Origin of the sequence: Fertoeibacter niger (assembly GCF_009380135.2) — a bacterium.
In the GTDB taxonomy this organism is placed as follows: domain Bacteria; phylum Pseudomonadota; class Alphaproteobacteria; order Rhodobacterales; family Rhodobacteraceae; genus Fertoeibacter; species Fertoeibacter niger.
In genome coordinates, this window is record NZ_WHUT02000020.1 from 1 (window position 1) to 49,301 (window position 49,301).

The window sequence follows — 49,301 nt, forward strand, 5'->3', positions numbered from 1 at the left end:
TGCCCTCACGGGCCTGATATGAGAGCCACTGGCGGGTAGCATGAACCCAAGCAGGCAAAAAGACCTGCTGCGAACCCCTCACATCGCTGGTGGCGGTTGGTGCAGGAGTTTCCACACAGCCTAGGCCATTCGGCGTCAGGCGCGCCTCGGTGAGGTAGATTTTCTTGGCGCCCTTGCCGAACGGCCGGAACAACGGGCGGACCGCGCAGCCTGGCACGCTGATCAGGCCCGCGACGCATTCCTCGCCCAACATGATCTGCGAGACTCCGGTCACCAGATCGAGTTCGTCGGCGATGGCGTTGTTCACCACCTGCGTCACGCTGCATCCCCAACGCACCGAAACCTCTAGAATCGAATAGAAAACCTGCGCCGGAAACGCCATGCCTGCCTCCTTGTTTGACCGCCGGTATGGCCGTGACCTCGGGTCGAACGAGACCAAGCCCCAGCCTCTCGGTGGGGTGACCATCTGGCGATTCTGGTTGTGAACTGCTCTCCCCGAAGTTGTCAGAGTTCCATGTTTGTTCATAATGAAATCGGAGCCTCAGACAGCGAAACGCTGTGGATAAAAGTCCGGAATAATTACCCGGTTTGTTTCCGCCGGTTTCCGCCTCTTTGCCGGTGCCCTGCCCGTGCTTGTCTTGACTCACTGATTTCAGCGCGCCGATCCGGGAGCGCTGGCGAGGGAGAAAAGACATGAAAAAGATTGACTTAAGCGCTACTGAAGATGCCGCGCCGGAGGTGGATTCCGGCCTGCTGGTTGGCTGGCTGAACCGCACCGACCTCGCCCGGGAACTGACCCTGTCAGTGGACACCCTGCAGCGCTGGGAGACCCGGCGCATGGGCCCGCCCTGCGTCCGGGTGGGCCGCAAGGTGCTTTACCGCATGGAGGCCGTCCGGGACTGGCTGCGTGAGCAGGAGGCCCGCAAGGCGGGTGTCAGCCGCGCTGTCGCCGGTCGGCGTTGAGGGGGCGATCATGGCACGGATCACCCCCGACGGCGCTTTGCCAATCACCGCGCTGATCGCCGAGGCCCAGCGCGAACTGGACATGCGTCATCAGTATTATTGGTCCCGGGTTCGGGCGGGCAAAATGCGCCAGGATGACGCTGACAAGCGCATCGCCCTGATGCAGGCCATCGTAAAACGCCTGACCGTCACGGCGGCGCTATGAGCCACAAGGCCACCAATTGGGCGATCCAGCAGCGCGGGTTAAGCCCCGTGACCAAGCTGGTGCTGTGGTATCTCTGCGACCGGCATAACCCGGATTTCGGGTGCTTCCCGTCGCAGGACCAGTTGGCGGCCGATGCCGAAATCTCCCGCGCGTCGCTGAACACCCACCTCGAAAAGCTGGAAACCGCCGGGCTGATTAGGAGGCAGCGGCGGGTCGACCAGGTCACCCGGAAGCAAAAATCCACCCGCTATGTCTTGGGCTTCGAGGACGATTTCGGGGGCGAGCCGTGTCCAGAATCTGGACATGGAAAACCGCAAAAGCCGTGTCCAGATTTTAGCAAGAGCCGTGTCCAGATTCTGGACACTAACCTTGTAAGAGAACCAGTAACTACTACCGCGTGTGACGCAGGCGCGAGCGGCGTTGCCGAAGCGGCTTGCCTCGCAGCCTGCGGCGAAGGGCTGACCCCAACTGCCAGGGCGGCGATCACCACCACCCGGCCGGTGATCGATGCCTGGCTTGCCGCAGGCTATGACCTCGCAACCGACATCCTGCCCACGCTTGCCGCGCGGACCAAGCGCCAACGTGCCGACCCGATCCGGACATGGGCGTATTTCTCGACGGCGATTGCCACGCGCCATGCCCAAAGGACAGCGCTGGCGGCGAAGGCGAAAAGTGCTGGGGAAACGAAGACGGTGCCCACGCTCACCGCCCATGAAATTTTGCTGCGAACAGCCGAGTGGATCAACTCCGGCCGCTTCGTCCCGCCCAGCGCGGTGAACAACACCACGCGGGATGCCCTGCTGCGGGCCGGGCTGGTGACCGAGGCCGCGCTGCGTGCCCGCCAGATTTATTGAACCCCCGAAGGAGAACCGAATGCCCCTGAGCCCCCGCGACATCGAGGATCGCTTCGAGGAAGCCGCCTACACCCTGCGACGCCTGCCCGAGAAAGACCGCCCCCGCGGCTATGGCGGGTCGTGGCCGTCGGTCGTGCAGGAGGCCAAACACGCCTACGGCTACACGCCCGAGGCCCCGATGCGGGTGATCCCCAGCGCCGCCGCGATCACCCGTATGGAGGAATGCTTCGACTGGCTGATGTTGATCGCCCCCGAGGATGCGCGGATCGTCTGGCTGCGGGCGGACGGGATGCGCTGGCGGCAGGTCTGCATCCGTGCCGGGGTTGTACGATCAAACGCCTGGCGGCGTTGGGCGGCCGCACTTTTGACGATTGCGAAGAAGCTGAATTCTCAAACGAAAACAAAGCGCAAGCTGAGGGTGCCGGATGAACCCCGCGCAATCCCGCGCGAAAGCGTGGTCAACACGCAGGATAACCCGCAGAACAGGTTGAACTTCAGGCGAGACATTTCTTCCGGTTCTGAGGCATAAAAGCGATAGGCTGGTGGAACATATGGGCGACAGATCGACTGCTTCCCCAAGCCCTTATCAGGCGCTGCCCCTCGCTCCCCCGGCCTTGGTTCCACCCTGGCCGGACCTGTATGCGGGGGGCAGAGGCGCGGTAAGTCTCTAGCGTCAAACATTTTTTCTGGGTTCGCACCTTTGGGTGCGCGGTTCGCAGGTACGCACCCTGCGTCTGAATGCGCGCCCGCAATCTGATCAACATCGCAACCGCCCTGCCCGGCCCGCCCTCTCGTGCCTACCCCGCCACGGAACCGCCCGCCCCCGGCGATTCTACCCTGCCCCACCTTGTCCGGCCCGGTGTTCTTCACCCTGCCTCTTTCCATGCCCGGAGATCATCCATGAGCCACGCTGCGACCACCTGGGCCGTCCAGCGGCGCGGGCTGGTCTGGCGGGTGGTTTGAACTGATCGCATCGGCACCTCTGGCTTCCGAATTACACAAGGCAAGCGCAGCCCCTTCAGTGCAACCAAGCCGGCTCGCTGCTGGCTGGATCGCAGCGCGGAACTTCGGCGTCGTGGTCGCCTGCTTGTGCAGCGAGATTAGTATTCTCCCACCCCCTCCCGAACCTCGCGCAAGATCGATCTTGCCATGAAAATGGAAAACCGCCGACGGTCTGCGTGATCATCCGGGATGGAAAAACTGTTCCAACTTGCTCTCTATCTAGCGGCTTGCTATCAAAGGCCCGCTACCGATCGACATCAGCAAGATTCTTAGGGCTAGCGAATTGATCATTTCAAGACTCGAAGCAAAAGTCGCCGCGACGTCAAACAGGGTCGCTGGCGCCGCAAAACCAAATGCCGAACATCACAGATTTCTTCATTTTTGCAATCAAGTTGTCGACGACAAACTCAGCTCAATCAAGCTACCAACTTCCAAACAAGTCCTCGACTATCAGCAACTTCGAGATACAGGAACTTTTGCTCCATCTCGTGATCCAAGCAGCATGTTCTTCTTGGACACCGCGCGCCGCAGCGACCAAAGAACCCGCGCAAGGATCGCAAAAGTAATAGAGAGTGACGTGGCGGCTCTTCTACTAAATGGTCGCTCAATACCAAGGGCTCAATTGACCCTCCTACACAGATTCACTGACTATTCTCGATTTGTCCCATATATCGAAGCGATAATGCAACGACGCTCGCTCATCAATCAGATACTGAGCGACATTCCCCGATCGGCGGCTCGTAGTGGTGCGCTGATGAAGTTCGCCCGCATGATATTGGGCGCCGCAATTGTATATGAAACGTATCGGGGCCTCGGTCGATCATCATGCTTATCGGCCCAGTACGTAGTCGACGTAGGCTTATGTTTTGGTGTCGGCTACTCAGTTTTTGACACTATCTTCGACAATAAGGACTTGATTCCAGACTCACGCCGACGATTCTTCAATCAGGGAGTAAGAACAATTTTCGACTCAGCGAATTTTGAGTCGAGATATGCAATTCCGTTCCCAGCGCTCCGGCGAACCAAAGACTTGCTCCACGAACTCGAACAGCTCAATGAATTTCGTAGTGCACAAAGTTTGCTTGCAAGATTTGCCGACAGTCAGTTCAATCCAGATACCAATGTCCGGCTTTCGAAAAACCAAGATTTAGATGCTCAAGAACTCCTTCGCTCTACTTGCCGACAGTCGACGTTGGCCAGGGCAAGTATGGCAGCATGCTTTGGAGTCGCTTTTTCAGATCAAGAACTCGAGCAGCTTTCATCGGTTGCGATGCATAATCAACTTGTAAACGACATAGAGGGCGTCGTCGAAGATGCAAACAATTGCGTAACCGTGTACGTAGACAAGCGGATAGCTTCAAGCGGCATGGCATACTTATATGCGGCAACACAGGATGTCGTCGATGCGCAAAATCCTGCCTTGCGCTCGGCCACAAGAGAAATTTTGCACTTGCGCATATTGGAAGGACTTTCTTGGGCTAACAAGACAATGCGAGACGACGAACTTTCAGAGAGACTTAGGCATTGGCTACGGTCAAACTTGGATTCAAACATAGACTCAGATGCCGATATCATTCTTGAGGCATCCAAGAGGGTCACAGATGTGCACAAAGAGTATGCTGTGCTTAGGTCGATTAGTAGAGGCATGCATCGCGCTCGCAGAGAGTCAATTTCAACTAGGATGACTGGCATTCGATCGCTTCTCAGCGCAGTCAATAAGAATGTAGTAGGACTTGAATTCGAACTCAATGCCTTAAGGCAATCAGACGCCGCGAGCTATGCGCTCAAACAGCCGGCAAGTCGGGTAAGGTCGCACCTGTTTTTGGAGGTTGTACGGCGCCTTGGGGGTTCAACACAAGGCGTCATAGGTTTGGCCTGCGCAATTGAACTGCTCCACACTGCTTCGTTAATAATTGATGATCTGCCGTCGCATGACAATGCAATGCAGCGCCGTGAGCGACCGTGTCTCCACCTAAAATTTGGCGAAGACGTGGCCGTTCTCACAGCATTTGAACTCGTTTCTGCCAGCTTCACGTTGCTCGGACGTTTTGACGCAGCCAATGGCCATAAACCAAATAGCATCGGTCTTTGTGACCGCCTGCTGCGGGGCCCCGCTGGAATGCTTCAAGGTCAGTTGCGCGATTTGAGGTCACGGTCTAGTGAGCCCTCCCACAAGTGCGAGGAACTTCGTGCACTCGTAAAAAGCAATTACCAGAAGAGTGGCGCGCCGTTTCGTTTTGTCCTGGAGCTGGCAGCCATGGCTACCGGCAACGATGTTCTGCAGGCACCACTAGGGCGAATTGGGCTGCGTCTTGGCTATTTGTATCAATATGGTGATGACGTAGAAGACGGAGACGTCGCAGTTCACGATACAAAAGCAAAAGAGCTCGCCAATCTAGCGATAGAGAAGATTGCCAGGGAAACAGAGAACTCAAACATGGATTCTGGCCTACGACGCTTGCTTAATGATCTCGGTCATCATTTCGGCAGGCTCCGTTCCGACTCGGAGCGATGAGTTCTCTGTTACTCGCTAAGTTTTTCAATACGACTTGGCTGCTTGCGCGTTTGCTGCCGTGCTTTTGTGCTATCCATCGTGTTGGCCCTACCGGTGCGTTTAACCCGGTTAGTCAACTATGCATACCTTGTTCAGCGCAACTAACGCGGCGAGCGAATTAATACATATTCAAATACTGTTCAGTTCAAAACAGTGCAATCATCAGCATAGAAACTTGGAGACTAAAAACGAGGTGAGACGTTATTTACGAAAGGCACTCCTGGGAGCGCAACCAGCATCTTACTAACCATTGGCTCCGCGCATTTTTTAAGGAATCGTTCATTTACAGGTCTCACCCAGTATACAAGGGTCTGGTGTGCAGCCGCATCCGGCGAGCAACATAACACTTCCACCGGCGACTAAGAACGTTTTACCATTCTTCTGAAGGAAACGATCATCGTCCTTCGCTACCATTTCGGCGCAATTGCAACGCTCCAGCTGTGCAAAGCACGACCGGACCGCCGGAATGATGGGCTGCTCTTCAAGGGCTTGCATCATGATCGTCGAGCAGCTGTCGCCGCGGTAAACCGCTTTGTAGGCGCACTTGAAACCCTTCTTGTCATCGATGTACAGCTTATAGAAGCGCAGCCCTGCCAGAGCGAGCTCATTGAGCATCCGAAACTTCTTTTTCACGTCCAAACCCCCTCTAACTTCCGATCGAACCGCTCAACCTGTCGGCTATGGCAATGTTTGCATGTGACGCTATCACAGACAAGGCATAGGGCCCAAGAGCCTCAAGTTCGGTATTTAGAATTTCTGCACGGGTCATCAACCAGTCTTCTGGGACTCTGTCATTCAGCAGAACGTCGCAGCTTGAGATTGCGAAGGAAGTTGGGGTAACATTGTCTACGGCAACAGAAGACACTCCGGTAAAGATCGGGAACTGTTCTGAGCCAACCAGAGTGAATCCTAGCTCTGGTTTCGCCACGCCGTTCGCAAAATAGTAGTATCCGGTTACTCGCCGCGCTTGGCCAACACCCCCCGTTTCGCGATCTGGAATTGTTACAAGGCGGTCTTCGATGTATACTGCCTCACGGTTGGGACGCTGACCGGATAGATGCCTCGTCTCAACGCAGAACCCAGAACCTCCCTCGTAAAGGCGCCGGTATAGCGGATCCTTGTCAAGTATGTGTTGCAATTGTTCATCGTATAGCTGGATGTGACGCGCTAGCGTTGCGCTCAGAACACCACCTTCGCTCGTGGCGCTCTCGAGAAACTCGGATACATCGATGAGAAGAGTGTCTACCTGACGGCTAAAGGAATCTTCAACTCCTTGGCTGGAATTTAGTGTTTCGCTTACAGCGACCATCAGGCGTTTCGATTGATCCAACGCTGAGATTGACAGCAGAAAACTGGGCGCCAGAGCGGCGGAGCGCTGAGCAATCGGAATAATACTGCTCGCAGCCAAAATAATTCGCTCTCGAATCTGTGGTAATTGCACTCTGTGTGAGTCAGTATCCGACTCCGAGAGTGATTGTTCACCCAAATCGGGGTGCAATCGAGCGAGACTTTCGAGTTGCCGCAAGATCGAAGCGACTTCGATAGAGAACGCCTGTTGTGGCAGCATATCGAAGCGCTCATCAATCATCACGAGTGCGGCCTGGACGTCCTCCAGCTGCGCCTCGATTTCCGACAGTGTAGACTTGATTTCGCGAAGAGCTTGTGCGCTTTCTTGAAGACTCTTTTGAGTGGAGCCTTTAGTATCAACGAAAGCATCATCGAAAACATTCATTGCTGCGGATAAGTCTCCTACAATAGCCGCCCCTTCCCGGCCATAATTTAGAGCCTGTCGTCCGACCTCAGCGAATTGTGCAAGCGACATACGGGCGCTGGCTACTAGCGGGTTGAGAGCGATAGCAAGCGAGAACACGGTGGTTCGAAGGATCATGTCATACCGTCCAGATGTGCCAACCATCTATCATAAAGGGGCTTGTCTAGCTTTTCAGTCGAATGAAACCACAGAATCAGGGGGCGATGCAAGTTGCGATGAGAGCTGCTCAGGGTTTGCCTGAAGCTTGCTTGGTTGTGTCCTAGCTGGCTCCCGCTGCCGGGATCGTCGTCAGACGTCGCTCCGTGTCTTCGGTCATCATTCGCCTTGCGCACCGCGGAATCGACGCCAACAGTCTTCTCGTCCAGCCCGGCAATCCGGTCCAGAACGAGGTGCGCCAGACTGCGGACAGCGGCAGGGATCATGCTGTTATGCGGAAAAGGACGAACCGGGAAAAGAGATCATCGACGGCGTCACATGCGAACTCCGCAAGAAGCTGGTCAACGCTCTGGACGGACATCACCGGATCGAGACTGTTTGGGGTCGGAGGTCTGGGGTCGGGGTATGTGCTTCAAGACCGAAAAACCTACTCCTTACTAGGCTGCTGAGGTGAGCTGCTGCCGGTTTCGTGGATATCGAACTGCAGCTAAAGCCGCAACTTCGGCAGGTGTTCGTCGATGTATCGCTCGACCAGTTCATCGACGGTGGGCGCGTGCCGGGCATTGGTCCGCGTGTCCATTGGGTCTTCGCCGCGATCGATGTCGCGCTTGAGGCGCTTGGCCTCTTCCCGGGCGGCGATCACCGACCAGCTGAGCCACGTGCCGATCGTCATGCGCCGCTGCCGCCCGGCGGCGCGGTAGATCAGAATGAAGGTCTTGCGGCCGGACTCGAACACGCAATGCCCGAAGCCCGCGCAGGCCTCGTCGAAGATCACATACTTGCGTGTGCCGATTTCGGCAGCCTTTACAACGCGTTCGGTCAGATGCGTTCCCATGCGGGCCCTCCAGTTCACGCCGACTGAGGATCGAGAATCGGCAAAGAAAAACCTGCTCCACGCCGGGTTCCGGCAGAGAGACAGGCCGCATGAACAGCTGATCCCGCAGAACAAGGACAGGATCATGACTCTGCCACAGAATATCATCGGCGTCGATGTTGCAGAAAACTGACTTGACGTGTTTTACCTCGCCACCGCGAAGGCGGAGCGGATTACCACGTCAAAACAGGCCCTTGCGCGGTTTTCCAAGGGCGCGAAAGGCTGTCTCGTTGTACTGGAAGCCTCTGGCGGTTACGAGCGGCCGCTGATCTTCATGCGGTCACCTGCGCGCGGGCAGTGATGGCGATCAAGCAGAGGTCGCGGTAGCGCGCCATCGCCTTCGGGCTAGACGAGACCGGGTTGATTTCGAACGCCTGCAGGGCGGCGATATCGCCCGCCTCAGCCAAGGCCACGATCTGGGCCAGCTTGGCGCGGAAGCGGGCGTGGGTCGGCTTGGAGAAGTCTGGGGCCGTCGGCAGGGTGCCTGTCTGCGCAAGATCGACGTCGGCCTGCCGCTTGCAGACAACCGGGGCGGGCGCGGCCTTCGACTCGTCGACCGGCGCGTCGATCGGCTCGCCCGCTGGATCGGGGTTGCCGTAGTCCAATACCAAGGTCAGCCGGGCCTCGGCTTGATCGCAAGTCTCGGCCGTCATGATCGACGTGAAGGCAAGGGCGGCGCGCTCGGCGCCAATCCTTGCCGTCAGCAAGCGGGCGAAGTTGTCGCCCGCCTTCTTGGCGCTGGCGATGGGTTCAATTGGCGTGTCGGAGAGGCGCTGGGCGAGCGTGTCGATCTTCGCGGCGGTAAGGGCTTTGGTTTTCATGGGTTCGTTCCTTCAGGCGTTGGTGATGTGGGCGGAATGCCCGAGGCTGGTGACCGCGTAGATCATCGTGCGGCCGTCATCGATCGCCGCGCCAAAGGCCTGCGCTTCTGAGAGGGTCGCGAATTGCTCGCGCGTGCGGGTGGCGGGCGTCCGGCCCCGGGCGGCGACAAAGTGGGCGGCGTTCTTCAGGCAGAATTCTTCGTGTGTTGTCAGGGGCTTCGTGGCGGTCTTCATGGCGGTCTCCGTTGCGTTGCGATGGCTGCAGACAGCGGTTGAGACCAAAAGAAAGCAACTCATAAGTCACTGACAAAACTGTATTTTATCCCGAAGCCACATGTCAGTCATCGGGCTTTATCAGAGAAAGCCACTCGCCTTTTCTCTTGTGGCGGAGATTGACGCGGGTCCGGGTGGTGATACTTTTCGCAAAAGCGAGTCCGGGAAATGGCCGTGCAGGCAGCCAGGACCACACAGATTGCTGGTCTCAAACGAACGCTCGCCAAGGTCTCCACGAACAAAATAGAAACTGATCGGCCGGTGTTCGCAATAGTCTTAACCCATCGGAAATCTGTTCCGGGATTGGGCGGTCTGCGTTTTTTCGACATCTAAGCTGCGAAAACTGCCTTGGCCTTTCCATTGAATAAGTGGGGACGAAAACGCTCCCTTGAAAACTGGCAAACTCTGGCAGCACAAGCGATGCCTTATGAAGGAGACGTTCCGATGAATTTGATCACCCCCTCACACCGCGCTGTATGCGGTTCCATGACCGCCCTGGTTGTTGCGGCCGCGCTGGGCGGCAGTTCGGCGCATGCCGAAAGCTGGGCTGAAACCCAGAACCGCCTCGCTTACGAATATAAGATGGAGATGACCCATCCCGATTCCGAAACCAATCGTCAACGCCGCAGTGAAAGCAACAGTGTCGCTCCGTCGGGCGGCGGCACTGGCGGAGTGGGGGAGGCGGTCGGCGCGGTTGTTGTGGTCGGCTTGATCTGTTTCTTTGTTTCCGACTGTCGCGAACAGTTCACTGGGGAATAGCCCCGGCGAGACTAAAGTAAGACACCGGACCGAGGATTCGGTCCGGTGGTATCGCGTTGGGGGCAAAAATGATCGGGATTGACTGGATTTCGCGGTGGTTGCGGCAGATTGCGCTAGGATTGGCGGTGATTGTCACGCCGGTTGCAAGCGCGGCGCAGGACCTTTTGCAGGTTCTAATCGGGCATGAGGATCGCGTCCGCTCCGTCGCCTTCAGTCCGGATGGGCTGCAGGTGCTGACGGGGGGCGATGACTATACTGCCCGGCTGTGGGACGCCGCGACGGGGGCGGAGATCTGGCGCTTCACTGGGCATAACGGCTGGGTCAACGCTGTCGCCTTCAGCCCGGACGGGCGGCAGGTGCTGACCGCGAGCCCAGACGGCACTGCCCGGCTGTTGGACGCAGCTACCGGGGCAGAGGTACGGCACTTCATCGGGCATCGGGGCTCAGTAGTCTCCGTCGCCTTTAGCCCGGATGGGCGGCAGGTGCTAACCGGGAGCAATGACGATACCGTCCGTCTTTGGGACGCCGCCACGGGGGCGGAGGTTCGACGCTTTAGAGCGTATTATGAGGGCTGGATCAACTCCGTCGCCTTCAGTCCGGACGGGAGGCAGGTGCTGACCGGGAGCGGAAACGGCACCACGCGACTGTTGGACCCCGCCACAGGGGTAGAAGTCTGGCGCTCCAAATCGCAATATGGCCCGATCTCTTCCGTCGCCTTCAGCCCGGACGGACGGAAGGTGCTTATCGGGAACGGTCTATCATTCGCTGTGCTGTCGGACGCCGCGACGGGGGCAGAGATACGACGCTTCACGGGCATGGAAGCTCGGTCCTCTCCGTCGCTTTCAGCCCGGACGGGCGGCACGTGCTGACCGGGAGCGATTACAATACCGTCTGGCTTTGGGACACCGAGACCGCAGAGCAGCCTCGAACGTTCGGTGGCCATACCAGATCTGTCTATTCGTTAGCCTTCAGCCCGAACGGTCGCCTGATCGCTACGGCGAGCGGCGACGGAACCGTGCGGATCTGGTCGAACCCGGTTGGCCCCGCGCCGACCACGCAGGCCGTGGCCCCACAGGCAGAAAGTGTCGAGCGGCGCACGGGCGTGCCGCGACCGAACGCACTGGTTCTGGTGATCGGCAACAAAAACTATGCCCACGCTCCAGAGGTCCGCTTTGCCGACCGGGACGCCAAGGCGATGGCGGACTGGTTCCGCGACGTGCTGGGGGTGCTGCCAGAAAACGTGCTGGAAGAACACGACGCAAGCTCGGTCCGAATGGCGCAGCTGTTTGGCACCAGTGCCGTGCCCAAGGGCGAGATCCACAACCGCGCGCGTTTTGCCGACGAGGTTATCGTCTACTATTCCGGTCATGGCGTGCCCTTTGTGCCGGAACAGGGGCGGCCGCTTGGTCACCTGCTGCCAGTCGACGTGCCAGCGGCAGAGCCGCGGTTCGGCGGCTATCCGCTGGATCTGCTGATCGCACAGCTGCAGCTTTTGCCGGTCAATCAGGTGACCGTCCTGCTCGACGCCTGCTTTTCCGGCTTGACCCAAGGCGAGGGCGGCGCAGTACCGATGACTTCGGCCGGTTTTGCCGTCGGGGTGGCTGCACCGGTGCACGAGGCCAAGGTCTCGGTCCTTTCCGCGACCGCCTTCGAACAGCCGCAATTCGCCCACTGGCTGGTGGACCGGCAGCATGGTGCGTTCACATGGTATGCGCTCGAGGGCCTGGGTGGCGCCGCGGACCGCGACGGCGACGACCGCATCGGGTTCCGAGAACTTGGGACCTATATCGACGAACGGCTGGCAAAAAGCGGACTGCAGCAGACCCCGAGCTTCACCCGTAGCAGCGGCGATCCGTTGATTGTCGAACTGGCGCGGCCCTGACGTAACCCGCTTGTCATTGTAGGACCTTGTCATGACCATCCTTTTCCACGCGGCCCGATCTGCAACGCTTGCACTCGGCCTCCTAATCGCGGTGCCTGCCGTCGCCGACCCGGCGGGCGAGGCCGAACTGGCCCAACAACTGACAGCGGGGACACCACAGGGGGCCATCCGCCTTGGTGCGCGGATCGTGCTGGTGCCGCCCCAGGCGGACGCCAGCCCGATCGCCACCGACGCCCTAGAAGCGACCATGTCGCGGGTGGCGCTTGAATTCAAAAATGCGCTGTCCAACAAACCGGAAATTCTGGCTGCCAGCAGCGACCTGCGGCAGACGCTCGAGACGACGCTGGCGCGCGAGGGCCTTGATGGTTGGACCAAGGCCGTCACGACGTTGGTACGGCAGAGCGCGGATTTTGCCCTCGTCGGCTCGGCTGGTCTGGTCGATGGCAAACTGACGCTCGAGCTTGCATTGCTGTCGATGCAAGACGGCAGCGTGCTGGCCCGGACGCAAGGCGTGCCCATCGACGCGCCCGCCGATCAGGCGGCCGATCCGGAGGGCGGCATTGCCTCGGCGGTCCAGAAGCTGCTCAAGGCGGCGCCGCAGGCGAGGCCAGAGATTGTTCTGATGCCGTTCGCCGATGGCGCGACCGGAATCCCGAACCTGGAAGTCGGCGCCTATCTCGCGGATATCGTTGAGGATGCCTGGCTCGAGGCTGCAAACACACAGACGGCAATGCTTGTCGACGCGCCGCCGCCACAGGTCATACGCGATACCAAGGCCATGGACGCCATCGCGTTGTCGGGAAGGATATGGCTGATCGACCAGAACCGCACCCGCCTCGTGCTGACACTCATGTCGGCGGGCATCAGTCTGGCGACGCAGGTCGTAGACATCAGCATCGTGGAGCTGCCTGCCGACCTTCGCGAAAGGCTTGACCCCAAGGCACTTGGCGGCGGTGGCGGTTTCTCGGCCGTCCGCGCGCTGCTCGGCGGTCAAAGCCCGGCGAGGCTCCAGATGGAAGTTGTTGGCGGCTCCTCGCCTGTCTTTGAGGTTTGCGAGACTCTGGACCCGGACGCGATTCAAACCTGCGACACCCTTCGCCTGACGGTGACGGCTGACGAGAGCGGCGATCTGCTGTGCTTCTCCCTTGGTGACGATCTCGAGTTCTCTCTGCTGATCCCGAACGACCTCTACGGCCCGGTGCGGCTGGAGCCGCGTCTGCCGCTCGTCGTGCCGCAAGGCCTTTTGTCGGTCGATGGCAGCATCGGCGACCCGGTGTGGTACGCTTACGGGCCGCCCGCGATGACGCTGGTCGGTTGCCTGCTCTATCGCCAGATCGACGCGCCGCTTCTTGCAACGCTGACCGAATGGAGCGGTGGACGGCTGCCTGAGGGCGACGCGAGGACGCTGGGAAACCTGCTCAAACGCTCGAACCCCCGTGCCAGCGCCGAGGCGGTTGTGCAGATCATTGACGCCGACAGCATGTCACGGTTCCGCCGTGATTGACCCATGGCTTGTAAAGGGAGACGTCCAGATGAGACTATTGATCGTTACAATTTCGATCTGCGTGATGCTGCTGTTCGGCGGTATGGCCCGGGCAGAGCGCATCCTCGTGGAGCAAACCAGCGCAATCTTCTCCTTTGCCTTCAGCCCGGACGGGCGGCAAGTGCTGACCGGGAGCACCGACAACGCCGCCCGGCTGTGGGACGCCACGACGGGGGCAGAAATCCAGCGCTTCTCCGGGCATGGCGGCGCGGTCTCCTCAGTTGCCTTAAGCCCCGACGAACGGCAGGTGCTTACCGGGGGCTATGACGCCATCGCCCGACTGTGGGACGCCGCTACCGGGGCAGAGGTCCAGCGCTTCACCAAGCATGAGGGCGACGTCAACTCGGTTGCCTTCAGCCCGGACGGGCGGCGGGTGCTTACCGGGAGCGCGGACAGCACCGCCCGGCTGTGGGACGCAGCGACGGGAGCAGAGGTCCGGCGCTTCATCGGGCATGAGTTTGGTGTCACCTCCGTCGCCTTCAGCCCGGACGGACGGCAGGTGCTGACTGGGGGCAATGACGACACCGCCCGGCTGTGGGACGCCGCAACGGGGGCGGAGGTCCGGCATTTCACCGGGCATGGAGGCTTTGTCCTTTCTGTTGCTTTCAGCCCGGATGGGCGGCAAGTGCTGACCGGGAGCGATGACGATACCGCCCGGCTATGGGACGCCGAGACAGGGGCAGAGGTCCGGCGCTTTTCCGGGCATAGGGACTGGGTCCGCTCTGTCGCATTCAGCCCGGGCGGGAGGCAAGTGCTGACCGGGGGTGAAGACGGCACCACACGGCTTTGGGACGCTGAGACCGGCGAAGAGGTCCGGCGCTTCACTGGGCATGGAAACTTGGTCACCTCCGTCGCTTTCAGCCCGGACGGGCGGCAAATTGCGACAGCATTCTATGGGCAAGGCGTCAAGGCGCGCCTGGTGCTGTTCGACCTGCCTCCGGACCTGCTTCCCGAACCACCGCGACCGCAGCGCGCCAACGTCCTTGGCATCGTCATCGGCAATAGCAGCTATGAACATGCCCCTGATGTCGACTTCGCGTTGCGCGATGCGCAGGCCTATGCGCATGTTTTTGAGCAGACCCTTGGCATCGCTCCGGAAAACCTGTTCCTGTTCGAAAACGCCAATTCCCTTGACATGCAGCGCCTGTTCGGGACGCAGGCCTCACCGCAGGGGCGCCTCTACCGCCTCGCCAAGCTTTACGACGAGATCTACATCGCCTATTCCGGCCACGGCGTGCCGTTGTTGAGCCAGGACGGTCTGGCCGAAGGCTATCTCCTGCCCGTCGACATGGCCCCAGAAGAGCCCGCCTTTGGCGGCTATGCCCTGTCGCACCTCATCGCACAGCTTGAGGCGCTGCCGGTCGAAAGGGTCACGGTGTTCCTCGATACCTGCTTCTCGGGCCTGTCCGCCGCCGGTCCGCTACAACCCGCCAATGTCTCGGCAAGCTTTGGCGTCGCCGTGGCCAGCCCGAAAACAAGCGCTCAAGTCTCGGTCCTTGCCGCCACCGCCTTCGATCAGCCGCATTACGCCCATTGGGACGTCGCGAACCAGCATGGCGTCTTCACATGGCATGTGCTTGACGGTCTGAGGGGGGCGGCCGACCTCGACCAGGACGGCACGCTGCTGTTGTCGGAACTGCATGACTACGTGGGTGATCGCGTCTACCGCGACGTCCTGCGGCGCGAAGACCGCGAGCAGACACCGTCACTCCGATCAGGCGCGGACCCGGTCTTGGTCTCGGACCTGCCGTAGGAACGACTTTTGACCCGATGCAGGGGGCGGCGGACCGAGCGCCCCTTGCAGCCTATTTTTCAATGTAAAATAGTTGCTCTTTGGAAAATACTGTCGGCAACCGGTCCAACGGACCGCGATGCAGTATTGAGAATTTTATTTCCTCCGTGGAGCCTGCATTGCAGTAGTACTCGACGCGGAATGGATAGAGCCCGGCCAACATCGTCGTGTCGTATTGCTGATTGACGACGGCACCACGAAGTTGAACTTCCTTCAGATCGACCACCCGATCTTCGTCGATATCAAAACGACCGCCGCAATTGGCATCGTTTCTTGAGCTATTGGAAATCGAGGTGACAAAAGTCTGCTCGCCGTCTTGCATGATTTGCAACAGACCAGACATCTTGATCAGCCAGAACCTGTCTTGAAACCCCTTCAAGGCGGGTTCGAGTGAGAAAACATCATGGTATCCGATTTCCGCCGCACCATCGTAGATCAATGTCGCGATCGACCGACCGGCCGCCTGTCCGTCATTGTTTGTGCGATAGAAGTCGAGAATGACCCCGGGTCGAAGGTCTTCCGCACTTACTTGGGCGTGAACAATACTGCCGATGCTGACCGCACACAGGGTCAGGGCGAAACCGCTCAGTCTTGACATATGTCGATCCTTCATTTCTGAAACTCGATTGGCTCGTGATCATCTGATTGAGGCGCGTCAGGCGCAAGAATTGGAAGCTTGCGTTCGCGGTGGGGCAGTGATCCATCGACCTGGATAGGTGCCGGTCGAACCTCGCGCTCTCCAATTATAGAACTGCCGACACTCGGCATTTCGCCAACGCACGCACTCGATACAGCTACGCGACGCATGCCGGGATCAAGAACGACTGTGTAAACCGCACTGGCAGCAGGTTCTCCCCGATGCAGCAGTGTAAGGTCCAGCAGCACGATTCCGGGGTCTTCTGTGAACGGTGTGATTTCGGCGGCCAAAGAAATACTGGCGGGGCTTTGCATCCGAACGCCGGTGTCCAGAGCGGCAATCTGTCGCCGCATCGCCTCGGTGAATGTAACGGCAAAGGCAGCGTCAAGTGCCTTGGACTCGGTGCAGCGGAAGGCCCTGGTTGAGAAGGCCAGCGCAACACTGGTCTCCGGGACAAGTATGTCGGTATGGCCAGCCAAAAACTCCGCCAAAGCCATCTCAAATGTCCGCAAGCTGTCGTTCGGTGGCCGAAGCGAGACCACCCCGAAGTCCGTGAGATTGACGGCCATCTGGCTTGGAATCGTACATCCATAGCCCCCGGCGCGTCCGAGGCTCTCAAGCGTGAGGTCCAGATGGGCAGTGTTCCCATCGACACGCCTTGCGCGGACATCGAGCTTGAAGGTCGGTGTCTCTGTCTGCCGCGTTTGGTGAAAAGCGGCATAGTCACTTTCGCCAGTGACGGCCTCATAGGTGGCGCGGCGATCGGTGAACACGATCTGTTGCACGGTGCCGACACCCCGCGCGATCTCTGCGGACAGGGCGCGCAGTTCGTGATCGAACAGTGCGGATCGACCGGGCACCAAGCCCTGCAACATCAGGAGCCGCGGACCGGGTTCCGAAGCGACAACGCATTGCGTCCAGTGTTTGTCGTCGTAGTAGTTATGGACGAGTTGGGCTATGGCCTGCGACAGCGGTGCGCCGATCCGGGCATCCTCTGCTTTTGCGACGCCCGCGCCGGACGCGATCCCGCACACCAGCGCGAAGACACACGCTCCCCGCACAGGCCGCCGCATCAATTGTCTCCGAGCAGTCGGACGACCACCGGGTCCTCGTCATTCGTGCCTTCCAGCGTCGGGCTTTGCGGTCCGATGCGGCCCGAGAACGCTTCGCGGCGCAGGGCGTCCCGCACATGGGCGTGCAGTTCGGCCATCGTGATGGCCGCATCGCCGTTGCTGTTGGCCGCGCCGTCCAGCGCCGCCATCAGATGCCAGGTGAATGCGCCGTGCTTTTCTTCGGTCAGCCAGTGCGCCATTTGCGCCCGCCCTTCCTCTTCGAAACCGGTGGCTGACAGAACAAAAACGTTTGTCGCGATGTCGGGCCGGGCGACACCGACGGCGAAGGAGCCCGAAGTCGAAGTTTGCAGCGTTCCGGCCGGAGTGGCCCCGGTAAAGCAGGCGTCGAGGAAGACCGACACGCGTTCGACCGGAACACCGGCTAGGTTACTCAGCAGTGTGTCCAGCGGGTAGGCAGTCAGCTCGGGCCTTCCCGGCAGTCCGTCGACCGGCAGCAAAAACGGCGATGGCGCGCGGCCCGAACTGGGGCCCGGCACGCCGTGGCCGGAGTAGTAGATCAGCAGTTCGGTGATGTCCGACGGGATGACATCGTGCAGAATGCCGCGCGGCACCTCGGCGGTGCCGAACCACTGCTGCATCTGGCTGAGCGTCATGTCGGACAGAACGCGGACATTGGAGGATGGAAAGCCGAGTCGTTCGACCAGCAGGCGATGCATCGCCTCGGCATCGCGGTCGGCGAAATCCACCGTCGGCACTCCGGCCTGATAGCGATGGTTGCCGATAATAAGCGCCAAGACGTCGGTCCGGGGCTGAATCGGAATCAAATCCGGTGCCGGTGGGATTACCGTCGCAGCGGATTCCACAGGGTCCAGGAGTGCGGTGATGGGCAACAGTTCTTCAGGGATTGCCCATAGCCGTGCAGTGTTGTCCGAACTTCCTGTCAGGATCTTCCGCCCGTCCGGGCTGAAGGCAACGGAGTTGACATTCTCGTCGTGCCCGGTGAGGAGCATAATCTCCGCACCAGTGGCGGTGTCCCAGAGCCGCGCGGTGTCGTCCCAGCTACCTGTCAGCACCTGGGCGCCGTTCGAGCTGAAGGCAACGGACATGACCTCGTTTCCATGCCCGTTGAAGAGCCGGATTTCTGCCCCAGTGGCGACGTTCCACAGCCGAGCGGTTTTGTCAGCGCTCCCGGTCAGCACTTGCTGCCCGTCCGGGCTGAAGGCGACCGAGCGGACAATATCCCCATGCCCGGTGAAGCGCCTGATCTCTGTACCGTTGGCGGCGTCCCAGAGTCGCGCAGTGTTGTCGATGCTCCCGGTCAGCAGCCAAGCTCCGTCCGGACTGAAGGCAACCGAGGTGACCCCGTCCCGATGCCCGGTGAAGCGTCTAATCTCCGTGCCGGTGGCGGCGTCCCAGAGCCGGGCGGTGTCGTCCATGCTCCCGCTCAGCAGCTGCCGCCCGTCCGTGCTGAAGGCAACCGAGGTGACCCAATGCCCATGCCCGGTGAAGCGCTGGACCTCTGCCCCCGTTGCGGCGTCCCATAGCCGCACGATATTGTCGGAGCCCCCTGTTAACAATCGGGTGCCGTCTAGGTTGAAGGCGACAGCGTGTACTCCGCCCACATGAACGACGAAGCGCCGGATTTCCGCTTCGGTTGCGATATCCCAAAGCAGGGCAACTCCCTCCCCACTACCAGTAAGTACCCGGTCGCCGTTTGGACCGAAGGCGACGGATCGAAGAAAGTCCGCATGCCCGATGAACCTCGCAATCTCCTGCGCTGCTGAAGGCAGGTCGGAGAGGAGCCAAAACGCCAAGCTCACTGCCATGGCGACCCAGCCCTTTCCTCTAGTGGCCTTTAAACAATGTCGGGAGTCTACTGCCATTGCTTGTCTCCTTTCCCAAGGGTTCGATCCGATCTGTCAGCGGCTTTGCAGTGGCCCCAGCCGCTCAACCTCAAGCCGATTGCTGATCGAAGCGACCCGCACCTCGACATTCATGATTTCGGCCATCAGGCGCAGGTTCTGCATCAGCCGGGCAAAGTCGCCGCAGGTTTCGTACCAATAATCGGTCTGCACGCTGTCCGACCGCAGCGGCCGATGCGCCTTGTAGCCCGAGAAGCTGATCAGATGTTCGTTGATCTGGTTCATCTCGGCATTGTCAAAGCCGCGCAGCGACACCTCGTAGGCTGTGGTCAGCCCCGCGCAGGACACCTTGGCACCATAGACCTCTTCGAGAGTTGCGGCGTCCGCCACCGGCGAAAGCTGGTCAAGACGGGTGGCCAGCACGGCACCCAGATCGGCCGCGATGCGCCGAGCCTCATCACCGACCCGCTCGATCACACATTCGCGGTCGCATTGGGCAGGCAGCGGCGGAAGCTCGCCCGGACGATAGGCAACCTCGTAATTCCCCAGCGCCTCACCCGTCGCCACATTGAGCATCCGACCCGACACGCGAATCCGGAGATCAGAGATGCCGAGCGCATTGGCAGTGTCGGCCGAGGCAAAGATCTGAAATGCCAGTACGACGTCGATCGGTGGCGGGCCAAGGCGTTCCGCAAGCGTCAACAACTCGGCATCGGTGCGGCGCACCCGACCAGGGTCGGTGATGTCCTTGGACAGGGCGGTCTCATCGTAGACTTTGAAGCCCCGAACTTGAACCTGTTCTTGCAGGGCGGCCACAACACGCGTGAATATCCGCGAATTGCGAGGAACGGTGTCGGTGTCGGCGTCTTCACCCATGATCAGCATAGTGGGCTGGTCGGCCGCAACCGCGACCGGTACCAGGGTAAGCATCGCGGCAAGAGCCAAGTTCAGAAGTCGGAAGCGCATTATTCTCTCCAATCCAGTTCAAAGAGCGGGAATCAGGCCTCGTCTTGGACCCGCCAGTGGGTCAAAATCTACAGGTCGTTCTTAGCATGACCTTGCCGTTGCGTCGCGTTGCAAGGTCTGAGTATTTCCGACGGGATGGCTTGTCGCTCAGGCGACGCAACGGCTCAGGACCCGCCGACGATCAGGATGATCTCTACGCGGCGATTAACTGCAGCGGATGGGATATCCGGGGTCTTCAGCCAGTCCTCCCCGAAGCCATGAGCGATCAGGCGTTCCGGCTTTACCCGAAAGTTCCGCAAGATATGATTGCGTACTGCATCTGATCGTCGCTGGGAAAGCGAACGGTTGTAGTCGGCGGTCCCGCTGGCATCGGTGTGCCCCGCTATCAGAAACCGGGAATCCCGAAGTTCTTCGGACTCAAGGGCCTTGGCTACCAGTTCCAGTGTGGCGGTGGACGTACCGCTCAATTGCGCACTATTCTTCTCGAAATAGACTTCCAGCTCGATCGACCGTTCGGGGGCGATGACAATTGAGATTTGCGGTGTCTGTACCTCGATCACCCTGACCGACACGGTCGGTTGTGGAGCCGTTGGAAGTACCGGATTGATCTGCACAGGAGGCAAGCTGGGTGTGCGTTGGGTCGTCGGAGCGGGCAATGATTCGGTTTGCCCAATGATCGGAGCAAGCGAGCGAATGATGGCGTTGATTTCATCCACGTCTTCGGCGGCTGCGGAAGCGGATACCGCCCCAAAGGCCAACAGGACGGCCAAGGTTCCAGATTGTATCCAGCGCATGACATCTACTCCTCATTTTTGCTCGCTTGACCGGTTGGCCGGGCGTTCGCGGCGGGGTATCAGCCCCTATCTGGAAGATGGTTGGCTCAGGATCGAAATCGCCCAACCGCGGAAAATGAAGCGATCAATTTCCAGAGGATAGATGCCTGCACCGCATTCGATGGACAGTTTTCGGAATGAGTTCAGAATGTGCGGCGCGTTCATTTCCCGAACGGGCAGCTTCATGGCGCGGCCCCCGGGACGACATGATGCGCAAAAGTTGTGGTCAAACCATCCGTTGTCCGGACGGTCATGATGTGTTTGATCGGCTCCTGCGACGCCCTTAACGTGTCGGTCAGGTTTAGGGGCGTTTCGGCAAGCCCCGGCAGACGACGTTCGGCCCGAGACCGTTGCGACGGCACAACGCCGTCGAGTAGCGCCTCAGAAAAGGTGACGAAAACCACCAAGGCCGTTTGTGTCGGTTCGAGGCGGATCGCGCAAAGCTTATCCGCTGCGCTGTCGGGAAACCGTCCACCCATCGCCTCTAGCTTTGTTTCGACTGACCGCGTAAGTTCCGGGCCTGCATTTGCGCAACTCTCTCCGGGAAGCGGCCGGATCTCGACCAGCCGAAACGGTGCTGCGGCTACCGGCGGGCTTTCCTTAAGGGGGTCGTCTAGTTCTGTTGTCACAGGGACAGTCAGTTCGTCTTTGGGTTGAGGCCACGCATAGCCACCCCAAGAATTACTGTAGGTTGCAACGCCAACCGCGATCAGACACGCGACCGAGGCAATGACTGCTGCGAATTTCCGATGCCTGAGCCGATTGGTTGGAGCTGCCGGACCTATTCGGCCACCCAGAACAAAAGCGTCCAAGCGTTTGATGGCCTCTTCCAGATCGGCAACCGCACTACTGTCGTCTTCCGGGGCCACCACGTTCATGGCCTCAGGCGGTACGCGCAACGGAAAGAGAAAGAGCCGCCGCAAACCGACGGTGGCGCTCAATCGCGTTTTGTCCGCCGCCAGTTTGGCGGCGATACAATACCCGTCCTTTTCTTCGAGCACGATGGCGCGCGCGTCGGACCCAAGCTTGCCTGTCGCCCAGATCAGGGCCTCGGCCTCCTCTGGCGGAGCGAACTGATGCCCGAGCCTGTGCAACCTGTGCGCCAATGCGACCGGGAGTTCCCAAGATCGACCCATATCGATCTCGCCCCTAATTCGAAGTTCGAAAACCTCGCCGGACGCCCCCACCGCAGTCGCCACAACGCCGCCAGGGCGCATCATGTCATTGTAATCTTTCGACATCTGCAACTGGGAGTGCCCGTCAACAGGCAGCACCGTGCTGTTAGGGATTGGGCCGGACAGCTTGCGGATGCTATCGACCAAGCAGGCACCGATGGTTGTTGGGACGAAGACGGCAACCTTCATTACTGGCCCTCAACCCAAAAAGATTGCGGTGTGCGGGTCCGCGAGCAGCTCCGACATTTGCTTCAGGTCCTCAAACCTAGGATCGAGGCCGAGTTGCACGAAGCCATTCATTGGCTCGGGCAGGGCCAATCGAACGGCGGACCCGTCGTCGCGTCGCAGTTCGATAACGGACGGCACTGAATCATGGCCCAGTTCGATCACCAGATAATCGTTCTGCCCATCCCGACGCACAAGGCGAAGTTCATGATCCCCGATCTTCCTGACGATTTCGTCGTCGCTCGCAGCCGCCGCCGCGCGCTGCGACACGGCTCCTTTGGCGGCCAAAGCGCGCATGTAAAGCGCTCGCGCGCCAGCGCTGTTACGGATCAAACGTTCAACATCGCTTTCGAAGAAGGCATGCCCTGCAGGGCGGTGTGCGTATTCGACGATCCTCCGTGCCCCGACCGCCGATTTCGGGGGGCTGTCGGGCGATCCGGATGAAAGCATGTCCGCGATCTGAAGTCGCGCAAAGAGCATTCCGCCCGGGCTTTTGTCTGCATCCGACATCTAACGGATCTCCTGACCGTAAAGAGCGTCAAGTTTTGCCGCGAAATCGGCCCGGTTTTGCTGAAACTGGCCTTCGTCGCCTTTGCCAACCTGATTTCGTAACGCCCGTGCAATAGCGCCCAGTCGCGGGACGATTTTGTCCAGAGGCTCCTCGAGCTTGGAGAGCTCTGCGCGAATGTCGGCCCCGTCACGGCCAGCAAACCCTTTTCTTTTCCACATCGGAGCGAGTCTCCTGCTTACCTCTAAAGGGATAATGGAAGGTTCAGGGCTGCTCTCGGGATCGCCCGGGTGCCTGTTGCAAAGAATCCACTGATAGACATCGCTCGCGTGGCGCACTACTTCGTCAAGCTGGTCCACCACGTCCTCATATGTCGACGCGGTCAGGCTGGCGAGGCCCTCCCGCATACCCGCGAGCGCGCGGTCTGCCAGACTGGCATCGTCGGTCCGTCTTGCGCGGTTCAGGTCGCGAAGGTTCTGGATGACCTTCTGCTGGCAGCCGGAAAAGGCCAGATCGATCAGAATGTCTTGCGGCCAGATGAGGGCGAAGCGGCCATAGCGCGCCAGCTTCGCCAGCAATTCGATCTGCACCTTCTGGAACGCAGCCGTCCCGGCGGTTTCGATCTCGGTGAGGGCCTCGATCACCGCTTCGAACCCTTCGCTCGGAGGCAGGGGATACAGCAGTTCCGGCGAATGTGAGGTATCTTCGATGTCCTCCGATGTGCTGGCCAGGCGATCTGCGATAGATGTGCCCTCGCCGTCTTCGGTATCGGATTTTTCCGACATAGATTTGCCGGAGGCCGCGCTGGATTGCGCCTCGTAGTCCTGAAGGAAGTTCATCATGCCGGTGAGGCAGGTGGAATACTCGATCCACCGCCCGGTCTCTCTCGATCCGTGCTGCTGCCAGAACCGCAAGACATCGCCCGGTCCGGGATAACCTGCGGCGCCGTCCTTTGTGTCGAGATAGCGCCGGATCTCGGTGAAGCTCTGGCGCATGCTGTCGAGCGGCAAATGTTCCCGGCGATAGGCGTCCAGCGCACGCGCCATGGCATTGGTGGCGTCCCTGATCAGGACATCATCCTTGCCCCGAGGCGAAAGCAGCGGATCGCAGGCGGCGGCGACGGCGGGAAAGTGCGCGTAGGAGTCCATGCCAAGCAGGAAGCTGAACAGGGCCGCCTCGATGCGGCCAATGCGGACCTTGCGCCGCAGAAAGACCTCGATCAACGGATCGAAGCTGCCAAATCCGCCAACCGTCAGACTCGCATGGCGCAGTTGAGTGGCTAGCCGCCAAAGCGATGTGTTTCGCCGGTCTGTGCCGACCAGGATCAGCGCGAGCTTCATGCGCTCTTCCCGGCCGAGGCCATGTTCCTCGCTGACCGCCTCGAAATCGAGCAGTATCTGCGCGCTTTGTGCAAGGGCACCTTCGATCTGTCGAGACATGTCTCATCCTGCATTTACAGGCCTTAAAGTAGCCGACGACACCTGCGACAGCAATCATCGAACCGATATTGCTTGTTATCGCGCGCCCGTGATGCGCCTGCGGTACTCTCGATCTGAAGTCCGCTTCCGATGTTGCCGCGCAGATCGTCGTTATGGATTTTGCCAAGGCAGCCGTCATAAATGCAAATGCCTGCCTGCTTGTTCCCTTTCACCACGTTGGCACGTACGACGTGGGCGGCGCCGGTCCTGATGCCGATCCCTTGATGGGCATTGCCGAAGATCTCGTTCTTGACAGTCGGGCCCTTGCCATGGCGCACGGCAGAGGAAGCGCAATAGCATGTCCACTTACCTAATTCTGTGATGCGCTTGAGGTTCGTCCCTCCACCACGAATCACAACCTTCTTTGTGACAGTCGCCGTACGATCTCCGAACTCCCGAGGTAGAATTGAATCTTCCTGAGACTTTCTTTTGTATCTGAGTCGCGAAAGACTATCTCGATGGCATCTATTCTGGCCGCAGGGTTGCCCAGGCTTCGCGTCGTTCATTCTCTCTTCTATTCCACTCAAAGTAGATTTCAGATACAGTCCGTGCACGCAACAACACATCGCCATCGTTCACGCATCTCCCCTGTCCATAGTCAATTGACTCTCTGAACTTTGAAGTTGATCCGGTAACTTCAACAAGGGTCCAGTGTCCACCGCACGATAGCTCTGGATAGTCAACTTTGACTTCCCCAGCTTCAAGTCGAAGTCGCATGGAATAGTTCGTTCTTGAGGATGGCTGTGTAACTGGCCCGATCCAAACAGCGCCCCCAATCTGTTCTAGAATTGATTCCAAATTTGAACTGCCCCACGCTTCTGGTGCTGGCAAAACTGGCGGTTGCGTCGTCAGAACGCCATCAGCGACCACGTCCTGTTCGCGCACGTCCGGAAGGACGGCGAGAAGGAGGTCGGCCTGAGGCGGGTTGAGGTTGGGGTTCTGCGCGCGCCCCGGTGGCTGCCGCAGATTTGCCACCGAAAGCCGGTCGTCGACATAGCCGAAAAGCTCATGCAGCATCATGTCGCGGTCGCGATTGCGGTCGGCGGCCCCACGCAACCCTTCGAGCAGGTGCCAGGTGAAGGCGCCATGTTTGCGGTCGTCCAGCCAGTTGGCGAATTGGTTCCCGTCGCGACTCGTGGCCGAAAGTATGGCGACCTTTGCCGGTGTCTTCACCGCCGCGAAGGCCACGCCAAAACCGGCTGACGACCCCTCGACCATGGTGGCTTCCGGCGCTGGCGTCAGCCCGGTGAAGCAGGCGTCGAGCACCAAAACCACATTGTCCACCGGCAGCCGAGCCAGCGCCGCGACGAGGTCGCTGAGCGGATAGGCCGTCTGTTCCGGCGCCCCGGCCGTGCCGTCCACCGGAAGAAGGAAAGGCTGGCTGCCGCCAAGGTCCTGCGCCCGGATGCTGCCGGGAACGCCGTGGCCCGAAAAGAACACGATTACCGTCCGCACTGACTTGGGAAGCGACTTGTGCAGTTGCCCTTCGGGCGCCGTCTCGGTCCCGAACAGGGCACGCAGGTTGGACAGGGTGAAATTCTCGCGAACCGAGACTTGATCGGTGACCACGCCATATTTCGTAGTCCAGACCCCGGCGAACGCTTTGGCGTCATTTCCGGCATAGGGCACGTCCGGCGCGTCGCTGCGTCCGTCGGACTTGTAGCGCGAATTGCCGATGGCAAGCACGAGCACGTCGTCCCGCAGACCCTGTGCGACCGTGGGCAGAGCGCGAGTGACGCCAAGGATCAGGATGAGGCACAGCGTAGCCAGCCTCCGACGCAGGGCCTGCCAATCGCGCCGCGCCCTGCAGGCCTCCCGAACTTCGCGTGTCGATCCGATACCGTTCATGTCCGATCCTCCTGATGGCTGGCGCCGTGGCCTTGGCCCCCTACGATCATTTCAAACCCGTCGCGCGGAACTCAGGCCGACCCTCGGACCGGCTGAAATCGACCATCGTGATGTTCTCGCCGGAATGGCTGAGGTGCGGCGACTGCCGTCGCTGAAGCCGCGACAGGACCGAAAAGGTTACCTGTTCCCGAACATAGGCCTCAAACTCTCGGATGGTGACCCGACCGTCTGCGTCGCCTTTTTCATCAGCCTCTCCATAGAGCCCGCGCAGAGCAAAATAGCTCAGCGCGCTGTGCTTTTCGGTATCCAGCCAACTGGCATATTGCGGCTCGTCAAAGGCCGTTGCGCTGATCACCGTCAGGTTGGCCGTCACCAAAGGTTCGGCAAAGCCGACGCCGAACGGCGAGGCCTGCGGAACAACCGGACCGGCGTGCGACAGGCCCGAAAAGCAGGCATCGAGGATCAGCGTCACTTGTGGCACCTGAAGCGCCGCCAACCGGTCCGTCAGGTCGGACAGGGCCATGCCGCCGAGCGCCGGGTTGGCGCCGGACACGTCCACCGGCAGCACATAGGGGATCGGCCTGCCATCGCGGTCGAAACCCGGTGCGCCATGGCCGATATAGACGACAAAGATCTCGTCCACGAACTCGGCGAGGCTGTCGAGCAGGCCCGGCACCTGATCCGATCCGAACAGCTCCTGGAATTCGACGGACCCCACCTCCTTGCGCAGGATCACCTTCTGCGGATCGAAGCCCATCACTTCTGTGAACAGGGTGTAAAAGGCGTCGGCATCGTTATGGGCATATGCGACCTCGGGCGCGCCGCGGGTATAGGTGCGGTTGCCGATGATAAGAGCGAGCGCGCGGGGGCGCGGCGTGGCGGTGAACGGCGGTTCCGGCGGCCAGAATTGCCGGTCGAGCGGCCAGAGCCGGGCAATGCCATCCCCGCCACCTGTCAGCATCGACCGGCCATCAGGCGCAAAGGCCACGGCATTTAGCGGCAGCAGGTGATCGAAGCGCGCAAGCTCCTGCCCCGTCGCGGCGTCCCACAGCCGGGCGATTTTGTCATAGCTTCCGGTCAGCACCTGCCGCCCGTCCGGGCTGAAGGCGACGGAGCTGACGTCGCCCCCCTGCCCGGTGAAGCGCCGCACCTCCTCCCCCGTCGCGGCGTCCCACAGTCGGGCGGTGCTGTCCAAGGTCAGAACCTGCCGCCCGTCCGGGCTAAAGGCGACGGAGTTGATCCAGCCCCCATGCCCGGTGAAGCGCCTGACCTCCGCCCCCGTGGCGGCATCCCACAGCCGGGCTGTGTCATCAATGCCCCCGGTCAGCACCTGCCGCCCGTCCGGGCTGAAGGCGACGGTGCGGACGCCGTTGCCATGCCCGGTGAAGCGCCTGACCTCCGCCCCCGTGGCGGCATCCCACAGCCGGGCTGTGTCATCAATGCCCCCGGTCAGCACCTGCCGCCCGTCCGGGCTGAAGGCGACGGTGCGGACGTCGTTGCCATGCCCGGTGAAGCGCCTGACCTCCGCCCCCGTGTCGTCATCCCACAGCCGGGCGGTGTGGTCATCGCTCCCGGTCAGAACGTGCCGCCCGTCCGGGCTGATGGCGACGGAGTTGATCCAGCCCCCATGCCCGGTGAAGCGCCGGACCTCCTCCCCCGTGGCGGCATCCCACAGCCGGGCTGTGTCATCAATGCCCCCGGTCAGCACCTGCCGCCCGTCCGGGCTGAAGGCGACGGAGTTGATCCAGCCCCCATGCCCGGTGAAGCGCCGGACCTCCTCCCCCGTGGCGACGTCCCACAGCCGGGCGGTGTCGTCATCGCTCCCGGTCAGAACGTGCCGCCCGTCCGGGCTGAAGGCGACGGAGTTGATCCAGCCCCCATGCCCGGTGAAGCGCCGGACCTCCACCCCCGTGGCGGCGTCCCACAGCCGGGCGGTGTCGTCATAGCTCCCGGTAAGCACTTGCCACCCATCTGGGCTGAATGCGACGGAGTTGATCCCGTTCTCGTGCCCGGTAAAGCGGCGGACCTCTAACCCCGTCGCGGCGTCCCACATCCGGGCGGTGTTGTCCCAGCTTCCAGTCAGCACCTGCCTCCCGTCCGGACTGAAGGCGACAGAGGTGACAGTGCCCCCATGCCCGGCAAGGCGCAGGACCCCCGCCCCCGTGGCGGCGTCCCACAGCCGGGCGGTGTCATCACCGCCCCCAGTCAGCACCTGCCGCCCGTCCGGGCTGAAGGCGACGGACATGACAAAACTCTTGTGCCCGGTGAAGCGCCGGACCTCTGCCCCCGTAGCGGCGTCCCACAGCCGGGCGGTGTCATCACCGCCCCCAGTCAGCACCTGCCGCCCGTCCGGACTGAAGGCGACGGACCACACGACGTTCCCATGCCCGGTGAAGCGCCGGACCTCTGCACCCGATGCGGCGTCCCACAGCCGGGCGGTATCGTCATCGCTCCCGGTCAGCACCTGCCGCCCGTCCGGGCTGAAGGCGACGGAGCGGACACCGCCCCCATGCCCGCTGAAGCGCTGGATTTCTGCCCCCTTCGCGGCGTCCCAAAGTCGAGCGGTGCCGTCACTACCCCCAGCCAGGATCGTCTTCCCCTCGGCGCCATAAGTGACGGCGTTGACAGGCCCGGTATGCCCCACGAACAGGGTCGGCGGGGTCGCTTGGGCATTCGCCGCCGCGGCAAGGACCAAGGCGAACAGGGCAACTATGACACGCAGCATGACAGGGCTCCGATCTGAAGTCATTTGGCGGCACAATGGCCGGTGCCGCTCCTTTCAGGCAAGGAAAAGGGCCGGTATCACCGGCCCTTTCACGATCGTGTGAGATCAACGCGTGACGGGCACCCGCCGTTTCTCGACTTCGATCCGGTTGTCGGTCACAGCCACCCGCGCGTCGGTGTCCAGAATCTCGGTCATCAGCCGCAGGTTGCGGTTCAGCCGCGCCGCATCCGAGCAGGTCTCGTACCAGTAGTCCGACTGGACCGTGTCAGTGCGCAGCGGTCGGTGATGGTCGTAACCCTTGAACGATACCAGATACTCCTCGATCCGGGTCAGTTCCGAGGGCTCGAAGCCGCGGAACTGCAGCGTGTAGGCCTGGGTCAACCCGTCGCACACCTCTGCCTGTGCGGCCGAGGTGACGGTCTGGCCTGCCTCCGGCACTACGCTCGCCGCGCCGACAGTGCCGCTGCCCTCGGTCGCGACCGGGGAGATCGAGTCGAGCCGCGACGCCAATTCCGCGCCGACATCGGCCGCCACCCGGCGCGCCTGATCGCCCACATGTTCGATCACGCAGTCGCGGTCGCAGTTGACCGGCAGGGGCGGCAGATCGCCTGGGCCGTAGCTCACCTCATAGGCGCCAAGGAAGGCACCGTTGTTGACCTCGAGAATTCGCCCGTCGATCCGCACCCGCAGATCGACGATGTCGGCATACTGGTTCTTCTCGGTCGAGGCGTAGATCTGGAACACCGTGATGGCGTCGATCGGCGCGGACACCCGACGGGCGACGCTGATGAGTTCCGCATCGTTGCGGCGGGTCCGATGCGGATCGGTGATGTCCATGCTGACTGCCGTCTCGTCATAGACGCGGAAGCCCTTGGCCTGCATTTCGCTTGCAATCGCGCGCTCGACCCGGTTGAAAATGCGCGAATTGCGCGGGATCGTGTCTTGGTCAGCATCCTCGCTGACAATCAGCAGGTTCGGCTGTTCGCCCGCAAAGACCGGCATGCACGTGCCAAGCGCAGTTGCGGCGGCGAGGATCAGTTTCAACGTGTTCATTTAGTGCTCCTGTCTGGTTATCCGGGCCTCCTTTTGGCCCTCATGGACAGAATGGAAAGGACAGGGCAGGATTCGACCTCTGAACGTTGAGCTGCCGCCGAAAATCGGAAAGCAACTGTCGTGCGACGATCAAAATGAGAGTCGTGCGTCAATCTGGATGAGGTAGTGTCGCGGGTTTTGGAACGCCGGGAGGGTGAAGCCCGAACGGGGCTCCAACACCCGCGACGGCCAGATCTGAGGGTTCTGGAGGACGCGATGACGGCAGCAAAGCGAGACAAGCCCGGAGACATCATGTTGAATCTGCAGCGTGGCCGCGACCCGGATTCAAACTGAACGAGAGCAGCCGGACAGGTTCGTTCGCTTCGCTCAAAAATTCGCTGCCGGAACGGGATGATGCGGGTTCACGGCCCGATCCGCCCAGTTCCACGCATTTCCGCGAGCGCGACCACAGATCGGTAGAAAAAAACTTGTCCAAGGGGCAAAATCAGGCGATCTTGCCGTCACGCGGAAGTCCACCTCAGGGATTTCAGCGTACTGCTTTTCGGGCGGGGGACCCTATTTCGCGGTCCGCTTGAGTTCCGAGCTGTCTAGGTTCCTGAGCCCTGAACTTGCGTGGGCAGACCCAGTTTTTTTTGTTTTGCCCGACCCTAAGGTGATCAAGCGACATCCCGCCACGTGGCCACGGTGACCCACTTCACTACTTTTACTTGGGCATTCGCGATCGTCGCCTCGATTTCCGTCTTGTCACTTCTAGCCGCTGCCAGCAACTGCATGGCAATCAAGGCCGCTCTCGCCACTGTCAGTCGGCAAATGGTATCGGTCGCCGCAACCTTTCCTATGGCAACACCTGATCTGGCGGGCTTCCTCGCTTGGTCAACAGCGACCTATGGAGATGGCAGTGACGGACCAGACCCGGCTCTGCACGTCAGCTTTAGTTGTGGTGGGGTTACTCGCTGGATGTCAGGATCCGACAACTCGATGGAGGTCGCCGGGAATTCCTTCCTGTTGGGCTTCCAACGCGCTGACCTTGAGACCGAAGTCCTTCGTAAAGGCTGCGGCCTGTGACTGTGCGGAAGAAACATGGATCAGCCGATGCAACGCCGATCGATGGCGTTTCATCCGGCGCCGCTTCGGATTGCAAACCATTGGCCCGAACCTTCAATACAGGTTACCGGGGCCTGAGATGCATGATCCCGGGATTGCTCCTGTTTGTCTCCCTGCTGATCGGATCGGCTGTTCACGCCGACGATCCGTCCTTTGTGGTCGTCGACGCACGGGATGGAAACACCCTGATCGCCCACAATGCCGACAAGCCCAAGCCGCCCGGCGCCATCATGCAGGTCATGACCCTGTTCGTAGCCTGGTCATTGGCGGAAGCTGGTGAGTTGGACCTGGACGCGAGCACGACGATTTCGGCTCGCGCCCAAATGGAGCCCCCCCTTCGGATCGGGCTGAAAGCCGGTCAAGTTGTTCCTTTCCGCAGGTTGATCGAATTTGTTGCGGGTCAACGGTCCAACGACGCCGCAACTGCGCTGGCAGAAGGGATTTCCGGCTCGGTCGATGCATTTGCGCGGCGGATGAATGACATGGCAAACCTGATGTGCCTAACAAACTCGCACTTCCTCGCCAACTATGGGCTTGCCCGCCCCGGCCAGATCACGACCGCGCAGGATGCGGCGATCATCGCGCGCCATCTGCTTCATCGCTTTCCCGAGAACTTGCCGCTCTTTGCGGTGCCCGGAGTCAAACATGACGGCGTCACGCGTCGAAACATTCTGAGTACTGTAAGGCCCGACCTCGACGGCTTTACCACCATGTATACCTTGGAGGCCGGGCACGGCGGTGTGTTTACAGTCGAGCGGAACGGGGTACGCCTGATCGTCGTGATCATGGGCGCGTCAGACCCGGCGATGCGGCGCCGAATGCTTGGCGATCTGCTGGACCAGGGCTTTGCTGCAGCCAAACCAATCGTTCCGGTGGCACCTCCCCGGCTCGATGGATGTCCGATGTCATGATACTGGCAGCCCCAGTAGAAAATGCACCGTCAGGACGATCTTCTGGCTCTGCTGGATCAAGTTCGGGACGAGATAGCGCCCGAGGGAGCTTACCAAGTTGCAAATCAGCCTCCGGCCCGATTGAGCGCGGCCTTGAGCGGTTTTGGCGCGGTCGGCGTCCTGTCAGGCTACTATCCAACTGGATTCGCTGCGGTATTGGCGCTTTTGTTGACCTATTGTTGACCTGGAATGCGGACATGCAAAAGGCCCGCGGTGAGGCGGGGCGTATGGTATTGATAACTATAAGGAATTTGGTTGCGGGGGCAGGATTTGAACCTGCGGCCTTCAGGTTATGAGCCCCATCTCCCGGAAAAACGGCCACCCTTTGATTTCAAAGGGTTACGCGATAACCCCTTGAACTGGCGCCGCTTTCTAGCCGCATCGCACCGCAGCCAACCGCAGCGGACGGGTCCAAACGGGGAACGAGGTAGTTAGACAGGTTGACCTATTGTTGACCCGTTCCTTCTTTTCACAACACGCCCGGAACTGCTGAAAGTGAGCTGCAATCCGTTCCAGCGGCGCTCACCAGCCCTGCCGCATCCACTCGTCGATGTCTCTTGAGGACAAAACCCGCTCAGTGAACTCCCAATCTAGACCCGCGTCGTCCGCCACATGGCGAGCATAGCGGAGTTCCATCGGCGGGCGTGTCCCCTGCACTCTTTGCGAAAAATTCTGGAGTTCGGCGCGATCCCTGATTACCGCTGCGATCCACTCATCCTCAAATCCGTCCGGCAGTTGGCCGAGTACCGAGAAGATATCCCCGAAACGCTCCGATAGAGCGGCATAAACCTGATCCTCGACCGATCCGGCGTAGCGCAGATTTAGCACGTGGATTGCATCTCGAACCTGCCCAATCCGCTGAATTCTCCCCTTGCGCTGCTCTAACCTTGAAGGATTCCATGGCATGTCGATGTTAATTTGGGCGCCCAATCGCTGAAGGTTCAATCCCTCGCAGGCTGCATCTGTGGCACAGACCAGGCGTATCTCCCCATCTTGGATTCGCTTCTTGATTTGGTCTCTCGGGACGAACCTTCGATCCGTTCCCCTCTGAACGAATGAGGCACTTCCACCCGCATAAAGACCGATCGGTTCATCAGGAAATACGCTGCAAAGCGCCTCAAGAACCCATTCCGCCGTTGCAAGATATTGACTGAAGATGATGGCACCATGATCTTCGAGCCAACGGCGATCACGCAGGTAGTGTAGAATTACTTGAACCTTTGGGTCGACCTCAGAGCCTTGAACGATCGCATCGAGATTGCGCTCAACGATCCGGAGACACTCAAGTTCTGCCGACTCGGGCCTAGCAATTTCAGTCGGCTGCCCCTCCTCCGACATCTCATCTTCTTGCAAGATCGGCCCTTGAAGGCGGCCAAGTAAGTGTCGGGTTGTCTCCAGCCCTGCGCGGGCGGAAGATCCAACTCGCCTAAGTACGATCGTCCGGAGGAACCCTGCGCCAGGACAACGCGCGGCGTAAAGACGAGTGAACTCCTCCGCTGCATCGTAGGCCGTCTTGAAGGCCAGATTCATCACGAGCCCCTCGCGGTCGAAGAGATGCTCCGGAAGCCTGTCGTCGAGGCGAGGGTGGACGACCACAGCAATCGGTTTCAGCAATCCTTTTTCTTCAAGCATGCTTCGCGTGCGTCTAACAACACGACGGACAATTGGATTGTGCTGCTCAGCAAGACGTTCAAAATCAGCCGCGAACTCCCGCCGCAAATCGACTCTCAGCGTCTCGTAGGTCGGGCCGCATATAATATTGTCAGCAATACTGGCATCGTCACGAATATCACGAAAGATTACGTCCTCATCTCGCGGCGGCATCGGATTGCGGAATAAGCCCCACCTGGCCAAGTCACTTTGTGGCCACGGTCGCTGTCCCGTCAGGTGCCCAATGGCCTCCTGACGGAGCCATTCGCTTCCCTTAAAGGTGCTTCCAAGAACTTGTGGGGCGCCCTGATTCAGGGCCATCAGCAGATCCCAGAGTTCCACCGCGTCCAGTTGGATTGGCGTGGCCGTGCCAAGGATTACGTTCGTTGCAGTGCTGGACACAGAGCGCATGAACGACAAAAGATTGTTGGGCTTCGGCGGCTCGCGACCGTTCTGCCCGCGTGAAGCGCGCGCCTTGTGTGCTTCGTCAAGGATCACCACCCCAAAGCTTTTTCGCGCCAAGGCGCCGCGCTCTGCTTCGTCATTGCCATTGACAATGAGCCCGGTCGAGACAATCCCAATTCGCCAGGGGCACTTTGCTACCGCTGTCTGATCACCTTTTTGGGTTAGCGCACGCCGATCTCCGTCGAGCCAACACTTCTTCTGCGTTGACCATACCGCTGCCGCCAAGCCGAGCTTATCCTCCAGCTCTTCTTGCCACTGCCACATCAGGGTTGAAGGTGTCAGGATCAGAACCGGTTTATCATCGAGGATTGACAGCACGAGCGCTGCCGCCGCCATGGAAAGCGTTTTTCCTAGACCAACGTCATCTGCGATCAGATAGCGCGCCTTGCCGTGCAGACGCCGGTCATCCACACAGGTCTGCACGAACCGTTTCTGCCAAGGCCTGAGAATCTGCCCGCCCTTGTAGATTGGCCTTCCGGCCAGCACTGCGGCCGGTGCCACAACTCCATCTTTGTCGCGCGCATCTTCGATAGATCGGTATTCGACCCGATTGGCCATCGCCGCCACATGGCGAACGACAGCCTCGGGCAAGTCAACACCTTGCTGCCAGAAATGCTCGAACTCTTCGCGCACCCACGCTGCGGATGCGGGGTCGTCATCGCCCCACAGGATTTCGTAGGAATGCCGAAGGGCCGTCACGCTGTCATTCACGCTGCCGACAAAGGAGAACAGTCGCCCGTCGGAATGCTCGATTACTCCAGCTTTTCCATGCACGAACACATTATCCCGGTCACGGGGCACGACACGCACCTTCATCCGTCCTGAAGCAAGAAGGTCATGCAGGCGCCGGTAACGCTCGCGAGCCAGCATCACGTCAAGGCCGTCTTCCCCCGCCTGCCAGGACGACACCAGCGTCTGCGCCAAGGCCGCTGACCCATCGCGTGCGGCCTTGGCCACCCGCACATCCCAAGGATCGAGGTCGCCGTTGCAGACGACGCGCACCTCGTCCACCGTCTCCAATGCTTCGCCCACCACCTCAAGCAACGAAGATCGAAAATAACCTGCAATCCTGAGGTAGCGCGTCGCCCCAGACAGTCGCGAAGCTAGCAGAGGCCCCAGCGCTTCGCGACGAGAAGAAAAGCGCTCGATCCCCATGCGCTATACCCGGTCAAGCTTCAAAGCTTCGGTCAGCTCGGCCGCTGCAGCACTTTCATCGGGGCGGGTCCTGGCGGTCTTCTGCGCCACGTATCCTGCCAGCAAGATCAGCTTTTGACGTGTCGTCCAATAGTCCGCCCCGATATCGGCCTTCAGGATCGTGACGCCCCGCTTCGGGTCGCGTTCGGCTCCTTCCATGGTCTTCCAGATCGCAAAGAGGACTTGCCGCATCAGCGTTGCGCCAAAACCCTCGGCCCCCAACATCCGGCCTTTCAGGTCCGCGGCGCCTGCCAGTGCGGCAGCATTTGCGGCGGTTGAAGCCATGACCTCAGTGTAGCCACCGTAGGCAAAGCTTTTTGCAAAGTTCTGGAAATCGGCAACCTTCGCCGCCCCCTTCGCCTCCATGTCTAGCATCCGCACGTAGAACCGTTCGGCCGCGATCAGGTCTCGCCACATGTCACGGGGAAAGCCTTCGGGGACAAGCAAGTTGTTGGCCACACGCGCGGCATAGTCGACCAGCTCGCGCAGCATCGTCGTCTCGCCGCGCGCGAGCGGGCGGTACAAGTCGCGGTCGAGCGGCTGCCGGTCAATCGTGGAATACGCGGTGACAACCTGGAGGGCGGCAGCATAGGCGGCGAGAGTGAGATCACCATCAGTGTAAAGGGTCTCGGCGCTAGTGCGTTCGTGCCAACTGTCATCAAGTGCTGTCAGGCGGGCGAGTTGATCGGCCACCGCCTCTTCGATCTCGGCCTCGATCTCCATCCGGCGGCCGTTAGCCTGGCCAAGTCGCTTTCGCAGAACAAGGCAGACAGTGCCTTGCACATAGTTCCCTTCCTTTAGGGCGCTTTCCGTCTCGGTCACGATGTTCCATGCGGCGGTGACCTTCAACCCAGCGGCCCAGAGGATCGCGCCGAGGTCTGCCCAAACGCCTGCATCTTGATGGGTGAACATTACCACCTGCATGCCGCTGTCGGGCATCTGCCTAGTCATGGCAGCATAGGCGGCCACCATGTCGCGACGGAAACCTTCGTCCTTGCCCTTTATGGCAAGCGGGCGACGGCTGTCCCATGTCCATTGGTCGAAGGGCGCGGGCGGGTTCTTTCGAAGCCAAGCTATGAAGAATTCAGTGATTTCATGATAGTTCACGGCGTCAGCATAAGGGGGGTCGGTGACAAAAACGTCCTGCGACTCATCAATTGCCATCGCCGAGTGCGTCTTGATCCGGGTTGTTCCGGCGATTGAGGGGTATCGCTTTGGCAACTCTTCGTTCTGGTAGGTTATTCCCCGGACTGCGTAATTCAGCATCGTATTCAGAGCCTGATTTGAAAAAACTTGCCCAATGCGGTCAGAATTCAGTGATTTACCGTCTGCATTAACTGAGGCTGATGTCCAACGACATAGTCTTGAGTTATTGTCCAGGCGTCGCGCAATTTCAAGATAAAGCGCAGTTTGAGGGGTTTCGGATGCGTCCATGAACTCCCTGAACTTCGCGAACATCAACAACTGGCGCGCACCGAACAAGTGTTGCCAATGCGTCCATCCCCGCTCTCGAATAGGTTGGGTGGTATTGTCTCCAGGCTCAATTGGCATGTCCGGAACCAAACCGTCGGCTTGCCAGCGCACAATGTTTTCCGATACGATCCGCTCGACCGTTCTCTCTCGAACAATATCGTCTTCGTCCGCTTTGGCAAAAAACGTCTGCTGGCGCGCTTTCCCAATACTGTCCGCCTTGATCCATTGCACGCAGTAAAGACGTTCTTGCAGAATGTCGTCCGGTCGAGGGATGAAGTCGAGCTTTTCCCACAATCGAAGCTTATTTCGCGTAATGCCTGCGGCGTCTCGATAATCGCCTCGGATCGTCTTAACCTCGACACCGGAACGTTCTGGGTTCATCGGGTGTACCAGCCGCCCGCCTCGCACGGTCCCCGCTTCGGCCTCGACCATCTCAGCGGCCGAGACGCCCGCACTGATTTCTATGTCATAGCGCTTTTGGTCGTGGTCCGGCACAAGCCGCGCAACCGTGTTGCTTGACTTTGAGATCACCCAGCTAGGTGCCATCGGAACTAACCATCCCGTCCTTGGGCAGCGCGTCTCAAGGCAGTAAAGATAGGCCTTCGCGCGGTTGCCTGCAGCGTCATGCTCGATGCCGAGCGCAGTGATCTCGGCGTCTACCACCGCTGTCACCTCGGCTTGTGCTTTCTCGATCTCGGCCCTCCGCTCCTTTGATGCCCCAATAATGTTGAACGCTCCCCAAGTGAGCATGCAGGCAATGGGGTTCAGGTCGCTGGCATAGACGTCGCAGCCAATTCGGGCAGCCTCGAACGGGATCGATCCGCCCCCGCAGAACGTATCGGCGACCTTCGGGCGGTGCCCAAACCGCGCAATCCCTAGTTCCTCCACCAGCTCGGGCAAGGTTCGCGCGGTAGTTCCCAGATGGCTGTTCACCGCGCTCCAGATCGGTGCCAGCAGTTCGCGTTCGTCACATTCCTCGGGTCTCAGGACGTGCTTGAGCCGGTCTGCGTAAGGCAGTGTGGCGAAAGCCTCGGCCATTCGCCCCAACCTGTCAGGTTCGGAGAGGTCGTCGCGCCAGTTCCTTCGCAGGCCGTTCACTTCAGTGACCCATTCTGCGAAATCCGGAAACAGTCGAGCGAAGGCGGCAGCGCTACCGTTGAAACGTCTGGCAAGCGACGCATCGTCCATACCCATCAGCTTCAAGAATATGTCCAGATCTGCCACTGGTTCATCGGTTGCGGGCAACAGCGCACCGAGCAAGACTGCGCGCACAAGAATAAGCGGCTTGCGCCCCTTCCAATAGGAACCAAGCGAGGTCAGCGTCTGTGATTGAACTGCCTTTCGCTCTTTGAACGTCTCAGCCGAGAGCCGCCCGACCGGGAACTGCCGTTCGATGAAGGCTGGGGTATTGGCGAGCGATAAGGGCGCAAGACCCGTAGTGATACCCGGACGGGAGCTAGATTTAACAGTCATTCAATTCTCCTCATTCGGCCGGGGTGGGCACAAAGAAGAGTCCAGGCCCTTCGTCCTTCCGCGACTTCTTTTTCGTTTTCGCCTCAGCAAAGGCCGAATTCTCACGAGGCTCCAATTTTCCGCGCCCAGTGACGGCACCAAGATGAAATGCATCATTCCGGGTTCCAAAGCACAGCGCCTGCCGCAGCGCGCCCCGCCAGCCCATTCCAGCTTGGTGGGCGAGGCCAGTAGCTGCAGCGGTCATCGTATACAGCCACCAGCGCTCTTCAGGTTTCAGTCCGTGCCAGTTGCGAATGGCAACACCGATCTCTTCCTCACGCACGTCGGGCAGCTCAACCGCCCAGAGCAGAACGAGCAGCTCCTTGCCAAACAGCCGCTGAACAGCCGTTTGATCCGATCCCCAGCGTCCGACGGGCTTATCATCTTGTTTGAGGCGACGGTTGAATTCAGTGCGAAATTCGGCCGAAATTGCATCCCAAACAGCCTTTTCCGCTTCGCAGCGAAGGATAGTTTCAGGTGCCCATTCTGGCTCACGCGCTGTAGGCGCGCGGCCGTACACTTCGAACACCTGCACCTTTGCATCGCGCCCCTTGGTCAGTTCGACAAGGAATGCGTGCTCCTGATAGATGTCGGCACAGTCGAAGTTGGGCAATGGGGCGGCCATAATCGGGTCAATCCTGTTTCCATTCGACGCGGTCGAAATCCAGCGCCATGTCATCACAGAAGGTCATTAGATCGCGTCCCGACGGAAAGGCAACTGAGGAAAGTTGCAGTGTCACAAGTGGTTGTTCTGCCGCGAGAAGCGTGGCGAGCTCCTTGGCACTACGGTCCAGTTCGGAGGCGTCGATCGTGACATCGCGACCGAACCGAAGTGTGAGATAGTCGTCCTCGGTCCGTTTACCCTTGACCTCGACTGACCCACCTTTGACCTTTGCTCCAGCCATCTTGGACAAACGATCCAAGGCAGTGAAAGCTTGAGCAGTGTCCCGGGATTGGAACCGCGAGGTCATGGTCGCAGGAGAGTCGGGCTTAACCGGCGTCTTCTTTGCATTGGGATCAAACTCAAACCCATCAGGCGCTAGTCGCGCCGTTTCTTCAAAGCTGAACTTGCCGTCAAGTTCGACCAAGGCCCGAACCTGCGTCGCTCCACTAGGCGCGTCGATCTCGCCGGACGATACTGGTGAAGCGATGCGGGGATCTGTTCCATCGAAACTTACCCGAATGTTCGCTGCCCTGGGCACTCCCTGAAGGGTCAGGCGCCAAGCGGCAGCATTTCGCTTCGCGTCAAGTTTGACCCTCAGCGGTGCGCGCCACTCACAGACATCACCCGTGGATGCCGACCCAGTACTGTCGACCGCAAGAAACCAAGCCGCAGGCGCGGCAGTTTCATAAATGCGACCGTCCAGCTTGGCCGCTGTCTTAGGGTCGGGCGGACCTGCCTCCGAAACAAAGACCGTATCTGCATCTTCCGGCGTCACGTTCACCTGAAACCGCCCAGAAACCATTGGGTCAGGAGCAAAGTCATCAAGCCGAGCGGTAACTTTGGTCACCCGCAGCCATTTTTTCGCGATCAACCCTTCTTTCTCACGCCAAAAGCCGCGTCGGATCGACTCGCGAAGAAGGCTATCGAGACCAGCCCTCGGCAACCAGAACCAAGCAGGACGCACCGCAGCATTTCGCTCCAACGAAGATTTCTGAACAGCTTCCGCGTCAAACAGAATTTCTTCGGCGTCGAGACGAAGGGTCTCGAACTCCTGTTCGAAACGATCGCTCGGGACGAACTTGCCCCGTTTCACCAAAGTTTCAATAATCTGCAGTTCGCCGGAGTAATCGTTCCGTTCGAACTCCATGCGAAAATCATCGATTGATCGAAGGATGCTGCCTTTGGACCGATCGCGTTGAGGGAAGATGATGCTTTTGAACGTTTCCCTCAACGCGCTTGTGAACGCTGCCGCCTCTCTGGATTTAAGGCTGTCAAGCTCTGCTTTCTGAGGCGAACCATCGCCATGGCGAACTCGGATTTGCTCCTCAACTTTTGCTATTGCACGCTGACGACGGGCGCTGTTCTTCAGAGTCGTGACCGCGTTTCGGTCGGCTGTAAGAACCAATACACGATTTTGGTGGTCTTGCCCCTTCCACCACTTGTCGAACTCCTCCGGAAGCTTGTCGGCCGGTCGCTCCAGAATGATGAGCGTGGGCCGATCGGCTTCGAGCTTGATTTCGTCAAGGGCCGGTAGGATCGCCATACGTTCAGAATAGAGTTGCCCAGATCGGGGTTTGAATACCTCAGTCAGTTTTTCGCGGAGGGTCTGCGATACCTGCTCTTCTGCGATATTCGAAGCTATTTCGGTGACTTCAGCGGTGACATTGGCCGTTTGGCCAAAGAACACTCTCTGGTCGACCCCCTGGAACATATACCAAGCTTGGCCCTGCAGTCGGTTTTGAGCAGTCTTGATCTCCGAAACTTCGAGTAACGGGTCGGCAAGGCATTCGATCAATTCGCCATCAGTAAGGCCGCGAAGGGGTGCTTCAGCATTCGAAAGCGAAGACGTCAATAAGACTTTCGCCACTGACGAGGCGGTTTTGTTTCCATCAGCCGCATCAATTTTTTCAGCAAGAGCATTCCCGCGGTCCGATATGTCTCGGGAGATTGCATTTGTATAAGCAGCGTTGATCTTTCGAATTTCTTCGAGTGTTGCTTGATCGTTGAAATCCAGATGTTGGAGACCAATCAGAAATACATTTCCATCGCTTTGAAGAGCTCCACGGGCAGCAAGGCGCAAGAGCCGGATCAACGCCCGGGTTTTCTGGTATCCACGATTCTCCGAGAAGCGCGCAACGAGATCACGGATTGAGGGATGGAACGGGTATGTCTCTCGAATTCTCTCAATAAAGGTCTCAGGCGCCGTTGGAATTGTATCGACACGTTTCGCCTTCTGAAGCGCTGCAACATAAGCCTGTGCAACTTCATCGATTCTCTGCGGATCGGGAAGCGTGTCAAACAATCGCTTTCGAACAATTGCGAACACTTCACCGGAGTTCTGCCTTACAGGAGTGATCGCCTGCGCGTTGCGATCGTAGTGCTTGGTCAGATTTTCAATGAGCGTCCGAAGCTGCGCGGAACCATCCAAATACACATCGTCCTTCAAGTTTGTCACGACGACACAGGCGCGGGGACAACGAGGCAAGGCGTTAAAAAGGCGCTCAAGTGCGCCGATAGTAAGATCACCTAACGTGCTTGCCCCAACGGGCTCGCCTTGGGCCATTTGAAGGTAGCTGGGAAGCTCGTCGAGAAGGATCAATACGGGTTGGTCGCCCAGTATGTTGATCCACTCGTCCACCCCTGGCGTCCTCGCCCCTGAGCGCCAAAAGGGTGCCATCACATCGCCTTTACCAAGCGCGTCAGCGATATGCCCCCAAAGCAAATTTTCGGGGTTCTGATGACCGTTGAATATAACGACTTTGGCTTGGCCAAACTCGTTCCCCGACGCAATGTTCGGAATTACCTCCCGCCTTAGCCCCGGGTCCTGCGCAAGTAAGCCAAAAGCAATCAGGCTGTGTGTTTTGCCTCCACCCATTGCTTGGGTAAGATAGAAAGCGCCATCTTCCGACCTACCAGCCAAACGCTCAAATCCACGAGCGACAAGCAGGCTCAGCCCTTCAGTGAAGTGATTTCGGCGAAAAAACTCACGCCCATCGATCTTCCCTCCAGCAAAGTCCTCAATTTGCGCGACCTGCTCGACTAAGCTATCGCTGCTGATTAATGCGCTTGGGGTGCAAAGCTGCTTGACGGACTGTATTGCCATTTTTGACGATCACCTGATGTATGCGCTTGAGTGCGGCGAACAGACCACACTTTCTCGTTGAGAGGAAGGAGCCCAAGATGTTGCTAGCCCGTCATGCAGCATCCCACGGGTTAATGACGCTTATGCCAGGACCCTCAAAGTCCTTGACGTTTCGGGTCGCAATAGCCGCACCGCAGGCACGAGCGATCGCGGCGATCTGGCAGTCGGCATCCATGATCGGCTTACCTTTTGCTCTGCGTGCGGTAGCTATTTCTGCGTAGCTTCGGGCTGCTGAGCTATCGAAGGGCAAAACTCGGGTCTGAAAATCCTGATCGATCATGGCGTCGATGGCCAGTTGTAGCCGATCGCGGCGCTGGCCATCGGGAAGGATCGCGACGCCGGTGCGCAGTTCCGCTTCGGTGATTGCCGAGATGAACAGATCGGCCGCTTCATGTTGGCCGAACCAGTCCAGGACGATCTGGGCCGGTTCGACGCGCATCAGTTCCGAAATCACGTTGGTATCAAGGAGGATCATCGATCACTCGAACTCCGGCGTCGGCCGCATCGCGCTGCGCTTTGTTGGCGAAAGGTCAATGCCGCCCAACGCCGCGAACCGGGCATGGATGGCCTGGCCGAGGTTCTTCGGGGCGCTGGGCTGTCCGACAACCTGCCGCAGGATGTCGCGCGCCTCCTCCTCCATTGAACGGCCATGCTCGGCCGCCCGTACACGCAGGCGGCGCTTCACATCATCGTCGAGGTTTCGAATCGTTATGCTTGCCATGGCACCCTCCGGTTGCAATGCCAAAGCTAGGCAATGATTGCAATGCAATCAAGCAGCGATTGCCCGATTGACTGCTGATCCACTATCCTCCGACCACCTTCAAACGGGGCTTGAGCATTTCCCCCACGGCGTTCACCCCAGCCCGCAGCGGCGAGTCGATTAGGTGGGCGTAGCGCTGGGTGGTGCCGATCTGGGTGTGGCCCAGCAGCCGCCCGATCATTTCAAGTGAAGCCCCGCCTGAAACCAGCAGAGAGGCGAAGGTGTGGCGCAGATCATGGATGCGGACGTCGGGGATTTCGGCCTGCACGCGCATACGTTCCCAGAACCGCTTGAGGTCAACCACCGCTTGGCCCGGCACATCGCCTGGGAAGAGGAAGCGGCAGCCTTTCGGCACGGCATCCCCGCGCAGGCGTATCAGGGCGACCGCCTCGTGCGAGATAGGCACGCGGTGGACGCGGCGCTGCTTGGTGTAGGCCGCCTGCTTGGTCCAGATGGCCAAATCGAGGTTGAACTGGTCGAAGGTGGCAGTCCGGGCCTCGCCACAGCGGGCCCCGGTCAGCATGCACAAGCGGATGATCCCGGCGGCGCGCTGATCGGGATCGGCGCACATGGCGTCGGCGAGGCGCTGGATTTCCTCGAAGGAGAGGAACCGTTCGCGCGCGGTTTCGGGGCGCTTGCGAAAGCTGGTGGCGGGATTGTCGGTGCGGATTTTCCACGTCATCGCGAGGCTGAACATCTTTCGCAGCACCTCGCCCACGCGATTGGCTCGCACCGGGGTCGGCTTGAAGGTCTTCGGCGGGGGCTTTGGTTTGGCCTGTTTCGATTTGAGGGTACGAGGCACCTTGATCGGCTTCGTGGTTTTCTTCCAGACCCGCGGCCGTCCTGCCGCAACCTTGGTCAGCAGCCGGTCGACATCGGTCGGCGTGATGTCGGTGACCTTGCGCGATCGCCATTCGGGCAGGACCAACGTCTTGAGCAGCCCTGATGGCGCAGCCTTCTTTGAGGCGATCACCATCGACCGCAGCAACGGTCAGGTCGAACTGCCGCAGCCCATCATACTGCCTGGCCTGGCCGCAGCCCCTTCCCCGCCGCCGACGGGGAAGATTGCCGTCTATGCCCGGAACCGCGCAGGCGCACCGTGGGTCGATGTCATGCGCCCGTCCGGCCGGGATTTCCCGCTGCAGCCCCATTTCGGGGTTAACCGGATTGCGAACTGGTCGCCGTCGGTCACCACCACGATCACCACCGAAGGGCTGCCGATCACCTCCGTCGGGACGGTTTCGCACCCAACGCTTGCGGCCACCAACCTTGCGGCCAGCATGCGGCGCTGGCGTCTGACCTCAGCCGCAGTGGTAGATTCAGTCGCAGAACAGCGCTCGGCCGGGTGGGCTTGCTGGCGGGGCAATGCTGCAGGCCTCGGCGGCTGGACCTTCGTCACCCGCCTATCGCTCACCACCCTGCAGGCAACGGGGATGGGATTTTTCGGTCTCTATGGTTCCACCGCCGCGCTGGCCACCACTCTGACGCTGGCCACGGTGCTGAACTGCATCGGCATCGGCTTCCAGCGCGGCACCCATGCCAACTGGCAGCTGGTCGCCAATGACGGCACTGGCGCACCGACCCTGACTGACATGGGCGCCAGCTTTGCGATCGCGACCGGCGGGGTGCTGACGCTCTATGTCGCCGCAGCACCGAACGCGGCGGTGGTCTGGGTCCGGTTGGTCAATGAGGTCACCGGCGCCGTGTTCGAGGCTGAAATCACCGCCGATTTGCCCGCCAACACGCAGTTCCTCTCGCCCCGCCTCTACCTGAACACCGGCGCCACAGCGGCGGCGGTCGCCTACGACTGTTCAGGCCTATACGTCGAAACCGATTATTGAAGGACAATCCCATGGATGAGAAAACCACGATTTTGCAGGAAGTTGGCGCGGCCTTCCGTGACCACGGCGTGACCGCGGCCATCACAGCACTGGTCGGCGGCACGATCGCCCTGCTGGCCGCGGTCACGCGCAAGGCTTTCACGAACGATGCGATGCTGGCCCGGCTCGACCGGGAGCTTGAAGCCGAACGCGACCGCGCCGATCGCCAGCGGGCCGAGGACCGCGACGACGATGCCGATCGGCTGGAACGGATCGAGACCGATATCCGCGCCATGCGCGATCTGATGTTTGAGGCTTTCCAGCGCGGCCGCACCGACTGACCCAACCACCCACCAATTCGATCCACCCCGCACCCGCCCGCAAGGCGGGTTTTTTCATGCCCGAAGACGGGCGAAAGGAGCCACCCCATGAACACCGACACCCGCGATCCCCTCCGCCTGATCCAGAGCGGTTTGGACAAACTCGGCCATGCCCCCGGCGCCATCGATGGCCTCTGGGGCCTGCGCACCGCACGGGCAATGAAAGCGCTGCTGGCCGCGAACGGTCGCGCGGCATCGGTAGCACCGCCCGGTCCGCTGCCCTGGATCACCGAGGCGAAATCCGCGCTCGGGCGCCACGAGGCCCGCGACCGGTCTTGGCTGATGGACTGGCTGATGCGCGACGGCCGGTCTCTGGGCGATCCGTCTAAGAACCCGTGGTGCGGGGATTTCGTCGAAACCTGCATTCGCATGGCCCTGCCAGACGAGCCGCTGCTCGGCTCGCTGGGCACCAATCCTTACTGGGCCCGGCATTGGATGCTCTTTGGCCGAGAGGTGCAACCGATCATCGGCTCGGTGCTGATCTTCGAACGCGGCTCCGGCGGCCATGTTGGTTTCGCCATCGGCCAGGACGACGCGAATTTTTACGTGTTGGGCGGAAACCAATCCGACGCGGTCACCACCGCCCGGATCGTCAAGTCCCGCCTCCTCGGCGCGCGCTGGCCCGCAACCTGCCCACCCCGCCTGCAGCGCCTGCCGACGATGAAGCCGGGCGAATTCCTCGCAACCACCAATGAGATCTGAAAAGGAAAACACCATGCTGAAACCTGCAATCCTCGCACTGATCCGCCAACTCCTGACCGTCGTGGGCACCGCGCTGGTGGCCAAAGGCTACATCCAGGCTTCCGATGTCGAACCGGTGATCGGAGCGCTGCTGACCATTGGGTCGGCGATCTGGTCGGTAGTTGACAAACGAAGCCGCCAAGGCTGATAACAAACGAAAAATGAGACCAAGCATGGTGCTTCTTCGATTCGATTGTCCGGTAGTGGGCAGTTACAGTTTCGTAACTTGCTGCATCAACTGTTTAAGTGATCGGTTGGCGAAAATGGCCAATCATGCAAGACTTGCTGCAGTGCGAAAAGGTAAGGTCTTTGCGTTTTGAACAATTCTCGGAGTGAATGATGGCGGATGAATCTGATAGTGTCGTTGCTAAATACAATTCTGGGACTGCAGACAGTGATGAACTGAACTTGGCAATTCGTGATGCGTGGCGCTCAATCATCAACGATCCTGCTGAACGCAAAAGTGTGGCAGAATTGCTTGGAGCTGATGAGGGCGAGTTTGATCCTGAGCAACCGCCTTTTGAGGCCGATCAAACTTCTTCTGGGTTAACTGGCGGCGAAGTCTTGATCGCGATGGCCACTGGGTTTGTTCTTAGTGTTGCCAAGGATGTCGGTGGCCAGTTAGGCAAGGAAGCGGTTCGGCGGATTAGGGAAATTTGGACAACCCACGTGTGGCCTAAGGTCAACCCGCCCGGCAGCAGCAAACTCGGCACGGAAAGGGACTGAGGACTCAGGATGTCGCTTCGACCGGCTGAGAGAGCGGCGCTGTTACTCTGGCTTTGTGCGGCGCGGAAACTGGACCCCGATTGCTGTTCTTCTGACGATCAGGCCACACGTAACTTGGTTGATGCAGCCTTGAGTTGCATAGACAATGGGGCCAAAACAGCTGCCGTTGATGTTGTAGCTGATGATGACATTTCACCGTATTTATTGCGGATTGCGGATGCTTTGTGCTCGTTGGGGCAGAACAAACCAGATCGACCGATTGAGCTAGCAGCCGCAGAGGCTCTACTGCGCCAAATAGCTGATTTCGTAGGAGATTTTGATGGAGAGAGCTCGATCACAGGTGAGCGAGGTCGAACTGCAAGTGGCATACTCGAGTTAGCTGGGATTATAGAGGCGCGGATTCGAATTCTCATTGATCCGACAAATCGACTGATTCGAGAGATACCCAGCATTTTCTATGTGACAGCCTTCTCTGAAAGCCCTCAGGAACTTGCTCCCTTCCGGATGAACGGTGGAACTAATATTAGTTGTTCTCCACGGGTGGTTACGTTGGTCTTTAAGTTTGAGGGAATTACCTCACTAGATCTATGGCATCTTGCTTACACACTGCATCATGAGCTTGTTTGTCACACATTTCAGGGAGCATTTGGTGGAAACGGCTTAAGGAATGCGCACGCTAGTTCCCATTGGACTGAGGGTTGGATGGACACAGTTGCGCGTGATCTTGTGCTCGAATGGCTCAAACATGGTGAGGCACCTATTAATTGGCTTCCCTTGAGAGGCGATGCAGCCGAAGCAGCGGTGTGGTCTTTCCACAACAGCCGTTATGAAGCTCCGATAGGCCTCAAAAAGGACCAGATCCTGTCGCGAAGCCGAGCTCGCGAGGCGTGTAGGGCTCTGTCAGACATACTTAGTGCCTGCGGCATGGCCTCCTCAGTTGACGAGGCAAAGGAACTTTCCAGAAAGTTCTCACTTTCGGTTAACTCTCACGCTCATGCGGACTTCAAACGGTTGGACAGTCTGGGTGCGAATTTAAGAGTAGCTTTGCTAAACAGGGTGCGGGAGGAGATCGCGGTCGAAGCTGCGAGGGCGTGTTTAGCTTTCATCAGTCACAAGGACCTCACCAAACTTGAGGCAGACGTGTCTAGTATAGCTCAGGGCTAGATAAATGCCGTTCATTCCGACCTTGACATTTCGGGGGAATAACCCCATTATAGAGCACTGATAGCGATAGGAGGCGATCATGCAGACGGCTGAGCGGGACATGTCAGCGAGAGTGAAGCTGCTTGGAGGCCTGCTACGGCTTGATGCTATGCGGCCGAGCGGCTTCACAGCACAGGATCTCTCAGATCATTCTGGAGTCAAACGAGAAACTGCAAGGGAGTTCATCCGTGAGTGCGGCTACGCGGAGGTTGTGCCAAGAGACGATGTTAGCGGTCAGACGGTCGGTCGGCCAGCTCGCGTTTACAGGCTCCTACCCGAGGGTCGCAAGGATGTTGCCCAGCGTCTAGGTATAGTTCGTCGGGCAGCTGACGGAGAGCTTTCGTCTCCCCTCAAGAGAGACGAAGGACTGTTCGCTCCCCTAATTTTGGTCGAAGCGATCCTCGACGAGATGGAGCGTGCCGATCAGCGTGATGAAGATTGGTTTTCTCGCTTGCATGAGGCTCGGCTCGAGCTTCGGAGCGCAGAAGCGGATATGCATGTTCTTCTCACACAAGGCTCGGAACATTCAACAGCATTTTCCCATCAGCTTACCTCACTTCAAAGGCGCTTGACTGTAGTTGAGCAGCTTGAGACTCGCGAGTCCATCGACCCTTCTCCATTCGAACCGAAGTTTGACCCTTTCAGTTGGCTAGGCGAGCATTTTGGTCAGTGGCTTAAGTCAGGAACGACGCTGAGCGATGCAACCTCTGCGCTTGGCCGGGGAGTAGTGCTCTTAGACGGAATTGAGGGAGAAGACCCAATTTCCATCAGGATGCTCGACGCCTGCCACAGACGCAATGTGCCTGTGGCAGCCTTTGACGTTGCAGATATGGATGCGGCCCAACGCACACGGCTCTTCGCTGGCCTAGAAGGTCTTCGGACCTCTACGCCTTTGGCTGTTTGTGACTTGGTGCTAACAGTTGATGGGCGTACTGAAGTAGGCCGATCTCTCGCGTGTGAGATTGGAGAGCTAGCTAATCCAACACGGTGGAATGCTATCGTGAAAGTAGCAGACCTCGACCTCCTTTCGCTTCGGCAGCACTATCTGACCGAGGGAACAAGCATGCTCAAGTCTGTCCAGGAGCCGAGTGCCGAATACTCAGTACGCAAAGCGACGGCTGGACGTCTCGTTTCGGCGCTTTTGGCAATTGAAGCCGCTGAGAGCGCTAGTGAGGAGAGTGGAATTCCGTTCCCTTGGGCAAAAGATGAGACTGGACGCTTGAGAAATGCTGCCAAAAGACTACTTGGATCGGTCGTTTGCGTCGACGCACAGCACAGCACTGAGATGGCGGCCTCACTTGCGGCGTGCTCGGTACGGTATTTTGATGAGACGGAAAGCACACGATGGATCAATGCAGGTAGTGGCTCCGTCTAACGAAGCGCTATCAGTCAGGGATTGCATCTTGAGGTTCGTAAAGTTGGCAGGTCGCAGGAAGCGGCCTGCCAACCTCCAATTTCAATTTGAACCGTTTTGTTGACCTATTGTTGACCTGAGTTTCGGTCATGCAAAAGCCCCGTGGTGAGGCGGGGCGTAGGGCATTGTAATCATTCAGGATTTTGGTTGCGGGGGCAGGATTTGAACCTGCGGCCTTCAGGTTATGAGCCTGACGAGCTACCGGGCTGCTCCACCCCGCGCCGATGTGGTTTGGTTTTTGATCGTTTTGAGAGGCTGCGTTTCTTACCAG

General features: G+C 59.5%; 45 protein-coding genes, 1 tRNA gene and 2 pseudogenes. 20 read left to right on the plus strand and 28 right to left on the minus strand.

Going from position 1 to position 49,301, the window contains the following annotated elements:
• Positions 1-382: pseudogene (locus tag GEU84_RS20200) on the minus strand (hypothetical protein); the annotation flags it as partial.
• 311 nt (positions 383-693) lie between these two features.
• Between GEU84_RS20200 and GEU84_RS20205 the strand changes: the two are divergent.
• The 5 genes from GEU84_RS20205 to GEU84_RS20225 all read left to right on the plus strand — a co-directional run bounded on the left by GEU84_RS20205 (position 694) and on the right by GEU84_RS20225 (position 5,539).
• Positions 694-963 (plus strand): helix-turn-helix transcriptional regulator, encoded by a 270-nt coding sequence (locus GEU84_RS20205; protein WP_152828721.1) that lies wholly within the window; start codon positions 694-696, stop codon positions 961-963.
• Between the two features lie 10 nt (positions 964-973).
• Complete coding sequence (locus GEU84_RS20210) at positions 974-1,168, plus strand: hypothetical protein (protein ID WP_152828722.1); 195 nt, start codon at positions 974-976, stop codon at positions 1,166-1,168.
• The gene (locus tag GEU84_RS20215) at positions 1,165-2,022 is read left to right on the plus strand and encodes a helix-turn-helix domain-containing protein (RefSeq protein WP_152828723.1); all 858 of its coding nucleotides are present in this window, start codon (positions 1,165-1,167) and stop codon (positions 2,020-2,022) included. The genes GEU84_RS20210 and GEU84_RS20215 overlap by 4 nt, the downstream gene beginning before the upstream one ends.
• Positions 2,023-2,041: 19 nt before the next feature.
• Entirely contained in the window at positions 2,042-2,551 is a 510-nt protein-coding gene (locus GEU84_RS20220; RefSeq protein WP_174540081.1) for a DUF6362 family protein, read from the plus strand.
• A gap of 756 nt (positions 2,552-3,307) precedes the next feature.
• Positions 3,308-5,539, plus strand: coding sequence for a polyprenyl synthetase family protein (locus tag GEU84_RS20225; RefSeq protein WP_152828724.1), 2,232 nt, complete (start codon positions 3,308-3,310; stop codon positions 5,537-5,539).
• A gap of 318 nt (positions 5,540-5,857) precedes the next feature.
• Here GEU84_RS20225 and yidD read toward each other — a convergent pair whose 3' ends face one another.
• The 4 genes from yidD to GEU84_RS20245 all read right to left on the minus strand — a co-directional run bounded on the left by yidD (position 5,858) and on the right by GEU84_RS20245 (position 8,340).
• Positions 5,858-6,211 (minus strand): membrane protein insertion efficiency factor YidD, encoded by a 354-nt coding sequence (gene yidD / locus GEU84_RS20230; protein WP_152828725.1) that lies wholly within the window; start codon positions 6,209-6,211, stop codon positions 5,858-5,860.
• A 13-nt stretch (positions 6,212-6,224) separates the two neighbouring features.
• Entirely contained in the window at positions 6,225-7,466 is a 1,242-nt protein-coding gene (locus GEU84_RS20235) for a hypothetical protein (RefSeq protein ID WP_152828726.1), read from the minus strand.
• Positions 7,463-7,771 carry a hypothetical protein gene (locus tag GEU84_RS20240; RefSeq protein WP_152828727.1) on the minus strand — a complete coding sequence of 103 codons (309 nt, stop codon included), beginning with the start codon at positions 7,769-7,771 and terminating at the stop codon, positions 7,463-7,465. The genes GEU84_RS20235 and GEU84_RS20240 overlap by 4 nt, the downstream gene beginning before the upstream one ends.
• Positions 7,772-7,992: 221 nt before the next feature.
• Positions 7,993-8,340, minus strand: a complete 348-nt coding sequence (locus GEU84_RS20245; RefSeq protein ID WP_152828728.1) for an Arm DNA-binding domain-containing protein — start codon at positions 8,338-8,340, stop codon at positions 7,993-7,995.
• Here GEU84_RS20245 and GEU84_RS20250 point away from each other — a divergent pair.
• Positions 8,339-8,512, plus strand: coding sequence for a hypothetical protein (locus GEU84_RS20250; protein WP_174540082.1), 174 nt, complete (start codon positions 8,339-8,341; stop codon positions 8,510-8,512). The two genes, GEU84_RS20245 and GEU84_RS20250, sit on opposite strands and share 2 nt — an antisense overlap.
• Before the next feature lie 139 nt (positions 8,513-8,651).
• Here the strand turns inward: GEU84_RS20250 and GEU84_RS20255 are convergent, their stop codons facing one another.
• Together GEU84_RS20255 and GEU84_RS20260 are read right to left on the minus strand one after the other, a co-directional pair.
• Positions 8,652-9,200, minus strand: coding sequence for a hypothetical protein (locus tag GEU84_RS20255; RefSeq protein WP_152828729.1), 549 nt, complete (start codon positions 9,198-9,200; stop codon positions 8,652-8,654).
• 12 nt (positions 9,201-9,212) lie between these two features.
• Entirely contained in the window at positions 9,213-9,434 is a 222-nt protein-coding gene (locus GEU84_RS20260; protein ID WP_152828730.1) for a hypothetical protein, read from the minus strand.
• Positions 9,435-9,917: 483 nt separating this feature from the next.
• Between GEU84_RS20260 and GEU84_RS20265 the strand changes: the two genes are divergently transcribed.
• The 5 genes from GEU84_RS20265 (at position 9,918) to GEU84_RS20285 (ending at position 15,410) form a co-directional block, all read left to right on the plus strand.
• Positions 9,918-10,232, plus strand: coding sequence for a hypothetical protein (locus GEU84_RS20265; protein ID WP_152828731.1), 315 nt, complete (start codon positions 9,918-9,920; stop codon positions 10,230-10,232).
• 68 nt (positions 10,233-10,300) lie between these two features.
• On the plus strand, positions 10,301-11,101 hold the full coding sequence (locus GEU84_RS20270) for a WD40 repeat domain-containing protein (protein WP_152828732.1): 801 nt from the start codon (positions 10,301-10,303) through the stop codon (positions 11,099-11,101).
• Positions 10,993-12,114 carry a caspase family protein gene (locus GEU84_RS20275; protein ID WP_420899298.1) on the plus strand — a complete coding sequence of 374 codons (1,122 nt, stop codon included), beginning with the start codon at positions 10,993-10,995 and terminating at the stop codon, positions 12,112-12,114. The genes GEU84_RS20270 and GEU84_RS20275 overlap by 109 nt, the downstream gene beginning before the upstream one ends.
• A gap of 31 nt (positions 12,115-12,145) precedes the next feature.
• Positions 12,146-13,618: a hypothetical protein gene (locus tag GEU84_RS20280; RefSeq protein ID WP_152828734.1), complete on the plus strand. Its 1,473-nt coding sequence runs from the start codon at positions 12,146-12,148 to the stop codon at positions 13,616-13,618.
• Between the two features lie 28 nt (positions 13,619-13,646).
• Positions 13,647-15,410 carry a caspase family protein gene (locus tag GEU84_RS20285; protein ID WP_152828735.1) on the plus strand — a complete coding sequence of 588 codons (1,764 nt, stop codon included), beginning with the start codon at positions 13,647-13,649 and terminating at the stop codon, positions 15,408-15,410.
• A 52-nt stretch (positions 15,411-15,462) separates the two neighbouring features.
• Here the strand turns inward: GEU84_RS20285 and GEU84_RS20290 are convergent, their stop codons facing one another.
• From GEU84_RS20290 to GEU84_RS20350, 13 genes are all read right to left on the minus strand, one after another.
• Positions 15,463-16,047 carry a PA14 domain-containing protein gene (locus GEU84_RS20290; protein WP_174540083.1) on the minus strand — a complete coding sequence of 195 codons (585 nt, stop codon included), beginning with the start codon at positions 16,045-16,047 and terminating at the stop codon, positions 15,463-15,465.
• Positions 16,048-16,058: 11 nt separating this feature from the next.
• Entirely contained in the window at positions 16,059-17,159 is a 1,101-nt protein-coding gene (locus GEU84_RS20295; RefSeq protein WP_152828737.1) for a hypothetical protein, read from the minus strand.
• Positions 17,159-19,042 (minus strand): caspase family protein, encoded by a 1,884-nt coding sequence (locus tag GEU84_RS20300; protein ID WP_152828738.1) that lies wholly within the window; start codon positions 19,040-19,042, stop codon positions 17,159-17,161. Before GEU84_RS20300 ends, GEU84_RS20295 begins: the two co-directional genes overlap by 1 nt.
• A 36-nt stretch (positions 19,043-19,078) precedes the next feature.
• Positions 19,079-19,987: a hypothetical protein gene (locus tag GEU84_RS20305; RefSeq protein WP_152828739.1), complete on the minus strand. Its 909-nt coding sequence runs from the start codon at positions 19,985-19,987 to the stop codon at positions 19,079-19,081.
• A gap of 164 nt (positions 19,988-20,151) precedes the next feature.
• Positions 20,152-20,781: an OmpA family protein gene (locus GEU84_RS20310; protein ID WP_152828740.1), complete on the minus strand. Its 630-nt coding sequence runs from the start codon at positions 20,779-20,781 to the stop codon at positions 20,152-20,154.
• Between the two features lie 66 nt (positions 20,782-20,847).
• Positions 20,848-21,006, minus strand: coding sequence for a hypothetical protein (locus GEU84_RS20315; RefSeq protein WP_174540085.1), 159 nt, complete (start codon positions 21,004-21,006; stop codon positions 20,848-20,850).
• A complete protein-coding gene (locus GEU84_RS20320) occupies positions 21,003-22,184 on the minus strand; it encodes a hypothetical protein (protein ID WP_152828741.1) in 1,182 nt (393 codons plus the stop codon). Before GEU84_RS20320 ends, GEU84_RS20315 begins: the two co-directional genes overlap by 4 nt.
• Positions 22,185-22,193: 9 nt before the next feature.
• The gene (locus tag GEU84_RS20325; RefSeq protein WP_152828742.1) at positions 22,194-22,730 is read right to left on the minus strand and encodes a hypothetical protein; all 537 of its coding nucleotides are present in this window, start codon (positions 22,728-22,730) and stop codon (positions 22,194-22,196) included.
• A complete protein-coding gene (locus tag GEU84_RS20330) occupies positions 22,731-24,167 on the minus strand; it encodes a hypothetical protein (RefSeq protein WP_152828743.1) in 1,437 nt (478 codons plus the stop codon).
• A 23-nt stretch (positions 24,168-24,190) separates the two neighbouring features.
• Positions 24,191-24,778, minus strand: coding sequence for a right-handed parallel beta-helix repeat-containing protein (locus tag GEU84_RS21540; protein ID WP_152828744.1), 588 nt, complete (start codon positions 24,776-24,778; stop codon positions 24,191-24,193).
• Entirely contained in the window at positions 24,672-26,054 is a 1,383-nt protein-coding gene (locus GEU84_RS20340) for a caspase family protein (RefSeq protein WP_152828745.1), read from the minus strand. The genes GEU84_RS21540 and GEU84_RS20340 overlap by 107 nt, the downstream gene beginning before the upstream one ends.
• A gap of 46 nt (positions 26,055-26,100) precedes the next feature.
• The gene (locus tag GEU84_RS20345; protein ID WP_174540087.1) at positions 26,101-28,749 is read right to left on the minus strand and encodes a caspase family protein; all 2,649 of its coding nucleotides are present in this window, start codon (positions 28,747-28,749) and stop codon (positions 26,101-26,103) included.
• A 135-nt stretch (positions 28,750-28,884) separates the two neighbouring features.
• On the minus strand, positions 28,885-29,832 hold the full coding sequence (locus GEU84_RS20350) for a hypothetical protein (protein WP_152828747.1): 948 nt from the start codon (positions 29,830-29,832) through the stop codon (positions 28,885-28,887).
• Positions 29,833-30,507: 675 nt separating this feature from the next.
• Here GEU84_RS20350 and GEU84_RS20355 point away from each other — a divergent pair.
• Complete coding sequence (locus tag GEU84_RS20355) at positions 30,508-30,897, plus strand: hypothetical protein (protein WP_152828748.1); 390 nt, start codon at positions 30,508-30,510, stop codon at positions 30,895-30,897.
• Between the two features lie 122 nt (positions 30,898-31,019).
• Complete coding sequence (locus GEU84_RS20360; protein WP_152828749.1) at positions 31,020-31,847, plus strand: D-alanyl-D-alanine carboxypeptidase family protein; 828 nt, start codon at positions 31,020-31,022, stop codon at positions 31,845-31,847.
• Between the two features lie 561 nt (positions 31,848-32,408).
• Here the strand turns inward: GEU84_RS20360 and GEU84_RS20365 are convergent.
• From GEU84_RS20365 to GEU84_RS20395, 7 genes and pseudogenes are all read right to left on the minus strand, one after another.
• On the minus strand, positions 32,409-35,156 hold the full coding sequence (locus tag GEU84_RS20365; protein ID WP_152828750.1) for a helicase-related protein: 2,748 nt from the start codon (positions 35,154-35,156) through the stop codon (positions 32,409-32,411).
• 3 nt (positions 35,157-35,159) lie between these two features.
• Positions 35,160-38,141: an anti-phage-associated DUF1156 domain-containing protein gene (locus GEU84_RS20370; RefSeq protein ID WP_152828751.1), complete on the minus strand. Its 2,982-nt coding sequence runs from the start codon at positions 38,139-38,141 to the stop codon at positions 35,160-35,162.
• Positions 38,142-38,151: 10 nt separating this feature from the next.
• The gene (locus tag GEU84_RS20375; RefSeq protein WP_217438619.1) at positions 38,152-38,859 is read right to left on the minus strand and encodes a DUF3780 domain-containing protein; all 708 of its coding nucleotides are present in this window, start codon (positions 38,857-38,859) and stop codon (positions 38,152-38,154) included.
• Positions 38,813-41,947 (minus strand): DUF499 domain-containing protein, encoded by a 3,135-nt coding sequence (locus GEU84_RS20380; protein WP_152828752.1) that lies wholly within the window; start codon positions 41,945-41,947, stop codon positions 38,813-38,815. Before GEU84_RS20380 ends, GEU84_RS20375 begins: the two co-directional genes overlap by 47 nt.
• Before the next feature lie 91 nt (positions 41,948-42,038).
• On the minus strand, positions 42,039-42,461 hold the full coding sequence (locus GEU84_RS20385) for a type II toxin-antitoxin system VapC family toxin (protein ID WP_152828753.1): 423 nt from the start codon (positions 42,459-42,461) through the stop codon (positions 42,039-42,041).
• Positions 42,462-42,464: 3 nt separating this feature from the next.
• A complete protein-coding gene (locus tag GEU84_RS20390; RefSeq protein WP_152828754.1) occupies positions 42,465-42,707 on the minus strand; it encodes a FitA-like ribbon-helix-helix domain-containing protein in 243 nt (80 codons plus the stop codon).
• An 82-nt stretch (positions 42,708-42,789) separates the two neighbouring features.
• Positions 42,790-43,686 (minus strand): annotated as a pseudogene (locus GEU84_RS20395) (tyrosine-type recombinase/integrase); the annotation flags it as partial.
• 172 nt (positions 43,687-43,858) lie between these two features.
• Here GEU84_RS20395 and GEU84_RS20400 point away from each other — a divergent pair.
• The 7 genes from GEU84_RS20400 to GEU84_RS20430 all read left to right on the plus strand — a co-directional run bounded on the left by GEU84_RS20400 (position 43,859) and on the right by GEU84_RS20430 (position 48,991).
• On the plus strand, positions 43,859-44,587 hold the full coding sequence (locus tag GEU84_RS20400) for a hypothetical protein (protein ID WP_152828761.1): 729 nt from the start codon (positions 43,859-43,861) through the stop codon (positions 44,585-44,587).
• A gap of 11 nt (positions 44,588-44,598) precedes the next feature.
• On the plus strand, positions 44,599-44,907 hold the full coding sequence (locus tag GEU84_RS20405; RefSeq protein WP_152828755.1) for a hypothetical protein: 309 nt from the start codon (positions 44,599-44,601) through the stop codon (positions 44,905-44,907).
• 87 nt (positions 44,908-44,994) lie between these two features.
• Complete coding sequence (locus GEU84_RS20410) at positions 44,995-45,648, plus strand: TIGR02594 family protein (RefSeq protein WP_152828756.1); 654 nt, start codon at positions 44,995-44,997, stop codon at positions 45,646-45,648.
• A gap of 13 nt (positions 45,649-45,661) precedes the next feature.
• Positions 45,662-45,835: a Pam3-gp28 family putative phage holin gene (locus tag GEU84_RS20415; RefSeq protein ID WP_174540088.1), complete on the plus strand. Its 174-nt coding sequence runs from the start codon at positions 45,662-45,664 to the stop codon at positions 45,833-45,835.
• A gap of 188 nt (positions 45,836-46,023) precedes the next feature.
• The gene (locus tag GEU84_RS20420) at positions 46,024-46,413 is read left to right on the plus strand and encodes a hypothetical protein (RefSeq protein WP_152828757.1); all 390 of its coding nucleotides are present in this window, start codon (positions 46,024-46,026) and stop codon (positions 46,411-46,413) included.
• A 9-nt stretch (positions 46,414-46,422) separates the two neighbouring features.
• Positions 46,423-47,577, plus strand: coding sequence for a hypothetical protein (locus GEU84_RS20425; RefSeq protein WP_152828758.1), 1,155 nt, complete (start codon positions 46,423-46,425; stop codon positions 47,575-47,577).
• A 79-nt stretch (positions 47,578-47,656) separates the two neighbouring features.
• Positions 47,657-48,991, plus strand: coding sequence for a hypothetical protein (locus tag GEU84_RS20430; protein WP_152828759.1), 1,335 nt, complete (start codon positions 47,657-47,659; stop codon positions 48,989-48,991).
• 183 nt (positions 48,992-49,174) lie between these two features.
• On the opposite strand, the gene GEU84_RS20435 is transcribed toward GEU84_RS20430, so the two are convergent.
• A tRNA-Met gene (locus tag GEU84_RS20435) sits at positions 49,175-49,251 on the minus strand.
• Between the last annotated feature and the right edge of the window lie 50 nt (positions 49,252-49,301).

What these genes read in the sequence shown, in the direction of transcription:
- GEU84_RS20205 (WP_152828721.1), top strand. Translation starts at nt 694, where the DNA reads ATGAAAAAGATTGACTTAAGCGCTACTGAAGATGCCGCGCCGGAGGTG.
- GEU84_RS20210 (WP_152828722.1), top strand. Translation starts at nt 974, where the DNA reads ATGGCACGGATCACCCCCGACGGCGCTTTGCCAATCACCGCGCTGATC.
- GEU84_RS20215 (WP_152828723.1), top strand. Translation starts at nt 1,165, where the DNA reads ATGAGCCACAAGGCCACCAATTGGGCGATCCAGCAGCGCGGGTTAAGC.
- GEU84_RS20220 (WP_174540081.1), top strand. Translation starts at nt 2,042, where the DNA reads ATGCCCCTGAGCCCCCGCGACATCGAGGATCGCTTCGAGGAAGCCGCC.
- GEU84_RS20235 (WP_152828726.1), bottom strand. Translation starts at nt 7,466, where the DNA reads ATGATCCTTCGAACCACCGTGTTCTCGCTTGCTATCGCTCTCAACCCG.
- GEU84_RS20240 (WP_152828727.1), bottom strand. Translation starts at nt 7,771, where the DNA reads ATGATCCCTGCCGCTGTCCGCAGTCTGGCGCACCTCGTTCTGGACCGG.
- GEU84_RS20250 (WP_174540082.1), top strand. Translation starts at nt 8,339, where the DNA reads ATGCGGGCCCTCCAGTTCACGCCGACTGAGGATCGAGAATCGGCAAAG.
- GEU84_RS20245 (WP_152828728.1), bottom strand. Translation starts at nt 8,340, where the DNA reads ATGGGAACGCATCTGACCGAACGCGTTGTAAAGGCTGCCGAAATCGGC.
- GEU84_RS20255 (WP_152828729.1), bottom strand. Translation starts at nt 9,200, where the DNA reads ATGAAAACCAAAGCCCTTACCGCCGCGAAGATCGACACGCTCGCCCAG.
- GEU84_RS20260 (WP_152828730.1), bottom strand. Translation starts at nt 9,434, where the DNA reads ATGAAGACCGCCACGAAGCCCCTGACAACACACGAAGAATTCTGCCTG.
- GEU84_RS20265 (WP_152828731.1), top strand. Translation starts at nt 9,918, where the DNA reads ATGAATTTGATCACCCCCTCACACCGCGCTGTATGCGGTTCCATGACC.
- GEU84_RS20270 (WP_152828732.1), top strand. Translation starts at nt 10,301, where the DNA reads ATGATCGGGATTGACTGGATTTCGCGGTGGTTGCGGCAGATTGCGCTA.
- GEU84_RS20280 (WP_152828734.1), top strand. Translation starts at nt 12,146, where the DNA reads ATGACCATCCTTTTCCACGCGGCCCGATCTGCAACGCTTGCACTCGGC.
- GEU84_RS20285 (WP_152828735.1), top strand. Translation starts at nt 13,647, where the DNA reads ATGAGACTATTGATCGTTACAATTTCGATCTGCGTGATGCTGCTGTTC.
- GEU84_RS20290 (WP_174540083.1), bottom strand. Translation starts at nt 16,047, where the DNA reads ATGTCAAGACTGAGCGGTTTCGCCCTGACCCTGTGTGCGGTCAGCATC.
- GEU84_RS20295 (WP_152828737.1), bottom strand. Translation starts at nt 17,159, where the DNA reads ATGCGGCGGCCTGTGCGGGGAGCGTGTGTCTTCGCGCTGGTGTGCGGG.
- GEU84_RS20300 (WP_152828738.1), bottom strand. Translation starts at nt 19,042, where the DNA reads ATGGCAGTAGACTCCCGACATTGTTTAAAGGCCACTAGAGGAAAGGGC.
- GEU84_RS20305 (WP_152828739.1), bottom strand. Translation starts at nt 19,987, where the DNA reads ATGCGCTTCCGACTTCTGAACTTGGCTCTTGCCGCGATGCTTACCCTG.
- GEU84_RS20310 (WP_152828740.1), bottom strand. Translation starts at nt 20,781, where the DNA reads ATGCGCTGGATACAATCTGGAACCTTGGCCGTCCTGTTGGCCTTTGGG.
- GEU84_RS20315 (WP_174540085.1), bottom strand. Translation starts at nt 21,006, where the DNA reads ATGAAGCTGCCCGTTCGGGAAATGAACGCGCCGCACATTCTGAACTCA.
- GEU84_RS20320 (WP_152828741.1), bottom strand. Translation starts at nt 22,184, where the DNA reads ATGAAGGTTGCCGTCTTCGTCCCAACAACCATCGGTGCCTGCTTGGTC.
- GEU84_RS20325 (WP_152828742.1), bottom strand. Translation starts at nt 22,730, where the DNA reads ATGTCGGATGCAGACAAAAGCCCGGGCGGAATGCTCTTTGCGCGACTT.
- GEU84_RS20330 (WP_152828743.1), bottom strand. Translation starts at nt 24,167, where the DNA reads ATGTCTCGACAGATCGAAGGTGCCCTTGCACAAAGCGCGCAGATACTG.
- GEU84_RS21540 (WP_152828744.1), bottom strand. Translation starts at nt 24,778, where the DNA reads ATGGCGATGTGTTGTTGCGTGCACGGACTGTATCTGAAATCTACTTTG.
- GEU84_RS20340 (WP_152828745.1), bottom strand. Translation starts at nt 26,054, where the DNA reads ATGAACGGTATCGGATCGACACGCGAAGTTCGGGAGGCCTGCAGGGCG.
- GEU84_RS20350 (WP_152828747.1), bottom strand. Translation starts at nt 29,832, where the DNA reads ATGAACACGTTGAAACTGATCCTCGCCGCCGCAACTGCGCTTGGCACG.
- GEU84_RS20360 (WP_152828749.1), top strand. Translation starts at nt 31,020, where the DNA reads ATGATCCCGGGATTGCTCCTGTTTGTCTCCCTGCTGATCGGATCGGCT.
- GEU84_RS20365 (WP_152828750.1), bottom strand. Translation starts at nt 35,156, where the DNA reads ATGGGGATCGAGCGCTTTTCTTCTCGTCGCGAAGCGCTGGGGCCTCTG.
- GEU84_RS20370 (WP_152828751.1), bottom strand. Translation starts at nt 38,141, where the DNA reads ATGACTGTTAAATCTAGCTCCCGTCCGGGTATCACTACGGGTCTTGCG.
- GEU84_RS20375 (WP_217438619.1), bottom strand. Translation starts at nt 38,859, where the DNA reads ATGACATGGCGCTGGATTTCGACCGCGTCGAATGGAAACAGGATTGAC.
- GEU84_RS20380 (WP_152828752.1), bottom strand. Translation starts at nt 41,947, where the DNA reads ATGGCAATACAGTCCGTCAAGCAGCTTTGCACCCCAAGCGCATTAATC.
- GEU84_RS20385 (WP_152828753.1), bottom strand. Translation starts at nt 42,461, where the DNA reads ATGATCCTCCTTGATACCAACGTGATTTCGGAACTGATGCGCGTCGAA.
- GEU84_RS20390 (WP_152828754.1), bottom strand. Translation starts at nt 42,707, where the DNA reads ATGGCAAGCATAACGATTCGAAACCTCGACGATGATGTGAAGCGCCGC.
- GEU84_RS20400 (WP_152828761.1), top strand. Translation starts at nt 43,859, where the DNA reads ATGCGCCCGTCCGGCCGGGATTTCCCGCTGCAGCCCCATTTCGGGGTT.
- GEU84_RS20405 (WP_152828755.1), top strand. Translation starts at nt 44,599, where the DNA reads ATGGATGAGAAAACCACGATTTTGCAGGAAGTTGGCGCGGCCTTCCGT.
- GEU84_RS20410 (WP_152828756.1), top strand. Translation starts at nt 44,995, where the DNA reads ATGAACACCGACACCCGCGATCCCCTCCGCCTGATCCAGAGCGGTTTG.
- GEU84_RS20415 (WP_174540088.1), top strand. Translation starts at nt 45,662, where the DNA reads ATGCTGAAACCTGCAATCCTCGCACTGATCCGCCAACTCCTGACCGTC.
- GEU84_RS20420 (WP_152828757.1), top strand. Translation starts at nt 46,024, where the DNA reads ATGATGGCGGATGAATCTGATAGTGTCGTTGCTAAATACAATTCTGGG.
- GEU84_RS20425 (WP_152828758.1), top strand. Translation starts at nt 46,423, where the DNA reads ATGTCGCTTCGACCGGCTGAGAGAGCGGCGCTGTTACTCTGGCTTTGT.
- GEU84_RS20430 (WP_152828759.1), top strand. Translation starts at nt 47,657, where the DNA reads ATGCAGACGGCTGAGCGGGACATGTCAGCGAGAGTGAAGCTGCTTGGA.